Genomic DNA, 57,671 nt, shown 5'->3' with positions numbered 1-57,671 from the left:
TTTCTAGTACGGTTGTGCGATAGGATAAAGCAGCTGCTGTTGGCTCATTCAAAATGTCAACAACTTCTAACCCTGCTTGTCTTCCAGCCAATTTGGTTGCTTCTCTTTGCAGTACGTTAAAGTAAGCTGGAACTGTAATAACAGCATACTTAATTTCTTCGATAGGGATACCCAGTTGGGATGCTGCATCTTGTCGCAGTTTAAACAACACTTTAGCAGAAATGTCTGGAGCGTTGACTTGGTGAGGAACACCGTTGCGATCGCCAAAATCGACAACAACATCGTTTAATTTGTCTTGACCTGTTCCTGGAATTAATCTATAGGTAAGGTTGGAGCGATCGCCAGAAACATTAGCGTCATTAAATGTACGCCCGATGTAGCGCTTGATAGAATAAACCACATCAGTTGGATGTTGTTTGCTTAGTTCTAGGGCTTCACGTCCTACAATATACGTGTTATCAGAACGGTTCCATCCCACAACAGATGGAATCAAAGTGTAATCTGTCAGAATTTGTATCTGCTGTTGTTCTGCAACCCATGCGGAGATTCCAGAATTGGTTGTACCCAGGTCAATTCCAACAATAAATTTGTCTTTTAAGCTATCTTGTTGATTGTTCATTTTATTAACCTTTTTAATTTAAAGTGACGCAGCTGACACCAGCTTGAGTAACAATCCATAAAACATCAGTGCTTTCAACCAAAGCAGTGACCCGCCGACTTGCCAATCCAGAGTTGATACAGGTGTAATGCTTGCAAATTTTGCAGGAAAAAGGATCGTAGCAAACGACGCCATCTTCACAGGCTAGCCAAATGGCTTTGTTGAAATGTATGGAAGGAGCTAGTATCCAGACTTGAGGGGAATTGCTAGGCAGATCTATGTTGTGCTGAAACCAGTGACTATTTTTGAGAGTCCAAAGACCATTTGCAGTAGCAACATACAGGGTATTTTCGATAACAGTGAGATCGTAGACTGCTGCTTCCAAAGGACCTGGTTGATCTCCTACCAATTGCCACTTTCCGTTGATTAAACGATACAACCCTTGAGATGTTCCTATCCACCAGACCCCATCATATTGCAACATACAGAGACTACCTGAAGGAGAACTTAGGACTATCTCTTCTGTATTGGCTGTTGTTAATCGCCATAATGCGCGTTCTGTGAGAACGTATGGATGACCATCCTGACCCATTGCTAATAATAATGGCAAACTGAGTGGTTGTGGGACTGGATTATAATCGGCTCGCGAGCCATCCAACTGTCGCTTGTCCATCCCATTAGGCCAACTTAATATCCAAAATGTGTTACTTGTGGAATTTAAAGCAAGCGCACGAATATCTTCCCGATTGTTGGAGAAAGACTCCCATTTCTTATCAGTTAATTGATAGGTAAACAAACCACCCACTGTACCGACCCATACCTGTTCGCTGTTTGGTTTGGAGATAACACAGCGACCAAAGTTACATAAAATATCGTCTGGAGCAGAAGTTAACAGGTCTAAATACCAAGAGCTACGATTGGAATCTATGACTTGTACTCCGGCTAGCAGTTGGTCTGTTCCTACCCAAAGATAAGAATTACTCGTGCTAGCTGCTATTGCTCGAATTGTGACAGGTTTTTCTATCGGAACTTGCAGGCAGATATTTTCCTGTATTAGGAAAAGTCCGTCAGATGTTAGTACCCAAATACGCTTCTCACTGACTGCTATTGCAAGTACTCGCCCACTGACTTTATCGTCCCAAAATTCTACTTGATTATTCTCAAGCAGACACAGACCTGTAGGTGTTCCAATCCAAATTCTGCCACTACGATCTTTTGCAAGAGCAGTACAAGATTGAATTTCCTCTGCTATTTGTTCAGGGGCTTGTTCGTGCGATGCTTGAAAAAGTCCCCAAGGGTTACCTATGAGTAATTGCTTGTCATCAACGAGTAAAGCCAGGGTATCTACGGTGCTAATATCTGGCGTAGCTGACAGGGGTTTGGGAGGTTGGCTTGGTTCGGAAATATAGTATACCATTTCTTGCCCAGCTACCCAAATTCCTGGATAATTGCCTGCACCTGTGAGTGCGCGAACAGTCTCTGTTTGTAAATCAAAGTAAACTTGCCAGCGTTGACCGTCAAAGTATGATATGCCACCTTCGCTGTGTCCCACCCAGGGACGTTCTTTTTCGTCCAAGCAAAGACATGCAACTTCATTACCAGCCATACCATGTTCGCTACTGTAACGCTGATAGGGCTGATTGTCTTTCCACTTCCAAGCAATGACTCCCCCAGTGGTGGCTATCCAAAGACAAGATGATTTCATTGCCATTGCGATCGCTCGCACCGATCTTTGAGAAACAAAGTTAGTCCATCCGGGATAGACTGCTTCTGGCTTAACTCCTTGAGAAGTTCCCGTAAAACGTGCAATACGCTTTTCTTCATAGCGAGTAATTTTATTCATAGCACCTCTCCCGCTTGAGTGCGGGCTGCTTTGAGTTGAGCTATCTTGGCTTCCAATTCAAGAATTTCTTGCTTTAATTTGGCGATCGCATCTTGTTTTGCTTGTTTGGTTTCAGCAATAAAAGTTTGCCACTCCTGTAAGTGTTCGGGTGATTTCTCCCGATTGCGCCACAGTTCCCAAATTCCCAAATAGTCACGGTAACGAAATTTTTGCAGATCGACTTCACCGGATAGGTAGCTGCAATACTCCTGTAACTCTTTAGCCCATTCGTTGAGCAGATTAAGTTTAGAAGAATCGCCAGCACTAGTGCAAGCATAATTCTCAAAAATACTCCAATCTAATAAAGCTAGAGCTTCACCTAAGGGGCGATCGACATCATCAGCGATACGATTTATCTGACCCAAAACGCTGGCATCAAGCTTAAACCTGTAAAATCGATTAACTAGCTTTTTTAGCTTGTCCCTTGCTTCAGTCCCTGACTTTTTTCGCTCGGATTTCTCTTTATCAGTTGGGGTAACTGTTGAAGTTGATGGCAACTTTTGTAAACTTTTCTTGTCTGGTTGCTTAGGTAATGGTTTGATAGGTATAGGATTCTGTCTTACAGTATTTGGAAGACGTATTTCTACTTCCAACTTGCGTTTTTGTACCGTGAGACTGTCTAATTTAGAATCTTCTTCAGCAATCAACTTGCTGTACTCATTACGTACCTGTTCTATCGTTAAAGAAGATTCTAACTCATCTTTGAGCGATTGAATTTCAGCATAGATTGGATATATTTCATCTAACCATGCCCCATCTGATAAAGTCACAGTTGCCAAACCTCATTATCTAATAAAATCTGATAATATACGTGCCCCATCAATAGCGTAAAGTACATAAGCAAGCCCTAAAGGATTGTTATGTTCTTTCATGAAATAGCGACGAGTTTCTAGCAGAGCTTCAGATATATAACTGAGATGACAAGATTCTGATTCTGGGTTGATTCCTTTATACAAATTTTCATAGAATTTTTCTGCAAAAGCGTAAGCAAAATAGTCTGGTATTTTACAAAGAGTTACGATCACTGCTGATGCTTTCTGACCCTTAATCCAGTATACTGGAAAACCAGGAGGTTCGTAAAATGGATCTTGATTTCCACTATCACAAGCATTTAAAAAGACTAGCCGACCATAACTTTGTGCTTCTCGGGCTAGTTCTGAATCTGGTTTAAATTGAAGTTTAGTTGCTAGTGAGTAAACATCTAATAACACAGGAGCGCCTGCTACTTTCATATTTAACACTGAGAGAAACTCATTTTTCTCATTTGCTACTTCACAATGACAAGCAAAATGAAGCAAATCATAATAATTTTGGCGGTCTTTTAAAATAGATATTAATGTCTTTTGTTTCCATTGTTCCGAATCATCTTGATTCTCATTTTTTAAAGACTCCAGATATTTTTTTAACCAAGAGTTTGCTTGGCAATCCTCCCAACCCGCCTTGTTCGCTGCTTCTCGAAAAGCTTGTTCTAAATCCCTATGACCTTTCCCTGTGAAATATCGAACTAATAATTGTGCTTCCTTATCTGCAAAACTCAGGTCTTGATGAACAGCGGCAAAAGTTTTTCTTAATTGAATGTCTCTTGAAACTTCTGATTCCACGTTAGAAATCCAGTAAGTAATAGGTATTCTTAAACCCCAAAAACGCCCCCAATTTTGTTCGTCAAGAAAGTCATCTAAGTTTTCTTCATCTCCATCATCTACTTCGTGCATCATATCCCATAAGATAGGTGTAGGCACATCATTTGACTGAGTAATTTGCATAAAATTAAAAGCAGGTTCTTCCTCAGTTAAGCCTTTCAGAAAACCCCGACGTTGAAATGCTGTCATTATTGGCTCGGAAAGCTTAAGACGCAACATATCTCCAGGTTTTCTTAATTTTCCCAAAAAATTGAGGCAAGTTTTTTTATCTAAATTTAATGAATCATGCCAAATTTTTTCCTGCTCGCTTATATCGCTTGTATTTTTAAGCCGCTCTTTAGCTTCTCTTTGCTTTCTAGCAACAATATTGCTCAAGTCAAAAAGATGTTGAGTAAAAATTTGTTGCTGTGTGCGCCATTCATTTGATTGAAAATCAAGTCCATTTTGCAGAAACTCATCACCTATCATCACAAACGAAGGATGTATTTTAACTGAATAATTTTTACGCCCTTCCTTAATTGGAATAACACCACCAACTCTTGCGCTCATGGCTATTCTCCAGTTACCACTGTCAGATTTAAAATCATATTATTTAATTGCTCCTCACCTTTTTGAAAATTGATTATGACGGGTAGTAGTGTTGCCCGATCCGGCATTTGGAGAGGTACAATACATTGGTAACTGTCACCATTTGCAACTCGTTCCATTTCATAATTCGTGGGAAACGGCGTATCCCCAACAAGTACAACCATAACAGAGATTTTTTCTCCCTCCCCTGGAGCGCTACCCATATGCAACCGTCCTTTATACCAAACAGGAGCTTCTCGACGATAGCTAGCGCGGAATCGGTATTCCTTCCCTGCTTGAAAGCGATCGTTGTTAGGCGGATTTATAGCTTCAAAGAAGGTAAAACCTTGAGATGCTCTGACTATATATGGTTCGCATCTGGGATGTCCAAAATATGTATATGCCAACCAGTCAGAGCGATTGGGAAAAGCAAGCCGTACCTGTTCTCGAGATTGCCATACCGAAGAACCAAAATCTGTACCCTTTCTAATAAGATCGTAGAATGTACGGAAAAAAAGTTGGTCTGCTTCCGGGAGAACAGTCCACCGAGATCCGACTAAGGCACTAGCACCTGCGTACATTAGAGGTAACATCCAATCTGCTTCAAGTTGGTTATCCTGTTTTGACAAAACCATTCCAGTGTTTGGCGGTTGTCCATCTACAAGACTTAAGCCAATCACAGGTCGCCTTAAGGTAAAGTCAAGTTGTTGGGTGTATAATAATTCTTCAACAGGAGTCAGAGTTTTTCCGGGTAGCAGTTTAGAGCTTTCCTGATAAGAAGTGATTTTTCCTGTTTGTTGAAGTTCGGTATATCGTAATATATGTAGTCCGTAGAAAGGAGAATCGGGCTGCATGAGAGCTTGCAATCCTGACTGTTCGTTAGAATTTGCCTCTCCTCCATGTTGTAAAACCTTTTGCCAACGAACTAAATGTTCGCTTCGTTGATTGTAATGAGTAAAACCTAACTCAGCCAAAGGAGCTTCACTTGTTAACTTGAATCCCTGAGAACCTACCCAATGAGCGACGATAAATCTCTGTGCCAAAAAATCGTCATGCCAAATTTCTCCATTATCTATATAGTAATAAGCGCAGGTTAGTTCCCAAGGAAGTACGGCTTTTGGCTCCGAAACTATCAGCCATGACAGTGGTGCAGAGGTAGTGCGAGCAAAGTTAAGAAGTTCGTAGTAGTAATCTCTGAGTTTATGTCCGTGCGGCATTAGTTGATCGGAAAGTGTAAACCCAATTGCTCGCAAGCTGGTTAAAATATCAACTGGGGAACCATTGGCAACAGATGCTGCTTGAATAACAGATTGCCGCAATCGTTCTAAATCCTTGATTGTGAATGTAAGAGGCTCAAGAGGTTCGCGATCGCATCCCAACAGAGGACAAGTAAAATAAAGCCCTACCCTATGCTGTCCTGTGAGTGGTTCGCTGGTAGGTACTTCCTCCAAACTTACATATAGCATCACATCTGGCTGAGGATCGGGAATTGCACGGCGATCTATCAACTCCGGGATATTGGGGAGATTTCTCAGATGACTAATACGAACTTCTTGCTGCAACTTCACTGGGATTAAGTTGGACAATCGTCCTCCCGGATAAACAGATATCTGTATGGTGTGGTTTCCGCTTAATAACGGCAATAGTTCTACCGATAAACTGCGTTCTTCCAATCTGCCATTAACCACGGGTAGGGTGTAAGTGTGTTCACCTTGAAGAAAAAATCCTGGCGCTTCAATATAAATAGTAATTTCTAAAGTATTAACAGGCACTCGTATGAGTTGACTACCCGGTTGCTCAATAGGTGTTAAGTTTAAACTTAGTATCAACTCTTGACCCACTGCTAAATCAGTTGTGTCTACTGTACTGACCTTTGTAGTGATATATGTGGGATAAGTTTTGACTGTAACAGATTGGCTGTGGTTTGCTAATAAAGCATTTCCCAAAGCTGTTAGTCCTTCTGAGTGAGTAAAATAGGTGAAGTGATCGCAAGCGACTTCTATGATAGTGGGATGTGGCGATCGCCCTTCTGGAATACTCGTCATGCTTTCCACAGTTGCTGCAAGGTCGTTGGGTTGCCTAAATAAAGGCAAAGTTGGAACTCGCGAACCAAATAATTTCTGCATCAGTCGATTGCGTCGTCCTTCTTGCAAAACTGGAGACAGAACAGACGCATTGCCTGCCACAATTGTGTAAGGAATGCCAGGATCTCGACTGGCTGCTAAAGTTCTCAGGAATTTTGAACCAGGGTCTACTGGTTCTGTCGGGACAGATGTGTTTTCTGTAGCTTCTATCAAGCTACCTACCACTTGTGTAGACCAAGAAACCGTAGAAAAAGCATTAAGTCCAAGCGTTAAAACAAGTGTGACCCAATCTTTAAAATCTGGTAAAGGAGCACCTGCGTTGGGGGTTGTGTTCGGTGTACCAATCATTATTAAGTGTTGTACAACTTGATGTCCCCCTTCTCGCTCAATAAACCAACGAGCGAGCAAACCTCCTATGGAGTGAGCAATGATATGTAGTTCTTTGCTGTGATTTTGTACCAAACCAACAGCTTCTAAACGTTGTTTTAACAAGCTAGCATTTTCTTCAAGTTCATGATTTCTGTTTTCATAGTCAAAAGTCAGAACTAGGTCATAGAGTTCTTTTAAACTGCGCTTTTGTCCGTCTACATCTACAATAGCTTTATTGATACTAGGAACTATACTTTCGCTATTGCCAATAATGCCATGTATGAAGAGAACAATTTTCTGAGCTTGGGCAACCTGCACTTTTATGTTTTCTTGATTTGCTTCGTAAATAACATTATTGTTTGGCTCGACTTCTACAACGCTCCGTAGTAATGGAGACGTAAACGAACTGTTGAATTTTTGATAGATAACTTTTGCAAAGAAAATTTTGATTGAACCTTGCAAACTACGACTGCTAGTACTTGGTGTAGGTAAACGTTCTATAGTAATCTCAGTTTTGCGGTTATTTGTCTTTACTCCTGGTCCCAAGGGTAAGAAAAATTGATCTTCACCGTCATATGCAAATGGCAAAATGTGTTCATTTTCTGCCAATTCCTTGTCAATCACCAACTTTAGAGGAGCTTCTTTGTTGACAGAAGTATAGTCTTCGATATCACTCAACTCTAAACCACTTAATCCCGGATCGCTTCCGCGCCTACTTGTCAATTTGAAAAGTTCGCCAATACCAGATTCCTGCAACAAAGGTGGCAAAATTAGATTTCCTAAATCTTTCCTTGCTTGTGGTACTGTAGTCAGATTTACTTTGGCACGCAAGCTTGGGTGGGGTTGCACCTCAACCAAACCATTTTGTAACAAACTGCTTTTGTTAGATCTAATTGCGACGGCATCTTGCGGACGCACCATAGTAACTGTGACTTGCTTTGCCATCCAATCATCATAAGTACCTCTAGCGGTAATAGCCTCGCGAGAGTAGCGAGAGTTCACTATTTCAAATAAACGGTTAAGAGTCCCTCTGTATCTGTATTCTACTGAACGAGTTCCTGGAATTGGATTCAATCCATCTTGCTGAAGTAAACTGGCATTAAATTCTGTGGTGCAGACAATCAATTTGAAAATATCTTTATACTCTGTAATTCCCTGTTCTAAAAATGCCTCTGGTATGTAGAAAGCCAGTTCTTCAGTTTCAACAGACGTGGCTCCTTCACTATTGCTTGGTGCTAATCGGATACAGTCTTTTTCCTCAAATAAATCGGCACTGATAGCATAATCATCTGATAGGAGAACAACATTAGCATAAAGAGTTTTATCACTGCGATTTGTCAATCTTACTTGAAGAACTGGGCTTTGCCACTCCTCATTGTCATAGCTGTACTCTACACGAATATCAGAATTTGATGAAGATTCTTCCCGTCCAGAAATAAACGTAATCTCCACCTCTACATCATCAGGTTCAATTTGACTGGTAGGGAGAGTAGAAAGTTGTAAAACGTTCGTCCATCTAGCAATATTTTCTAAACAGGTAACGACTTGGGAAGCTGACGAGCTGTATGCTAGCGGATCGGGACTTTCTGGGATAGGCGCAACTATAGGATACTGCTCTTGAGGATGTACAATCCAAAACTGATTGTTACGAGCAATTAAGTGATAATCTGCGTCTGTGGATTGGTTGACTTGACTCAGATACAATGAAGGTATTTCACCAGGTGCAGCAGTTTGTATTGCTCTCTGTACCAATTCTATGCCTACAGCGTCACTTTCAACACTGTTAAAGTAAATTTTCAAAGGAGGCAATGGTACATTTATTATCACCGCCTTATAAGTTCCGTCTTGCGCTAAGTTTTGCTCACTACGAATGACTTGCACTGTACTCCGTTGAGCAAGCACTTGAGTGACTCTCACTTCTCCCAAAGCAGCATCAAGGTTGCGTAACTCCTCTATCGTACTGTCAAATGGAAAAAAAGCTAATATTGTCTCTCCGTTATCGTAAGACTTAAGACCATGTCGAGTACCACCGTCAATGACCCAACTATTATCATTTTTGTGATAAGATAAAGTAAAGTATGGGCGATTTCTAAGACTGGCGCGGGCAAACTCTGTCTCAAGTTGATTTAATGGGTTATTATCCAATCTCAGCATCCGCTTCAAATACTCAATATCGATAGGCGCATCTTGTAGCTGTCTTCCCCAGAGCCACTCATCAGACCGATTGTGCTCTTGCCACTTTTGAGAGGCACAAGTTAGTCGTCGCTGAAGCTGTAAATTTTCTCGTTCTTGTTCTACCCATGTACGAATTTTATCCCATTCTAAAACAAAAGCATCATGGACTGGCTCTACATAAGGTTCTCCCCCAATGTCTTGTCCCTTAACAACCAGGCGAACGCGGTCAAGATGGTTGAGAATTGTCTCCACTCGTTCGTTTTCTGCAACAGAAACGTATTTCAGTTCCCATAAAGGGACTCGCCGCCGTGCTAACTGTTCATCTTCAATAGTGACCATTCGTAACATGACTCGCCGCAATGTTGCTTGATGAGCGGAGTCAAACTTGTCGTATTCCTCTGTTGCTCGCTGTCTTAACGAACCAATAACTCCACCTAACGCCGCATAATCTTTTTGGGTTATGGTTCGCCTTTCCTCTACGACACACTTTATATAAAGTTCGCTGAGTGTAAAAGACAACAGTGACAATGCTCCTGGCATTTGCCCAACTTCATCAATGAGAAGATCTACAAGAGTTGGTGGCTCAAAGTCTAGCATCTTTTCCATTGCAGGTCTTTCAATGGCTTGACGTAATTCATGAGACTTCATAGCCTTTACTTGAAAGCGTCCTACTCTCCAATAGGATCTTAAAGGAAAATCCGTAAAACGGGGTTCAAAGTCAGAGCGTAAAGTCAATACAATATGAAGGCGAGGATCTGCCTCTAAAGCTTGTGCCAGGAAAGTGAGGAAACTTTGTCGTTTTTGTTGCTCACATATTGTACAGAGTTCTTCAAATTGGTCAATAATTAGTAAAAGTTTTGTGTTAGCCCGAACTTGGTTGTACTGTTCTATGAGGGCAATAAATTGACTTGGTGCTTCTTTAAGCTTTTGTTTGAGAGAAGAAATTTCTTTTAGTTTCTCAGCTTTATCTATAGAAGCATTTCGCAAAACTGCTTCTGCAAGTTCTCCAAAAGGAGACTTTGTTGGTCGAATAATAGGTAAAATATAAAATTCTTGTTCGTGATGAGTTCGCAAGCAAGGGATAAGTCCTGCTTTTACCAAACTTGACTTGCCAGAACCGGAAACTCCCAAGACTACAGTTAATTGGTGACCGCGATCGCTAATATGAGTATATAATTGCTGAATGAGTTCATCTCTACCAAAGAACAGAGAAGAATGTTTTTCTTCATAGCTTTTGAGTCCTCGGTATGGGTTGTTATCTAACATCAGTGCGGGTACATCTTCTAACTTGTCCCGATTGAAGTGAGGTAGCAAGAAAATATATTCACCTTTGTCGTGCTTTTGCATGGGAAATAAAACGGGTGTTTGGCGGCTGTTGCGATCGTCAGTCATTTGCTCAACTGTGTCCCGCACGTAGGAATAAATTTCTGTTGCAGTGATAATACCATCACCTTTTTGTAAAGTTGAGTCGGCATGACCTTCTAATGCTTCAAACAATGCACTTGCAAAAGGGGAAGATTCTTGTGTTTTTTCACTTTCTCTCTTACCAAAAAAACCCAAGAAATCAAGGGCTTTTTGATCGTAAGCCTCAGAGGTGATGACTTGCCATGCGGGTTTACTAATGAAGCGATCGTATCTTTGCTTGTAGACTTTCCGTGCAGGCATAGCATTACGATAGGAACTTGAACGAAATGTTCCTGTAAAACAACAGTCTAAAATCACTAGCATATGACGGCATGGCAATTCTATAAGAGCATCATGCAAGTCCTGCACAGGTAGAAGGTTTTGGGTTTGGAGGAGATTGCTACTTTTTGCATCAGTTGGTATGAGATAGCCTTTGTATTGACTGTCGTCTTCGAGTTCATCTTTAGGAACAATTCCATGTCCAGCGAAGTAAAACAGTATGCGATCGCTCTCTTGAACCTCCACAATCGTATCACCTACGGGGAATTTCTTATTTTTGAAAGCGGCAAGCAGAGAGTTTAATCCAGAAAGGGTAGCCTGTGAATTGAGTAGAGTCTCAACGTGATATTTATAGATTTGTTGAAGAATATTTGCTAGTTTTTCAGCATCAGCAACAGGAGTTTTTAAGGGTGGAATACCATTTGAGTATTCATTAATACCAATAACAACAGCTAAATTGCGTTTAAAATCATATCTAGATTTAACCATAGATACCGCTTTTCTAAAAAAACTGAATTTACCAAATTGACGTGACCGACTTATTGCTGTGAATTGCGATCGCACTAATCAGTTATTGTATTCTTCTTAGATTTTCGCCGCAAAGTAAAAGTCACTCCACTTTTCCCCTCAATACCAACACCAGTTCCTAACAGCTTAAACTCACCATTTGCAGAAATTTCAGCAGTAAACTCAACTTCATCTAACTCAAATTCACCCACGAACGGAACCTCCACACTAATAATTTCCTTCAGCCCAGCCAGAAATCGAGAGAACCCCTCGCGCACGTCTGTCACTTTTAGCGTTTGTTCCGTAACGCTACGTTCATCTGCACGTAATTCATTTGAGGTAGTTCCTACTATGGTAATTGTTCTTTCAAGATCTATTATGTTGTCGTCACGCATTTTTAACTGCTCCACTCTCCACTCTCTTTCCTCTGCGTCCTCAGCGTCCTCTGCGGTTCAAAAAATCAATTTCACCAATCATGATACTTTATTACAAAACCGAATAAAGTCCCCCCAACCACAACTTGCAAACTCCGAGCGATCGTAAAATGGCGAAAACCCTTCTAAAGGTAAGTATATTGACAAACCTTGAGCGCGGGAAACTCTACGTCCCGAAGCCACATTTGCTAATATTAACTGAGGTTCATACTCAAATTTAATAAAATCTATCAATTCATCTAAAACCACAATTAATTCTGAATTACTTCCAGAATAATTATCTCTAAAACTTTTGACATAATCATACAAATCAACAAAATCTTTATCTTTAAACCTTAGAGGACTAATATCAAACAGCGCCACTTTAGCATAAATATCGTTTTCCATCAATGATTGCCGCAAAGTAGCAGCTAACCGACTTACTAATTTCGCAAGCTTGTCAATCATGGCTAAATTAGTTGCTGATTGAGTGATTTCCGCTCCTCCTCCCCGCAAAACGTTATTTTGTTCTTCATAATAGCGACCGTATTCTTGTACTATAATCTTTGCCAGTGCTGCTGGTGTTGTCTCTGGATGAGTGGTTAAATGTTGCAGAATCTCCGAATAAGGCCAACCATCCATAGGTTCCACTTCTTGAGAACTGACTATATACTCGGTATTTGTCCGTAATTGATATACCACTTCTACCATGCTCATTAAACAAGCATCCATACCAATCAAGTTAACTTTTTGCCCAGTTTTTTCCTCTGCTTCCTGAAAGGCTTGCTGAAGTTTCGCATTATCCAGGAAGTCCATTGATGAGTCATCAAAAGCGATCGCTCGTGATTCCTCATCTTGGAGTTGCAGCACTTCCGTAACAGAGGACAGGAAAAAAGCACGAGACAAACGTCGATTATTGCGTGTTAACGAGCGGACTTCATTTTGAGTCGCTTGAAAATCCACTCCTCGTTCGCGAGCAAATTCATAGATATCATCTTCTTTCCAACCAGTACCGTGATTCCAAAGAATGACAGCATAGTTTTCCGCCGGATAATTTTCTATTCCCCAAACGATAAAGTCTCGTAAAGATTGAGGATCTCCCGTATTTTGTTCTGGAATATTTTCAATTTGAGAACGAATATAAGTAGTGCCTTTTAGCGGGGTAGAACGGTTTATATAGTTTTCTGTATAATTTACCTCAGGCTCTTCCTCACCTTTACGACGTGCATTCCGTGGCGGTTTTAGATTTTCTTGATTTTCTTGTGTATTATTCTCGGTTTTAGAATTCTCTTGAGCAGGACTGATGTAAATTCGATAAGTATTCTCGCGGTCTTCTAAAGTATCAAACTGGACTAAAACTGTCACTGCATCAGTGGAACCGACTCTCTCCATTTTTCTGATATCTTCCCACCCTTGGCTTGCCATAGGAAACATCAACTGAGTCCCGTCCTTAAACACTTTACCGTTATCTCCTGCCATGTAAACCATTAAAGTCCAACGACGCTTTGTTTGAGTCATTATTCTTAATAAATGAACTACAAGTGAGGAAAGAACTTCCCTTGATACTTATTAGGTGCAGGGAAAATCAGCTTATGCACGTTTGGGGAGATTTAATCTCTGTGAGTCATTTCAATAGCCGATCGCAAATCAGCTAAACTTTCTAACGGGACTTAAACATTATTTGAGGACTAAACAAGCCTGATACCGATATAGGGCAAGGAAAATACATCAAATGCCCAAAAACGGTTGAAACCCAGATATCTCAAGAAACTAGGCAAAACGATATCGAAGTCTCTCTGTATATACATTTGAGGTCTTTATTTTGGTAATTTTTTGTGTAATATCATGTCCGGCTAATCACTTGCGATTAAAAATTCTCCGCGTCTCCGTGTCTCCCTATCTCCAAGTCATTGTTATCGTAAGTATTTAGGCGAACTTGATATAAGTCCCACTAATATGAAAGTGTTTATCATCGCCAATGCCAAACTCGCGAGCAAAATCTGCTAAAACCTGGTTAAACAATTCAGTATTGACACGCGGCAAAACCCACCAATATGTTTCTCCAGATTCTGGATGAACAAAACCATACACCCAAACCCACTGAAAGCGCCAATGCACCTCTGCTGTTGGGACTTCCCACCACGGTACCCAAATACGTTGTAAAACTGGCTTCAGTCCAACACGATGCTCGTCCATAGCCCAGACCTCTATTTTGGCATTTGGATATTCGGCGTTGTCATTCGACTACCCTCGAATTGAGTTTTTTTCCACTCTTGTTGTTCTATTGGGTCAGAGCAGTAATGTTCTGGTCTCGGCACACACAAACGATGCTCCCAACGCTTGAGAAACTCCCACCTTATTCAGTTATCCAGATTGCAAACATCCAATAGCCGTGCAGAAATGGCACGGTCACATCAGTCATGCCGTGGGTTGAAACCTTTGTGTGGTGAGCGTTTTGTTGTCTTTTCCCTCCAAACTTGCTATAGTAATAGACAGTTAACACTACTATCAAGCAGTTATATAGTGTTAATCACTTATCTATTTATAACTGAAAGATAAAAAGAGATAATAACTGGTTAGTACTGTTAAGTGTTTTAATAATGAATGCCAGTTAAAAACAAAGTTAAGCAGTTCGTGGACAGTAAGGGGCTAGTAACTGTAACTTAATTTTTGGACATAGCTACCAACCCTTACCCAAATTTGGGGAGCTTGTTCGGCTTAAGTAGTAATTTCCCTACTAACAATATGGGTAAAGCTTAGGTACGTTATAACCATAGAGTTACATAAATTCATGCCGAAAAGAGAAAAATGGTTCAAAGTTTTATTGACTCAGCAAGAGTTTGAAAAACTTCAAGCTTATGCTGAATCCCAAGGCTGGAATATGTCTCAAGCGTTTAGAGAATGGATTAAGGAGTTGCCATGCTCCTAGGATTTAAAACAGAATTAAAACTGAACGACCATTCGCGCACAGAGTTACTAAAGCATTGTGGTGTAGCGCGTCATGCTTGGAATTGGGGGTTGGGTTTAACCAAACAGATTCTTGATTGGAATCAGGCTAACCCAAAAGAAAAGATAAAATTCCCCACTGCAATTGACCTCCATAAATGGTTAGTTGCGTTAGTAAAGCCTGAATGTCCTTGGTACTATGAGTGCTCTAAATCAACACCACAATTCGCTTTGAGAGCTTTGCGTCTAGCCTGGAAAGATTGTTTTGAAAAGAAAAAAGGAGTTCCACAATTTAAAAAGAAAGGACATGACGACAATTTCACGTTGGAAGGTACTGTCAAGATAGTTGGAAGTCGCAGCATTTAAGTCCCTAAAATAGGAGTATTAAAAACTTATGAGTGTCTCCCAACTCATTGTCCTAGAAAAAAGAAAAAGTCTCCTCATAAAGTTCCTCCAAATAATTTCCCCCCAAAATCTGTAACAATGAGTCGTGAGGCTGATAAATGGTTTATTTCCTTTAGATTTGAAGCAAGTAAACCCGATCTGAAATTAGAAGACACTTGGTTTTTCTCAGAACACTCAGTAGTAGGCGTTGATTTAGGCGTTTTAAATCTCGCCACATTGTCTACTGGAGAGATAATTGAAGGAGCTAAGTCTTACAAAAGATTTAAAGACAAACTAGCTAGACTCCAATGGCTAAATCGACATAAAGTTATAGGCTCTGCTAGCTGGAAGAAAGCCCAATTACAGATAGCTAGATTGCAGAGAAAGATAGCCAACATACGAAAAGACACGTTACATAAGTTAACCACACTATTAACTAAGAACCACAGCGTAATAGTTATTGAAGACTTAAATGTCAAAGGTATGATGGCTAATCATAAATTAGCAGCTAGCATCGCTGATATGGGATTTTACGAGTTCCGCAGGCAACTAACTTATAAATGTGATTTATTTGGCTCAAAACTAATAGTCGCTGATAGATGGTTTCCTAGTTCTAGCCCTGCCATAATTAACTTCTTTTTACCCGTTGCCTCAACTGCTTGTTTGTATTCTTCATATTCCCAACAATCCACGATACCGGGACGTTTGATTCTCTGCGCGTATTCTTCCATGTATCAAATATTTATTACCCCACCCTAACCCTCCCCTTTCTAAGGGGAGGGAACTGAATTTTTCTTGTTTCCCCCCTTTTTAAGGGGGGATTCAGGGGGGTAATCATACAATAAAAATCACAGCCAACCACTTTTCAAACATCCTCTTAGCAATCCCTTACAGTGCGGTTCAATTTACTTCTTAAACCCTCGAGCCAATTCATTTGTTGTCAAAGACTGTACAAAACTCAAACTAACCGACTGACGGGATATTGCTTTGACATAAGCAGCATTAAGGAAGGTGTTATATTTTGGCATTTCCGCAACATAAGTGGCAAAGAATGGTAAACTCAAAACATTTAAATACCGACGTGCAAGGCTTGGATCTTCTCCAACAAGTTCTGATGGTAATGCAAATTGATTTGCACTTCCTTTACCTTCTCCAATGGCTGAAAAATGGCTGGTTTTTGAAATGACTGCTAAGTACTTTTGTGAGTTATTTATCCAGGAAAAAGGTAATATTTGTTCGTATAAAGCTGGAGCAATGGTATCATCACTACTAGCAGCAATCAGCACAGGAGTTTGAATTTGGCTTAACCCTGTTTCTCCAAAAATACTGCTGGTAATTGGATTGACTGCTACCACGGCTTTGACTCTTTTGTCGCGAAAATTATAGATTTTGCGTTCGCGAAGCGGCTGCTTTGCAGCATCGCTTTCTCGCAATTCGAGTGCATTACACTGAAGGAGTAGGGATAAATTCCAAGTATCTTTAATGGCATTTTCTCGACAATCTTTTGCAAGTTGCTCAAAGTTAATTTTTGCACCTGCTAGGGCTAAAGCTGTGTAGCCTCCAAAAGAGTGACCAAAAACGCCCACTTGTTGCAGATTGAGCCGCCCTCTATAACGAGAGTCAAATTTATTACGCTCTTCTAGCTGATCTAATATATACTTAATGTCCAAAGGTCGGTTCTGAAACTCGTTTGGCGGTGCCACCTCATTTGTTTTGCCGTTGAGGAGCAATCGCAATTGTTTGGTATCGCTACCGGGATGATTGGGAACAATCACAGCGAAGCCGTGAGAAGCAAGGTGAGTGGCTACATAAGCAAAGTTACTACTGTCAGAACCCAAACCGTGAGAAACAACAATAACAGGAACTCGACTTTGAGCGTTAGGAAGGTAAATATCAGTTAGCAAAAATCGGTTGCGGGTAGCGTCGAAAAACTTCAGGGTTTGTTTTTGCCCTCTGTATTGTCCTCTTCTCCTTAAATCTTGCCGGAGAGAAATGTGAAACGGTAGTTTGCTGGAAGCTGCTTCTAGACTTGATTTTTCTTCAACTGCGGCGACTGCACGTTTGGTTTGATTGACGAGTTTTTCTAACTCCGATGCCATGCTCATAGTACGTGCCAAGTCGATATGCATACTACGGCTGGGATATTTACGCAATATATTTAATAAAGTTAAACCATTCGGTTCAGCCGCTGCCAGAATCAGTGCCGAACGTAAAGCGTGTAAGCCGGCTTTTGGTTGGCGAGATTCCGTTTTAATCACTTCTCCCAAACGATTCAGTAAAAATTCTCCTTGTGAAGTATAGAGAAATTGGGAAATGGCGACATGGCTAACTTTGATGGGGGTAAGTAATGCTCGCCGCAACTGCTGGAGTTGCCCTTTTTTGAGATATTGCTTGTAAGCGTCCAAATCATTGTCAATGGCACCTGTTTTGGCATAGTTTTCTAATGCCGGGATGGAAATGGAACGCTCAAAAGCAGAATATGATGCATGAATTCGCTCGGCAGCAAAGGCAGAATTGCCCGAGCCGAATGTTGGCAGCAAAGCAGATAGAACTAGCGGTAGGGAATTCTTTCTCAGGGCGCTAGTCCAATGACCACATAAGTTGTTCATCGGTTTAATTGTGCAAGGAGGTAATGTTTGAGGAGACAGTGTTGTGTGGTAGCTATGCAGTCACCCTGGAAGTGATGGTGAGTTTTATGTCCCTCAAAATAACAAACTTAACAGGTATTAGTTATTAATGACTAGTATCTGCAGGGGGTAATCTTTTTTGACAGTAACCAGTGACCGGTGACCAGTCATAAAAGTAAGTATATTTACTCGGCTTTGGGTTGAAAAGTAGGTTAGCGATCGCTATCCATTCCTTTTAACAAATAAAAAATAACATACTTTTTTGATAACTGATAACTATTTGCTGATAGTCAGTAGCTGAGGGAGACTCACTTTTTAGTGGATTTCCCTAGAGCAATTGTAACTGAACCTAACACTACTAAAACCGCTCCTATGATTCCTAGTAAGGTCAAAGATTCTGGTGCTATTAATTTTGGTGATAGGATTGATACAAACCAAACAGCAATTAATGTGACAATGGGAGCTAAAGCTAATACTGCACTAACACGTGATGCTTCCCAATGTTCTAAAGACTCAGCAAATGCGCCATAGGCAATGAGAGTATTGAAAGCACAAAAAACTAGAATAGCAAAATGCCAAAAGCTCAGTGTAAAAATTGTTGTTGGGTTGGCAAAGGGAGTGAAAAATAAAGTACATCCTCCGTAAATAACGAGCATGATACTGGTAGAGGATAAAGATTGTAGCAATTGTTTTTGTGCTAGGGCATAAATTGTCCAAGTGATAGCTCCTACAACAATCAAGCCGCTACCTACAAGATAATTTCCCTGAGATGTCATTAAGTTATTTAATTGTTCGTGAAAAAATAAGATTAGCCCCACAGTTAGAGTACTTATGCCAATCCACTGAAGTAATGCATACCTTTCTTTAAAAAAAATTAAACCTCCAACACCCATAAGTAGGGGTGCTAACTGAATAATGACTTCAGCATTGGCTGGTGATGTCAGTGCTAAACCTTGTGTGAAAAAAAGGTAATTCGCAGCTAGGAAAAAAGTTGCGATCGCTAACAGTACCCAGGAAGTGGAACGTAACTGGGATGGAGTGGGTAATTTCCCCTGTCCTCCCAGATAAATAGCTAACACTACAAAGGACACTAAAAAGCGAAACCAAATGACAGTATAGACATCAAGAACTTGTAGAGCGATCGTTAAAGCAATAGGTAAAATTCCCCATAAGAGAACAGTCAGCAGTGATAGTGCTAGCCCTAAACGCCAGCGACCAGTGGTAGTATGCATTTTGGTTGTTAGTTAGTGGTTAGTGGTTAGTGGTTAGTGGTTAGTGGTTATTAGTAGCTCAACCATCAACGACTAACGACCAACCACTAACTACTAACTCTTTAAAAGAAATCAGACATACTTGGGGATGCACCAGCAAAGATTTGAGTTGCTGCTAACAGGGCTGTTTCTGTTGCATCTAGATATGCTGCTTGTTGCAATTGGTAGGGTGTGTACAAGCCTGTATAGAGGGGTGCTAATCCTTTAATGTCTAGCTTCATCTCTCCTTTCCCGCCGGTTCTGACTTCACCTTGTCCGTTTGCAACAGACAGGATAAATTTACCATTATTTTCTGGAAGCAAGTCATCTTTAATATCTAGGTGCAGTTCTGTTTGAGTTGCACTGAAATAACCGCGCTTCTCTAGCGCCTTAGCAACATCTACTATACGTAACATCCAACGAAAGGTAGATTTTTGTTGGGCTGTTTGTTCTGGTAACAATAATGTGAGGGTGTCTATTGGAGATCCTTTCCAGTGTACAGACTGAATTTGAGAGCGATGATTGGCAAGAAAACTCCAAACAGTTTGTGCAGCTTTAGGTGTGAGAACTACCCAATCTCTAATTTTTATGAAAGAGCCATCCCGATCTTGGTGCTGGCTGAAGATGATGTAACCTTGGGGTTGCTCTACCGTACCAATCAGATAGGCGTAAACGGTTTCGTTATTGTCAGGTTTAATAATTTGCTGCCATATGGCTTGATGTCTGTCTAGGTATCCGTTGTTGAATTTTGCTTTCTGTGGGTAAAGGTTATGAAATGCTTCTTCTTCTGGGGAAACTGCTAAAAGGGGAAGGGGCTGTTCTTTGATTTGAATACTATTGGTAGATATTTCCCAAGAGCAAAAGAACCCTCCTTGTTCGTAACCTGCTTTTCGATAAAGACGCTGAGTTGCAGGATATAGGGCGGAGATGGGGACTCCTTTGGTATGGCATTCTTTTAGTGTGTGCTGTAATAGTGCGATCGCAGATCCATCTCCGCGATGTTCTGGTGCAATACCTACAGCAGCAAGTCCGATCGTGGGGACAGGGGAACCACCCCACCACTGGCTCATGGGAATTGTTGCAAGCCCACCTGCAATCTGGCGATCGCGACGAATGAGACGAAAGTTTTCTAAGCCGATACAATTAAAGTAAAAATCAGTGTCTTCCCGAAGGGCGATAAAACACTGGGCAATAATATTTTTTAGTTTTTGAGCGTCCTCTCGATCCGTCACTTGGCTGTATTCAAATTTGGCTGTCATGAGTTGTATCACCTAGCAGGACTAAACTACAAGGATACTACAACTGGTGATGATGATAGCGCTTCACCCGAAAGATTCATCCAAAAGGGTGAGGATTAATAGAATACGGGTAATGGGGAACGATACCCTTCATCAATCATTTGTGCATGAATGATATCAGCAAGGGAACAAGATAAAAATTGGCATTGAACTGCCTTAACAAGAATACCTACAGACCCAGTTAATCGAATGCCTTGTTCCCTAGCGAACTTTCTGGCTGCCCCATCATCCGAAGCAAAAACCCAATTGCGATTGCGAGCTATAGCCATTGCTTCAGACTCCCCATCACCAAACCGTTTACTATATTCTGAAGTAGTCTGTAACTCTATAACCTCGTCATTTGAACCACTATTTTGCGGAGGAGTTTGCAACCAACCATTGGACAATGCTTGAGTAATTTCCTGTAGTTTAGCTCTGTTACTTAAGTTAAAAGATTGGCTAGCACTTTCAATTCCTGTTAGAATTTCGCGTTGAACTGCTTGACCAACAAAAGCTCTACCAGAATAGAGACTTTTGAGTATATAAAAAGCTTGCACTAGAGCAAAATTACTTAGTACAGTGTTATCAAAAATGATTGGTGACAGATCTGCTTCACTAGAATTCACTCTCACTATTTTGTTGACTTTTTACACAACTTATTCAGCATTTTTAATGTCATTTAATAAATCTTCCTTAGAGTCTACACCTAAATTAATAGGAATATTTCTAACTTTTAACTCACATTTCGCTTCTTCTACGGTAACTTCTAACAATTCGGCTAACTTACTTAAGCTGATATTACCCAGCTGATATGCTTCATAATACTGCTTAACTACCATTACAGATTTTTGTGCATTCATCGTCATTCTTTTTTTCTCACTTGCAGTTAGATTTCCTTAGTTAAATTATATCCTCTCGACAAACTTGTGATGTTGTTTCAGCCTCCTGAAATTAGGGAATTGAAACCTACAAGTACGAGGGTTCTTAGTAGCGCTGTCTTCGCATGCATCCCAACTACGAACTAGTAATCATAAACACTCAATAGCTGTTTTACAGTAAGCACTAATTTTGAGATATCCGAGATATAGTGTTTCCTAGCTTGCTCGGAGACAAATTTATCCGCGTCCATCGGCTACAGGCTGCGGTTAGTTATTTTTTAGAGTACCTTACGGAAGTGGAAATTGTTATATATTTAGCTTTTGGTAACTTAACTTGTTTTGCTTAAAAAGATTAGTCCACAAAATCCATCCGCATGAATGGGGAATATGTTCTTCGTTCGGTCTCAGGATTGACTCTAACTCTATTTGCATAGTTTGCACCTTCTTGATCTTCACGAATTGCTCTCCACACTAACAGACGCCAATCTTCTACGGATACTAAATAGCGGTCTGTTGTCCTACCAGGTTTCAACCAGCGCAATCCATTTCCAACATTAATATGTTCTGATTGCTGAAAAGCTTCTTTGGAAGTAGCAACCCGTGATAGAAAACGAAATGGATCGCAATTATCTAGCTGCGCTAGATTGTCGAAACAATCTCTGATAGCCTTTTGGGAAAGAAAGGGAACTAAAGCTGAAGGACTACGAATTTCTTCAAGGAACAATAAACCTACAGCAGAGAGAGTCACTTGTCCGTGGGAAAACTCAACTAACGATTCAAACCATGACCTTTCAGTAAAAGGAACACTCTCTTCCCATTCTCCTTTAGAAATTGCTGTCTCACGCTCAATTTTTTCAAACAAGCTTTTATATACTTGAAATTGCGAGCGACTAAATTCTACAGGAAGCGGAGGTAATTCTAGTAAAGTAGTTGATTGCTCAAAAATATAGTCACATTTAACCCCTTTCAACATACCTACTAAAACTGTGTAAGGGACTAATGCTTTAAATCCTCCGGTTGGATTTAGGATAATGTTACTTGCACCATAGCTATTAACTTCTTCAATAATGCGTCGCACAAATTTAACAACACCCATTGTACGGAAAAGATCGGCGTCAGAAACTTGAAGCCCTGGAACTTTTTCTGCTTGGACATATATGCCACCCCAATAATGCTTCAAATATTTCTCAACTGCAAGAGCACAGCAATATCCATCGTCTGTACTTGAAGCAAGCAAAATTATTCTATCTTGATGAGTAATGCCAATACGCACAAGAGAATGAATCTCGGCAGATAATTTTGTCTTCAAGCTTTCTCCTTCAGGATGAATATCACGAAAAGTAGAGAATACTTTTTCAGCAGCTTCTTCCAGACTGTTTTGTTGCTGAACCCAATTCATTAGCTCTGCTGGTTTAACTCCCAATGCTTTGGCAGCACTAGTTCCCACAGAACATATAACCGTTGTAAGCATCTCAAAATCTCCTAATAATTCTTGGTACTGGATTAATTTGTTTACCGCTCGCTAGACTTTTTTTGCTCGTTTTTAGAAATTCTGGGTAACAGAGGTAAACCCAAATCTTTTGTCAGTGGAGGAAGAGACAGCTTGAGTGCTTTATCTGTCTTAGTATCATTCTCATTAGCTACAAACCATTCATAGGAATTACCCTCTGTATTAGGGTTTTCAGTAGTTCTTGGATAATGAATAGGTTTTTTAAATCCTCTAGCAGCTTGAAGAAAAGCTGCAATAAAAGATACTTTTGTAAAAGGCGCATCATAAGCATATTCAACAGCTTTTTGAAACTCTTTAATACAGTTTCTTACTTCAGATTGTTCTGGTTTGATAACTTCTGTTAAAGAGTAGTAAAACTCATGCCATTGCTGACCTGTTCGCAAATCTGTTTGTTCAATTTTTAACTCAACACTACCAAAACCTAGAGGTTTAGCACTACCTAAACGATGAAAATATTCGGGATTTTTATCTGTTAGTTGCAGTAACCAAAAAAGTGCGCCTAACTCAATATCAGATAAGTTGATAACATCAATTTCAAAACAAAATTTAGTTCCAGGCTTAACCCAACCTTGAATTGTGCGATTTTGATTATCTTGCTTTTTACCCAGTCGCAGGTACTCACGGTATCGATCGCCTATCTTGATAGTATCAGAATCTGTGTTCCAATATTCACTAGGTAACTGATGATGAGGATAAACTTTCCTTCCGCGCAACCCTTGCTTTTCCTGGTATGCTTCAACTTTTTTAGTTCCATCGGGCAAAGGTTCTCCATCCTGATTCTTAGCAATATAAAAGCGTGCTTGTTCTGGTTTAGGTTCTCCTAAAATTGCTAGAGGTAAACCATTGGGAAAAGGGTCTTGGTCAAAGTTCTGAATAGCTTTATCTGACTCGCATTTGACTGCATTAATCCTCAGTTGACCTTTGTATGAACCGTTTCCTTCTTGAGAAACCCATCCAAAAACTCGGTCTGCTGGTGATAGTTGATTTATTTGTTTTGCTGGTTTCAGTTCTTCTGAAAATAAACTCAGGGGAGCTACTGCAAATAATTGTCTAGCAATAATTACAGGATACAATCCTAGTATTTCAAGTTGGCTTTTATTATTTCTAACATGAGCGTAGCAAAGCGTTCCATTAGATAAGTTATGCTCTGTATATCCACCTGTTATGTGACGCGACCATTTAGAAAAACTAAGAGCAGGCGGTCCCTGCATTCCCTTAGCAATTTCATCTTGATGTATTTCTTGATAATTAATAATCAGTTCGTTCCATTTGCGATGCAAGTCGGGAGTTAGTTCTTTTTCAACAGGTGCTTGCTGATAGCAGAAAAATAAACGCTCATCATGCTTGTTATCAATGTTTTTATTAGTGATACAGACATAACCATTGACTTGGATCATATCTTCACTAATCGGCTCATGCCTTCCATTTCGTTGTCCTGAGCAAGGCGGATTGCCAAGGTTTTGACCCACAGGTGCAATTTTACGAACTCGCCAATATGTAAAAATTACGTTACCTTGACGATCTATTTTTTTGTACTTTTCCAACCATGCAGTGACTGATTGACCATGTTGAGGCAATTGACCTTGTTGATATTTAACTGCACACTTAGAAAAATCAGCATCATGACAATTGTATCTTGGTAACCAAGCTGCATACATTTCTCCTTGAGGTGTACCATCATTACCAATGCAAGAGCTACCAGGATAAAGATATATTTTTTCCTTTTCAATTCGTGCAGGAACCATCTGTAATCCAATCTTGGCAGGCATTCGGTAGGCTAATCTATTTTCGTGTTTTCCAAATACAGATAATCGAGAATTAGTGACCGCCTCGTAAGCCGAGCGCAACATTCCTTTAATTGAAGTAGGCGGTAAATAAGGTTTATAGGGTTTTCCTTGTCTATCTAAATATCTGGGATCTAAACGAACTCGATAAATTTTATGCCCCTTTTTCTCTCCTTCTGTTAATTCTTTAAGATTGGCTGCATCAGGAATGAGCAAAGGTGTAACAGTAGTCAACGTGACAGAAATTTTACCACTCCACAATTTGTCTTGATAAGATTCATGACCAGAAGGATTGCGATCTCCAAGTTCCCATCCTGGATTGTCTTCTTGAAACTTCTGTAAATGATGGCGGGGAAGTGCAGGGATAAAGTTATAAGGATTGTGAAAGTCTCCTGAAGCGCTAGAATTCCTTGCTTTTTGAGTAGCTGGAGATGGTTGAATGACTTTCTTTGGCTGCAAATTTTTCTGAGAACTTCTCTGCTGAATTACCTCTGTTGTCTGTCTAAAACCTTCTACAGTATCAGAAGTATTTAAGGAATTATGCCAAAGTTGATTTACTGGTCGAATGCGTCTAGGTTGACCATTTTCTAATTCTAAATCAACTTCTAAACCACTTAACTGGTCGAGAGATTGAGTAACTAGCTCGGAGTGTAATTGTCCTAGTGGTATCTGTGTACGTACAGATAAGCCTTTTTTAGTGGTAAAGACAATTCTTAATCCACTATCATTTTTATTTTTAGTTGGTATAACAACTAGTTTACCTCTAATGACTGCCATGCTTTTTTTCTTCCTTTATTGGCTCTAGGTTTAATAAGCGTTCTTCGACTACCGCTACATTTCCGTGTTCGTCAATAACACAAAAATATTCACAAGTTGTAATTTGTACTCTTTGCTGAGATTTCACGCCAGGAATGGGAATATCTAATTTGCCAATTCTGGCGGTAGATAATCGGCTCCAACCTTCACCTATATCTGTTCCCGTTCCTTGTCCCCATAACAAATAGCTCTGAGGATGTTTGTCAAGTTCTTTTAACTTACCTTTTTCATAAAGGCAAAAATTTGTTTCTGTCTCGGAAAGCAATACTGCTTTGCCTGTACCGCTCTTTTCATTCAGCCATCGTAATTCTGCTTGTTTATTAAAAACTCTTGCTTCAAACACAGAATTTAGATTAATTATTTCATCTTTATGAGGTTCTATTTTTCCATTTTTTATTTTAACAAAGCAACATTTTTCTGGTGTATAAAGTAACCCTATTGCATCAGACAGACATTTTTTAGATTTATAAATTGCGTCTGACAAAGTTATATCCTTCTTACTAGCTTGTGTATAGAGGTCTATCATACTGTTACTTCCGATTGATAACGGTTACATTCAATCCAGGCTTGCCAATGTTTGTTCAATGAAGTTAAAAATTCTGAATCTAATATTTGCATACCTCCTTCAGGGGTAAAATTAAGTTCGACATTCTGTTTTTCAAAAGCTTGTAGTGATTCCTCTTTTAATCCTTTTCCATGGAGCCAGATTTTTTCAACAGCGATCGCTCCCATACCTCGATTCACTCCATAACCTAGAGGAATGCGTCCAGCATACAAATCCCGTAAGGTTAAAAGTAATAATGCCAGGGTTGCGTGTAATTCACTTTTAGGAATGCGTTTTAAATTAAGAGTTAAGTTTATATCTTCCCACTCAATATTAAATGGCTCCAGATTATTGTAGAGAAATCCGTCAGCCGCTCCTCCAGTCCAGCGATCGATAGCAACATGAAATGCTTGTTGGGTTTGTTTGATTGGAGTGTTATTAAGTGCAGTACGGAGTTCTTGACTGTTTGTTGCATCTGTAACAGATTGCCACTTTTTAGGCTCTATTTTTTGAACGTTGTAGCAGTCATCCACGGACAAAGCACTTAAACCTGGTTTATAGTTGCATTTTTGAAGATCCTCCTCTTGAATTTCTGGTTGCTGTTTAGCTGCGATGCCAAACAGAGTTTCTACTAAAGGAACTTGCACCTGTTCTAAAAATCGTTGTTTACCTTCTGTGTCCTGAGTTAACGAAATCTTACAAACAGTACGAATAATTCTTTCAGCTTGCGATCGCAATGCTCCTTTAATAGAACTACCAGGCAATACTAAAGCTATTTGCTGATTCACTGAACTGACTAACGGTAAAATATCTACTGTCATTCCGTCTTGTGCAGCTTTCACCATCAATGACCCTATAGGTTTCCATTCCTTTTTGAAGCTGTTCTAATGCAGAATGTAAATTACCTAATTGACTTGTTGATGGCTTACTGTCAATTTTTTGTTTGCCTTGTTTTCTTTGAATTTCTAAACCAATTATTTCTTGGCGCGACTCTCTAGTATCTGATAAAAGTAAAGCAGCTTTACGAATAGCTACTCGCCAAGCTTCCCTTTCAATAAGTCGAGCGTAATCAAAAATTTTTCCATCCTCTTTAGGTTCAATCAAGACAGTGTTTTTCTGGACATTTGCATCATTTTTCCGAGGTTTACTAATATGTAGTATCGGTTCATTCAATATTGGAGCGTTAAAACAAATTTGTCCATAACCTTCTGCTCGACGTTCACCGATGCCACTAATTTGTAGATCCGATAAATTTGTAGGATCTAAATTCCCATCTACTTTAAAAATCATACAACTTCCTGCACTTAAACCAACTAAGGAAGGACGTGGTAGTCCCCATCGAGTTTGCCAGGAGTCAATTCGGTTTTGGCGAGCTAAGAAGCTCATTGTTTCATCACGTTTTGATTCTGTGCTTTCTGACTCTGCACTTTTGATTCTCAGGTTAACACCTAGTTTATTACCTAAAACTTCAGCAAAATCACATAAGTTTGTTGTTGGGCGTAATCGTTTATCTCGAATCAATACATCTGAAAGTAACCAAACAGTGAGTTCTTTCTCTGGGTCTATTGTAACAGTATCAGCATTATAAGATTCGCTTTCTACTTTTAGAGAAATTAAACCATAATCATCTTTTTTTGTACGTCCAATGTGATAATCTCCTGCTAATAATTGCCAGTTGGAGTCTTGAATGACATCTACTAGACTTTGACACAAGCGTAATTCAGCCCGAAATCGAGTACCTGGAGCGATCGCTTCATAGCTATAAACACCACCTACATCTTCATTAGGTCTTTGAATTTCGTCATTAACTGTGTTGTGTGTCTCTACACTTTTAGTTACTATTTTTAGTACAACTGAAACAGCTTCATCTGAAGTAGTCAAGTCACTAATGTATCCACTGCGATATCCTTTAAATTGTGAGCCATCCTCTGCGGAATTTCGTAATCTGTTCTCGATTATTTTGGTTTCCCGTTCTTTGTCCGATTTTTTATAAAATAAGCTTAATGGAATAGGTTTACCTGCCTTACGCTCCTTTTTATTAGAGCCGTTTTGCTCAACTTCTGGGGTAGCATTAGTAAGTATTAGCTTTCCTTGAGCAATTACCTCACCAATATCTATTCCGACTTTCCTGAGTTTATTACTAAACATTGAAAGTAGAAAAGTGCCTGGGATATAGTCAAGAGTCTTTACTAAATTACCTACAGTTTTAGAATGAATGAGTAGAGGAGATTTTGCTTCCAAGCTAAGTTCTACGCGACACCAAGTCCCTGTACACTCTAAAGCCTGTTTTTCTTGCTCGGTTTTCTTTGAAGCTGGAGGTAATTCAGGAGTAAGATTTTTTTCAATCCATGCAATAGCATCTTCAAGTTGATAGCTTATAGCCACCCTACATTTTCCTGCACCACGCCTGCGTTTAGCTCCTAAACGCTCTATCATTGCTACCCCTGCTGCTAATAGAGATTGGACAGTTTTGTATTCATAAGAACCACTTTCTAACCCTTCTAAGGTATAAGTAGCTACCAATTGAGTTCCCAATCGCACCATTTCTTCAAACCTTAAACAATCTGATTTTGCACAACCTGAATCAGGATCGATTGCTATTCCAGGTTTAATAAAAGTTAAAGCTTCTTGGAGTAAGGGTTTATTCCTTAAAGCATTTTTCAGAGCAGGTGGTATTTGAGCAGGACGAACAGAAAGAATAGCTGGTTGAGGCTGTTCTTCTGATGTTTTTCCTGTACGGAATTCCAAAGCAGGCTGATTGCCAAAAATATATTGAACCCATTTATGCCATGGTTTATTAGGATTATCACCATCTAACCCCAATGCTACTTGTTCGCAAGCATCTCGCCAAATTCCCGTCAATGTCTTAGCTGGAATAAAAGGCAAGTTTTCACGATCGCGTTTTACTAAACGATCTATACTTCCAGAACGACCTGTGCCAGAACCAATATGCCAATCACTTAGCATTTCTATATTAATACTGTATTGATTACTCATGATTCCCTCTCAAAAAAATCCACAGCATCCATTGCATCTAAGAACCCCGTAACATAAATTATCTTGTTGTCCTCCTGTTCTTCCCAAAACAGAGTTTCACCTTGACAATTTACTGTAAGCTCACGAATTTCTGGTTGATAACGATTTATCATGAGTTTGAGCCTAGCATCAGCACCATTTTTTCCTAAGAATAATCCTTCTCTTAAATCATGCATTTGGCTACTAGGAAGTATGCGCCTTCTGTCCTTTGTCGCTTTGAGCGTTTGAACCCGTTTTTCCAAGATTTCCCAGTATCGCTGTTTAGCCCACTCTTTTCCATCTGTCACTTCAGATAATTTATTCTCTGGTGTAACAATATAAGGTCTTCCATAGAGTTTTGTCCTTTGACTATCTAGCACTAACTTTTTACGGATAGTATCTAAATCTACTCCACTACTGTCATATAAAATATGGAAATCTAGAGCAGAGCAAGGATAAGTTTCAGCTTCTTTTTTGATTTTGTCTTTAACTTTGATTTTATCTTTAACCTTTTTTGCACTTCTAATCAAATCTTCTGCTAACTCGTAAGCTGTAGAGAAAGGAAAATGTGGTTTAATAATAGTAATTCCAGCACAAGCAGATAATCGTGGAGCTTTTAACGCAGATTTCTGAGCTATTTCAGGAATAACTCCTTGTATGTGTTGTAATTCCTCTGGAAGTTTGTCTAGATGTTCTGTATTGTTCTCAAATTCTTGTAAAAAAACTTTAGTAAACTGTAACGCTTGTTTACCATCGCATACTACAGTTAAGTCATCTCCTCCAACTACTAAAGGAACTAAAGGAAAAATTTTGGCTTGACTTTGAGTTTTGTCTGATTTAGATACACTTAACAAAGTTGATAGTGCTTTTAAAAATGCTCGTTCAGTACATATGTCTAAAGCCATAGAAAAATGTCTGTACTTTTCTACGTAATTCCTGTTTTCCTTGTCTACAGAATTCCTACTACCAATAATTTTTCCTAAATTTAGAAAAATTTCTCCTAACCCGTTACCATCAGCATGAACTATAGCTAGCCACTCTCTTTTAAAATTGTTATGATTTCTACGTGAAACCTTTTTGGTTTTATCTTCCTGTTCTTTATCCAAACCTAGTTCTTCATTCAAAGCTCTAATGCTAGCTAGAAAATCAATATCTATTTTTTCTTTTTCTAAAAGAGTTTCAAATCTTGTCAAAGCTTGCTTACTACAGTTTTGTTTTTTCTCACTGACGAAGGATTTAAAGATAGTTTTACCTTCTTTATCTTTTTCCCATGAGTAAGCAGGTAAACCACTTGTGGAACATTCATCTACAATAGGTAAACGTAGAAAACGCAAAGCTAGAGAAGGTTTTTGAGAACGAATTACCTCAAACTTTTGGTGAATTTTGCGATTAACATCTCCTAACTTATCTTTCTTCCAATCAAATTCTTGAATTGCACCACAAATATCTAATCCTGGTGCTTCAATTAAGGCTTTACGTGTTACTCTTTGAATCACCTCTATGGCATGCTCTTTCTCTCTAACTAATAAAAGTGCTTTACCTGAAGTAGCAATAATTACTTCAATATGGGTATTATTAAATTCTTCAATAGGTTTATTCAATTGTCGGTCAAGTAATTTTTTTCTTAGTTCCTCACTTCCATCTCCAGGTTGGAGAGATATTTGTGAAGTATCGTTAATATGTGCCACTGCATCTAACACCCACACTGTTCCAGCTAAGTAGGTTAATTCAGAAGCACCAATGTTTTCTTTAAGCTTATTTGTGGAAAATATGTAGTTTTGATTGCCTGATGTTTCAATGAGTACTAAATGCATAATCTCTCTTTAGATAATCAATCTATCAGTCGGTTTACAAAAAAAGTTGTAATCCGGCTGATGTATATGTTTTGTAGTACTAGCGCTTCTTGTCGAAAAGATTTCCTCTAGCCTTTACTTAATCCCACTAACAACCGCGCCAAGGCTTGCACCATTGGACGACTAGAAACATCTTCTCCCCGTTTGAGTTGATGAACGCTACCCGTTAGCATTGGATATTCGTTCCCAATCCTATCCTCACTCCCTTCGTAGTCGCTATAAAGGTTAGCAATTATACACAAATTCAAATTTCGACAAAATTCTTCCCATTTCGGAACCTCGTCCTTACCTTTATCTCCCGCTAAAATAACGGCGTGAGTTGCTTCCCGCATAATTAATCGGTTCTCTTCAGTCATTTTGCCACCCACATCAATAATGTTGATGGGTAAATTTGCACTTCTTACCCACCCAGACGCTTTCTGAGCAAATTCTGGGGTGAACTTAGCTTTATACTCCTCCTTAAGTCGTCTTGCTAATTCTGGATCTCTTCTTGCTGCTTGGTGAAAACCAAGCGCCTTCTCCATCGGGACAGGCTGTAATTACATAAGGATAGGGTGCTCCTTCAATAATACCGATCGCCTGCTTCAATCCTTCCCGCAAACAAGATTTCCCCGACTGTGGAGGACCGCAAAGCACAACCTTGAGCGCCGACTTCTCTTTTTGAGCTTCATCAGTTTCAATCAATTCACCAATCTTGTACGCCGGAGTATGGGAAATAACGACGATAAACGTCTTGTAACCTTTTCTGCCAATTTTGGGATCGAAAATAGCGATCGCACTATACAGGTGAGATATTTTATGAGCTATTAAATACCCCACAGCTAGCGATGCTGGACCATCTACTTTCAGCAACCGTCCTCCCTTGATTTCTTCGGAAGCAATCATTTCATCCAAACGCGCTGCTGCATCTTGGACAATTTGGTCGCCATTAGCTGGTATACCAAATTTGACTCTTAAAACATCACCCTCTAACTTGATATGGTAAGTACTCATCGATCGAACAGTGGTAAAAACATCAACACCCAGACCCTGAATTTAAATTAATCAATCAAGTCTCCTAACTTATACGCTGGATTGTGTGTGATACAAATCACATATTTCCCTAACTTGGGGTCAAAGCAACCAACTGCACCATAAAGGTGAGCAACTTTATGTGCGATCGCAAATGCTACTGGTATGGAAGCAGGACCGTTAACCTTAAGTAAAGGTCCTCCGATGAGTTCGCCTGAGTCAATCATTTCTTCGAGACGGGCGTTAGTGTCTTGTACAATCCGGTCATTTTGGGCGGCTTCTCCAAAATTGACTCGCAAAATCTCGTCTTTCAGTTCCATCTTGTAAGTCGTCATTTCATTAACCTGTGAACTCATGGGTCTATCATACTTCCTGCTGGAAGATGCATATTCCATAAAAAAGACAACTTACACTTGATAGTGAGGAACTGCAAGATCCCTTACTTTTTTAATGATGCTGTTGGTGAATGATAGTTATGGAACCGCAGATGCACGCGGACGAACGCAGATAAATTTGTACTTCAGTCAAGTGAGAATCGCTATATTTTTCAGGCGATCGCCCGTTATCAATCGACTTTTAATTCCTAATAGTAATTCGTATAATTTGCAACCACTCAACGAGCGCTTTGTTGGCAGCAGGAAAAGAGTTTCAATCCCTGATAGGGATTCGTATAATTTACAACTAAGTCTTGTGTTTTGTTGCTCTAAAGTTTCAACTTCGTTTCAATCCCTGATAGGGATTCGTATAATTTGCAACTAATCAAATAAAGCGCGGTACTTTTTATAAATTGGTTTCAATCCCTGATAGGGATTCGTATAATTTGCAACCCAAACCACCAAAACCACCAAGGACAAACGCTAGAGTTTCAATCCCTGATAGGGATTCGTATAATTTGCAACGTACTGGGGAATTTCTACGGCTTCACCTTGCGATGGTTTCAATCCCTGATAGGGATTCGTATAATTTGCAACCATTATCGAGAATATAATCCTCGATATAAATTAAATTGAGTTTCAATCCCTGATAGTGATTCGTATAATTTGCAACATACACAGGAATTCCTTACCACTCGTGTAAATAGTGGAGTTTCAATCCCTGATAGGGATTCGTATAATTTGCAACTAAGCCCGGTGTCAGGCAGTGATGGCATATTCTCAAGTTTCAATCCCTGATAGGGATTCGTATAATTTGCAACCTATCGGGAATATTGAGCAGCGATCGCACCGATGCGTTTCAATCCCTGATAGGGATTCGTATAATTTGCAACCTGAGCATGCCGATTTCTTGCGTCGATCCGGTGTGCATAGAAAGGCTTTTCTAAGTTACTCGTTTTTGAACACCTACCCATCCGCGCTTTTTGAAACATCTGTACTATATTTATCTTATCCTTTGAGTATATAGCGGTTCTCACTTGAATGAAGTACAGATTTATATGCGTTCATCTGCTACAGGCTGCGTTCATCTGCGGTTCCTTAATTATTTCATGTATTGCACTCAATTGAAAACCGCCATAGTTTGATTACGTTAGGTGCTCAACTGGACTCGATCTAATAGCCAAGATTAATGTTTCCAGTCCCCTAGTTTTCCCCTTTTGATTTTTACACTAAAACCTAAAGATTGAAAATTGTAATTTATATAAATCATGCTGAACGCAGATATTACACATATTAATTTTACTGAGCAATGAGCTTCTGCTGTAATTCTACTGCTTCTGAGGGACTTAATACCAATCCATACGGACTCTCTGCTAATACCGATCTGAAAAATTTTGGGAGTTCCGCTAGAGGAACTCTGGAATTTGTCAAGCAATTCGGTTCCACTCAAGAAGATTTGAGCTTGGGAGTTGCGAGCGATGGCTCTGGTGGGTCTCAGCCTTCCTCAAGTAACTGCATTACTTAGTAAAGATTTAAAGCCAATTTGTATGAAAAACTCTAAATCTTGCTATAATTTAGACTCCCTTAGCTAAAGTAATTCAGTTACTGAGTTGCGTAATAATGACAGTTATCTCGTTCTGCAATATTAAAGGGGGTTGTGGCAAGACCACAGGAGCAGTCACTTTTGCTTCTTGGCTGGAACGCTACAAGCAAAAAAAAGTTCATTTTGTCGATGCTAACGAGCAAGGTAGTTCCAGCTTCTGGCTGCGATATCTGGATACTGCAATAACTTGCAGTCACATCACAGACCCAGATAAAATAATAGAACTGCTACCTGAACTGAATGAAGAGTATGACTTTGTGGTGGTGGATGGTGTACCAGAGATATTGGAAATAAATAAAAGCCTCTTATGCTTTTCTGATATATCCGTATCCCCAATCCAGCCAGTCGGTTTGGATCTTGAAGCTTTTTGTAGCAAGACACTGCGCGCAATCAAGCTAGCGAGAAAAATTTCTCGCGGTCTACCCTCAGTGGCGGCTGCTTATTTATCTCGTGCTTCAGTCAGAAGTAGCTCTAAAGAGAAAGCTTTTCCCCTATTAGATAAAATTCCTGAGATTAAATTGCTCAGAACAATAATACACGATCGCAAAGTTGTAGGAGACTGTTTCACTGCAGAATCTGTTATTTGGGATTTCAAAAAAAACAAAACTTTCTTAGATTCTACTCAAAGTGCAGTCAAAGAATTTGAGAATTTGAGTGAAGAAATTTATGGTCTTTTAAAGGAAATTTAATATGATAACACGAAACCAAAAGTGAGATTTTCTAAACTCTCTTAAGGAGTTAACTAAGTTATTACTATATACCCAAATTGTTGGGCATCTGATGGATAATTAACCTTCAATCAAGGGCAAACGCATCTTATTTTTAGAATGCTTGCTGGACAAAGGTTTCAGCCTTTGTTTGGTTTTGTTACTAAAAATTGAAACCCTTATGATACATGGCTTTCAGAATTTTAATGCGTTTGCCCTAGGCTTTCCCCTTGGAGAAACTCAACAAATGTCTGTAAATGTTGGGTTTCGTTCTTCAACTTGTTTTTGTAAAATGTTGGGTTTCGTTCCTCAACCCAACCTACTTGTTTTTGTAAAATGTTGGGTTTCGTTCTTCAACTTGTTTTTGTAAAATGTTGGGTTTCGTTCCTTGTTTTTGTATTTTTAGGCTTAACCGACAAGTATTGAGAGCCGATGGCGCAGATGGTAGCCATGTTATGTAGGTTTTCATTTCTTTAATTGCGTCTTTTGAAGTTAAGCCCTTCTTGGAAAACTCTGCTTCCAATTGGCTTTATCCTAGAGAAAGTTACACCTACGGGAATTTGGCTAGTGTTTGAACAAGTTTTTCAAGATCTTCCCCATGTAGAATTATTACAGTGGTTGGCACGCGGTTCGCTCAAACAAAACCTGTCGCGTGCAATTCGTTTGTGGGTGTGGTTGTGTTCGTTATACGGAAACAGTCAAAAGCGCTTGGTTTTAAATGACTCTTTCACCTATGCAGAATGGCGGGACGCATTCTTCACTCGCACGCACCCTAAAGGAGATATTATCCCCAAACCACACGACTCTCTTTGCCCGTGTTCCAAAACGACAGCTGAGTGGTTATTTTGTGAAAAAACCAGTATTAGTGCTCCCCAGTGGAAGGGATTGATGCTTGCTCACACTGGTATGGATTTGTCTCATCTGGAACAACTGCTACAACAGCGTTTGTTCGGTGTCACTCGTCGTTCTCTCCAGGGCGATCTGCAAACTCTCGCCGATCTTGGTTGGCTGCAATACAAAGCCCAAAAATACCATCGCGTGCGGGAATTCCCACCACGTCCCGTTAGTTCTCAAGATGAAGTCACTCCTACCCAACTGAGTGCTTTTGAATTAAACTTTCTACAGGAAGATTTGGTTGCGATAAGCCGGGTACGGCGGCGCTGCCATGCGATCGCAGAAACCTACGCCCAAAAAATCAACGGTGTGCAACGCTTTTTCCTACAACTTGATTATGTCATTCCCCGCAGTACCATTGATATAGTAGAGGATTGGCAATACAAGTTAAGACAGCTTTGGGCAAAAACTCCCGTACCACCGGTTAAACTCAGTTACAAAAGTGCTAGGGTGGGAAACGTTGTGGATTGCATCGTTTACCCAGTCTGCATCTACTATGTCCAGAGAGCAGTTTATTTATGCGCTTATGGTGAAAGCCCCGAACGAAAAACAAATTGGTACAATTTTCGCCTCGATCGCATTCACAAAATGACTGCCTTAGAATGGACATCAGTCATTCCCTCTCATTTACAGCAGTGCTATCAAAAAGCATCTTTACCCACCCCAGATTACATTGCTATAGAAATGTCTCAAGCGTGGGGGTTCGATTTCTATTTGCCCTCCCAACTGATGCTGTTACGATTTGACCGAAATTTTCACGATCGCTATATTCAGAATACCTTCCGACACGAAACTTTTGAAGCAATTAGCTACAAGCAAGCCAAAAATCTGATACAGCAAAATACAAAACAACCAGAACAACAACAGACATTGCTCAAAATTTTAGAAAATCGTTCCGATAAAGATGCTTACTATCGCCTCTACTACCGACATGGCGATAACAACGTCAGTATGCGTATACGAGCATGGCGACCAAAAGCTGAAGTCATCATGCCTTGGGAATTGCGAAAAAATATAGCTGATGATGTTGCAACAGAATTTAACCTCTACCACAATTGTGGAAATTATTGATGGTTGTACGGAGTGGGATACGCCACCCAAACCCTCAACCCGACGCTCCCCAAAATCAATTTCCTTGGACAGGAGTTTATACTCTTAGACGCAACCAAAAAATGCGTTCTGGAACTAAATAAACCCATGCCCGTCCCTATGGAACCACCAGTAGTATCTGTTGAGAGTGTCGAACGCCAAACAACTCTACAAAAAATTACACAATACCAAGCCGAGTTCTCGATGGAAAACTCCCCCCTGAGAACTCCTCTGAGCGAACTGTCTTTACTAGAACTTAAAGCAGTTGAAGTCCTCTTAGAAGCAGCTATCGGTCAAGCTGACTGGAACCAAATTAAAGAAGCGATCGCTCTAATTGAACCCCATAGGAAAGATAAAGTGTGGTTTGCTTTATCAAAAGAACAGCGAGCCAAAGCTATCAAAGCATTCCCACCACACTATTCTCTTCTCAAAGAGGCTGTTAACAACAATCTCATCTACGAATTTCTCGAAGATAAATCGGGCAGGGTAATCGAGCTAAGAATTCGCAATACAGTTCCGGGGATGTTTGATGAATTAGTCTCTGTTGAGAATTTAGCATCTTTTTTAAAAACTCTTTCTCCAAGAGATAAGAGTGCTTTTAAATAGAGGAACGAAATCCAATATTGAATTGAATTGTTGGGTTTCGTTCCTCAACCCAACCTACACTGTTAATTATGAATTTTAATGACACTATCAACCAATTATTGGAGCGCTGGCAGCATTTACTTGCATCTTTTGAAGTTACGCCAGATATCGCCCAGGTAACGTTTACTCAAATAGTCACAGCTTACTCTAGTCCCAAACGCTATTATCATACGCTAGAACACATAGAATATATTCTCAATATAATAGAAAGTCTACAAGATAAAACTCAGAATTTGGAGGTTGTTCAACTTGCTGCTTGGTTTCATGACTTGGTTTATGACACCCAAGCACATGACAATGAAGAGAGAAGTGCTAAATATGCCAGTCATTTGCTTGCATCTCTGAGGCTTTCCTCAAGGATTATTGCTACCGTCAGCCGTTTGATTTTGAGTACTAAATTTCATCAAGCTGCACCGAATGATATTGATTGCCAGGTTCTTCTAGATGCAGATCTGGCAATATTAGGCAGTCCCCCCGTTGAGTACGGTAATTATGCTGTAGCAATTCGGCAAGAATATGCTTGGGTACCACAAGCAGAGTATCTTGCAGGAAGAAAACAGGTTTTGCAGCAATTTTTGCAACGCGATCGCATTTACTACACACCATTCATGTTTCAAGCTTTTGAATTATCTGCGCGTTCTAATATTTTGCAGGAAATACAACAGATAAATAATACAGTTTTAGAAAAATCATATGACAAATAAATGTTGTAAAGATACTTCTCTCCTCATATCTCTGCGTAATCTGCGTCTGGTGCGGTTAAATAAATTACTATAATCCACAATCTTATTAAAACCCTAGTGTTGTTGCAAGTAATACACCTGTGTCTTCTGCATTCAAGGGTTTTGAAAATAAGTACCCCTGTGCAAAAGCACATTGTAACAGCTTAAGTTGTGCCCACTGCTCCATTGTTTCCACTCCTTCAGCAACCACACTCAACCCTAAATGAGAACCTAGGGTAACAATTGCGCTCACGATCGCTAATCGCTCACGATCGCTATCAATTTGATTGATAAAAGAACGGTCAATTTTCAAAACATCAATGGGAAAACGATGTAAATAAGCAAGGGATGAGTAACCTGTTCCAAAATCATCAATGCACAATTGCACGCCAAAGGCTTTCAATTGCTTAAGCACGGTGGCTGCTGTTTCAGAGTTTGCCATAATTGTGCTTTCGGTGATTTCTAACTTTAAGCTGCTAGGAGCAAGGTTAGTCTCTTTTAAAATTTGGCTGATTTGCTTAACAAGATTGGGTTGGGAAAATTGTTTGGCAGAAAGGTTAACATTGATGTTCAAAGACTTAAAAGCAGGAAATTGTTTCTGCCATTGCCGCAACTGTTGGCAAGCTTCACGAAGTACCCATTGACCAATTGAGACAATCAGCCCCGTTTCTTCTGCTATCGGAATAAACTTGTCTGGCGAAATCATTCCTTGTTGGGGGTGGTGCCATCGAACTAGTGCTTCAAAGCCTGTAATAGCGCCTGTGGAAACTGACACAATTGGTTGATAATAAACGCTTAACTCTTGCCTTTCTATTGCCCGACGCAATTGCGTTTCTAATTGCAAAAGTGCTAGGGCTTGTTCGTACATAGCAGTATCAAAGACTATGTGCCCGCTTTTACCTTGTTCTTTAGTACGGTAAAGAGCCGTGTCAGCATCTCGCAGCACATCTGTAGGTTGGTCATACTGAGTTGTACCTATGGCAATACCAATACTGGCACTTGTAAAAACTTCATATCCACTTAAGTTAAAGGGGGATTTGAGTACTTGATGAATGCGTTCTGCAACAAGAGTTGCATCGTCGATAGTTTGAATATGAGACAGTAAGATCGTAAACTCATCTCCGCCCAAACGAGCAACGGTATCGTTTTGTCGCAAACAGCTTTGCAAACGTTGAGCGATCGCGACTAGGAGTTGGTCGCCCACTGCGTGACCCAAACTATCGTTAACAACTTTGAAGCGGTCGAGATCCAGAAATAACACTGCAAACAAATTTTCTGGGTGACGTTTGACTTGTGCGATCGCTTGTCCAAGCCTTTCCATAAGCAACACCCGGTTGGGTAGTCCCGTTAGAGCATCATAAAAAGCTTGGTAAACTAGCTTTTCCTCCATCTGTTTGCGCTCGGTAATGTTAGTAACCATTCCCAACACCCCAGCATAATTTTTCTGTTCGTCAAATACTGGAGCGCAAGAAACAATCGCCCACAAAGGAGAACCATTTTTACATTGGAATTTAAAATCGTGCATTTCGTGAATACCTTGACGCCGACGTTCTAGATTAGCGTTAGTAATTGCAATTCCTTCCTCATCCATAAAAGAAAATAACATCTTGCCGAGCATTTCCTCAGTTGTATAGCCCAACATATTTGCCATTTGTTGGTTCACAAAAGTAGTCTCGTTGTCTTTATTGAGTAACCAAATTCCTTCAGTTGCTGTTTCTACAATTGAGCGGTATTGTTCCTCCCGTTGTCGTAACGCAAGAAGAGCCTCTTGACGTTGTGTAATATCGGTCTGAACGCCAATGAAGTGAGTTAAGTACCCAAGAGAATCAAATACAGGAGCTATATAAAGTTCATTCCAAAAAAGAGTACCATCTTTGCGGTAATTACGTAAAGTCACTTGGCAATCTCTTTGTTCCAAAATGGCATTACGCAGTTCGTCAAGGGCTAGCTGATTCTGCTTGTCTCCTTGCAAGAAACGGCAATTCTGGCCGATAACTTCACTCGCTTGGTAACCTGTTATCTCCTCAAAAGCTGGATTCACATAAATGATGGGATTGTCTGGTTGAAGGGCATCAGTTAAGACAATCCCGTTGCTGCTAGCTGCGATCGCACGTTCCATCAAACGCAAGCGCTCCTCAGATTGTTTGCGCTCAATTGCAAGTGCCAAGACATTAGCCACAGTTTGAAGGAAATAGCTATCATCGTCAGTGAATATCCTCTCTTGAGTCGCATATGCTCCTATAATGCCAAATGCTTTTCCTTGAGTTGCGATCGTAACGTTAATACCGCTAACCACTCGGTGATTGTGCAGTAGCGGAGAACCATCAAATCGGGTTTCTACCCGCAAATCATCAACAGTTACTGGCTTTGAAGTTAACAGAGTATGACCCAAGAGAGAAGTTGGTTCAGTCCCAGCCATTGCCGATCCCACGAACCCTTCATGCCAACCAACCCCTGCTTGAAGCAGTAAAATATTACCTCCAGGCAACAGTTCTAAAATTCCGCCAAGTTTTACATCTAGAACTTGAGTGACTAAACGAACAGTTTCGTCCATCAGTACTGACAAATCGGTGTTAGCCAATGCCCTCTGTCCTAATTCAGCTATGGCTCTTTGTTGTCTTTCACGAATTTTGAGTTCTGTCTCTACCTGCTGCCATTTGGTTATGTCTGAGAATTGCATAGCAGTTGTTAATAAAGCATTCATCTGCTCTATCTTCAATTGCTCGGTTTTATCCACAAACATAAAAAGTGCTACTCGTTTCCCTTCGTAGTTAATAGCTCTAGCTGAAATTCCTGCTTCAAAAGAAGTTCCGTTCACTTTTTTGAGTTCTGCTGTATGTAATGTTAAAGTTTCACCTTTGTAGAGTTGTTTAACCACATAAGACCATGAAGCAGGATGAGCACATAAGCTAGGAGTGATTTTATCGAGACTTTTGTCCGAGTCTACCCCAAAAAAAGGTTCTATAAGCTGATTTTTCAATAAAATCTGACCGCTTTCCAAACAGATAACCGCAATAGGAAACGGACTAAGTTCTACCAACGAATTCAGTAGTTCTTGCAAGCCTGCTTTTGATTGCTGACAAATTTCTAATTCCATTAGTAGCCCGCGATCGGTCTTCTGGCAACCAGAACTACATTCAGTAGCTAGCTGTGCCAACTTTTTGTTTGCCCTGTTTAGCCTATGCTGATTTGTGTAAGCGTAGCGACGAGTAGAAACCATTGCCAGAGTTATATAAATCAAAGGGAACCGAAAGCAATACGTTTAACCTTATTTGGCAAGCTTGGACAAACTACTTCACCGCACTCCCACACTAGTACTCTGTCACATTAACTTTGCTGCTGTTAACCTCGCAAAGTTCTATTAGCAGACTACCAGTAAAAAAAGAATAAGTAATTTTGCTGATTTTTATACTGAAAAATAAGTTTCAGTTTTAATTAAGCAATATCACTGAACAGTAAAGACTTTAGCAATTTATGACAAACAGCTAGAAACAAAATAAGTGTTTTGAATAGGCTTTACTATTTGGATTAGCGCTTTTCTGTTGATTGTCAAAGCTATTTTTAAGGTCTTCTTAACTTTACTCGAATTAAAAGATAATGTTACTTTTTTTACAAAAAATTCACATCAAATTCGTGTTTCTTAACTTTGCGGTTGGTAGTTAGTAAAGGTGTAAAGCCTTACGCCGCTACACGGGTTCGCGTCCCCGTGTCATAATTAGTATATTGATATCAAGCAAGTTACCAAAAAATGTTTCGTTTTATAGCTCACAGGAAACTGGCTTCAAAATCAAATCTATTAACGCATCAATAAATCGTTCGCTCTCCATGGGAATAAGATTCTTACCGTGCATAGTCTCTTGAATCATGACGAATTGGGTTAATGAACTAACAAGAAGCATTGCTGTTGCTTCTGTATCGGCTATCTTAAGTTCTGGATAAGTCGCTAGGTATTGACTGAGAATGTCGATCGCGGGCTTTATCAAACTACCAACACAAAACTGAGCTAATTCGGGAAAACGCCCGGACTCTCCTATCAAGACTCGATTAAAAGCACGATACTCTTCATCATCCAGCATCTCATTCAATGCTTTTAATGCCAATCGACGCAGGACTACTTTAGGATTTCCTTTTAGAGGTGTTGTCCCAAAAACTGAGTGAAATCGTTCTTGCGCTAGTTTTTCTATCAGTGCTTTAAATAATCCCTGTTTATCTTGAAAGTGACTGTACACTGTTGCCTTGGAAACACCAGCGCATGATGCTACCCTGTCCATACTAGTCTCAGCATAGCCATGGGATAAAAACTCTTGCATCGCACCTTGCAAAATCTGTTCAACCTTATCTGCTGATTATCCCGTTCAACTCAGTCGTTCTTGCTTTTACCATTTTTTTGTTCCTGGCTGGGGATAAGGGGGTAGGGGGTAGGGTAGGGGTTAGGTAGTAGAGGTGCAAGCACTGCGCCCCTACAAAGAGCGGAAAATTGGTTTTCATTACTTCGTTATGAGCCAGTTTCTGCAATATCTGGTTTTTCATATCACTACATTGATTTTTTTGCAATATCTCTTAGGACAGCAATTTTCAAACAGTCATAGGCACTACTAGTAATGGCAGAGTATTTTTTATGACCGCTACAAAACCTGAAGATGCCACCTAAGATATATGGTTTCTGCACCTGCTCTTGGGTAACCTTTTTCTATACTTTATCCAGCAAAAGCTGGTTCTGCTGAGTGGGGTTGGAAAACATCACAGGCACCATAGATAATTCTACTTTGGCGAGTGTAAATAAAAACTGGTAGAAGCAAAACTAAATTTTTGGTTTAGTTAAGATATATTATAAGACTAAACGGTTTAGTTTTTTTTATCCGATGGAAACATAACTATGCGGGAACACTCGTCCAAGGTTGAGGGTTCATCTCCTTTAAAGCCTTTTCTGCGTCCGCCTGCTTTTCTCGTTCTCTTAGCAACTGTTATAGTAGGTGGCTTAAGTCTTCATAAATTCCAAAAATTTCAGAGCAATACTGCGGCAAGCTTATCGCAACAGACGATTGTTCCAGAGATTAAAACGGTAACAGCATTGGGACGTTTGGAGCCTAAAGGAGAGGTGGTAAAACTGTCTGCGCCGGCATCAGCAGAAGGAAGTCGGGTAGAACAACTCCTAGTTCGAGAAGGAACTATGGTACAACAAGGGCAGTTAATCGCTATCTTAGATAGTCGCGATCGCCTTGCTGCAGCACTATCAGAAGCACAAGAGCAAGTGCGGGTGGCACAGGCAAATCTTGCTCAAGTTAAAGCAGGTGCCAAACAGGGGGAAATTGAGGCACAAAAAGCCACTGTTGCTCGCATACAAGTGGAAAGAGAGACAGAAGTCGAAGCACAAAAAGCCAATGTTGCTCGCATACAAGCAGAGAAAGATACGGCAATGGAGGCACAAAAAGCCACTATCGCCCGCCTAGAAGCAGAAAAACAAACAGAAACAGAAGCACAAAAAGCAACTATTGCTCAGTTTCAAGCACAACAGGATAATGCCCAAGCAGAATTCCAACGCTATCAAAAACTGTACGAGCAGGGTGCGATCGCTATATCTTTACTAGATAACAAGCGTTTAGCTCTGGCTACAGCACAACAACAAGTTGCACAAGCAAAAGCCAACCTCAAACGTATCGAAGCATCGCGAAACCAACAACTGACAGAAGCAAGAGCCAACCTCAAACGCATAGAAGCTGCAGGAGAACAACAACTCGCAGAAGCACGAGCCAACCTCAAACGCATAGAAACATCGCGAAATCAGCAAATTAAGGAAAGCCGCGCAACTTTAGATAGAATCTCTGAAGTGCGTGCTGTGGATGTGGCGACAGCTCAAGCAGAAGTCAATCGAGCCATAGCAGCCGTGAAAAGAGCCGAAGCAAATCTCAAACAAGCTTTTGTGCGATCGCCTCAAGATGGTCAAGTGTTAAAGATTCACAGCCGTCCTGGAGAAGTCGTATCTAATGAAGGCATCGCAGAAATGGGGCAAACCAGCCAGATGTATGCAGTGGTAGAGGTTTACCAGAGCGATATCAAGAAAGTGCGAACGGGAAAGAAGGTACGGTTAACAAGCGAGTCTATGCCCGATGAATTGCAGGGAATAGTCGAGCGAGTGGGTTGGCAAGTCCAGAGACAAAACGTCGTGAATAGCGATCCTACGAGCAACATCGACGCAAGAGTTGTGGAAGTCCACGTTCGACTGGACGAAACATCTAGCCGGAAAGCAGCACAATTCTCTAATTTGCAAGTTACAGCAATGATTGATTTGTGATTGGTTGGTGGTTAGTTGTTAGTGGTTAGTTGTTAGTAACGGCGCAAGGCTCTGCGCCTGTATAGTAGTTATTAGGTGAGTGCTTGTGTTATGATTGGTTTCATTTTTCAAGAAATAGGGCGACGAACACCTTTGGGATGGCTGCAATTAACTCACGAAAAAGGTCGTTTTTTGGTAGCACTTTCAGGTATTGCCTTTGCTGATGTTCTTATGTTTATGCAGTTAGGTTTTCAGACTGCATTATTTGATAGCAACACTCGATTGCATCGCAGCATGAACGCTGACATTTTTTTAATTAGCCCTCAAGCACGTAACTTGGCATATTTGTCCACATTTCCTCGACGGCGATTGTTGCAAGCAAGGGATATACCGGGGGTAAAGTCAGCTGATGGAATGTATCTTGGTTTTATTGATTGGAAAAATCCTCAAACGCGTAAGGAAACTGGCGTATTGATTATGGGGTTCAATCCAGATCGACCTGCCTTTGATTTACCGGAAATAAACAGTCAAATAAATGCTATCAAACTTCCAGATACTGTACTGTTTGACAGTGGTTCTAGAGGTGCTTATGAAAAAGTTTATGCCCAAGTCAACCAAGGCAAACCTGTTACTACTGAAATAGAACGCCGGACAATTACGATTCGTGGTTTATTTAAAGTCGGAGCTTCTTTTATTGCAGATGGCAGTTTGATAACTAGCGACCAAAACTTTTTACGCATCTTTACCAGACAAGATGCAGGAAGTGTGAATATAGGGCTTATTCAGTTGCAACCGGGCTATAAGGAACCAGAAAAAGTTCGGCAAGTTGCAAATGCGTTAAAAGTTCATCTTCAAGGCAGTCATGATGTTCAAGTTCTAACAAAAGAAGAATTTGTTGAATTTGAGAAGAATCATTGGCAAGAAAGCACACCTATTGGTTTTATCTTCAGTTTGGGTGTGGCAATGGGTTTTATAGTGGGAGTGATTATTGTCTATCAAGTTCTATCTACTGATGTGAATGCCCACATGAAAGAATACGCCACTTTCAAAGCAATGGGATATCGCAATGCCTACTTACTAGGAGTGGTATTTGAAGAAGCCATAATAATGGCAGTGCTGGGTTTTTTACCAGGTATAACAGTCTCTTTTGGTCTCTATACCCTGACAAGAAATGCTACAAATTTACCGTTATATATGACTTTAGCCCGCGCCCTGCAAGTACAAATTTTAACTATTGTTATGTGTATGATTTCTGGTGCGATCGCTACTCGTAAAGTCCAATCTGCCGACCCTGCAGATATGTTTTAGGAATGGGTTAGTAGTTAGTAGTTAGTAGTTAGTAGTTAGTAGTAACAACTAACCACTAACTACTAACCACCAACCACCAACAACTAACCACCAACAACTAACCACTAACAAAAATGATAGACCCTGTTATTATTGTCCAAAATCTAGAACACTACTTTGGGAAAGGTCAACTCCGCAAACAAGTTTTATTTGACATCAACTTAGAAATATATGCTGGTGAAATTATCATCATGACAGGTCCCTCTGGTTCGGGGAAAACAACTCTTTTGACCTTAGTTGGTGGATTGCGATCGGCACAATATGGAAGTTTGAAGGTTTTAGGAAGAGAACTATGCGGTGCAAGTGCAGAACAACTTACACTAGCACGGCGCAGTAATGGTTATATTTTTCAAGCTCACAATTTGCATAATAGTTTAACAGCAATACAAAATGTGAGGATGGGTTTGGAACTGCATAAGGGTCTTTCTCCAAACGAGATGTTAAAACAATCGGCCCAAATGCTGGAAGTAGTGGGATTGGGAAATCGCCTCAATTACTACCCAGATGACTTGTCAGGAGGACAAAAGCAAAGAGTTGCGATCGCACGCGCCCTTGTGAGTCGCCCCAAGATTGTTTTAGCAGATGAACCTACCGCAGCTCTTGACAGTAAGTCAGGTCGAGATGTAGTGAATTTGATGCAACAACTTGCAAAAGAGCAAGGTTGTACTATCCTTTTGGTGACTCACGATAACCGTATTTTAGATATTGCCGATCGCATTGTCCGTATGGAAGATGGTAAGTTAGCAAGTACTGCTGCTGTTGCAGGCTGAAAATTATTTTTTAACTATTTTCTGAAAAAACTCTCTGTGTTATTACATAGAGAGAATGTTGTTCTCTAGAGAGAGTATTTTAATCTAAATTGAAAATACGTATTTTTACTATAGATTTTTAAACCATAGTCTAGTGTAGACTAACAAATATAACTTGCTCTCAGTAATTTTTACTAAGAGCAAAAATTGATATATATTTATGAATAGGCAGTTAAAACGAAATCGCGGCGTTATTCTCACTCGTGAAGGCTGGCAAAAAATTCAGAATGCCAAACTTGAGTGGGAATTTCAAGAAAATTTTGGCTCTAGGTGTACTTTAGAAGAATTAAGCGAACGGGTTGGAATTACTCCTGTCACCTTTAGGAAAGTACTGACTCGTGAAACAGGGGTTGACAAACAAACACTTGTTCGTTTGTTTATGGCGTTTAATTTAGAATTGGGTCGAAGTGATTATATAAAGCCAGAGTCGGCTATAGAAAAGCAGGAAAGCTTGGAGTGCCTCAAACGAGTTGATTTGAGAGAAGCAGTTGATGTATCTGTTTTCTATGGACGCACAGCAGAATTGGCTTTGTTGGAACAATGGCTTATGACAGAGCACTGCCGAGTGGTGGCATTGTTGGGAATGGGAGGTATCGGTAAAACCTCTCTGGCGGCTAAGCTGGTACATGAAATTGAGCAACAGTTTGAGTATGTTATTTGGCGATCGCTGTACAATGCGCCACCACTGTTTGAGCTACTTGGTAACTTGATTCAATTTTTCGACAACTCGCAGGTATTAGAAGCTGATTTACCAACCAGTGTAGACGAAAGAATCTCGCAACTGATTGATTATTTGCAAAAACAGCGCTGTCTTATTGTACTCGATAATGCTGAAACTATTTTGCAAAGCGGTACTATTGCGGGAAATTATCGAGAAGGCTGTGAGGATTATAGTCGGTTGATAAGACGGGTAGGAGAAGTTCTCCACAAGAGCTGCTTGCTGCTTACGTCTCGAGAAAAACCCAAAGATGTGGCATCACTGGAAGGAAAAGCACTGCCTGTTCGCTCATTACGACTAAGTGGTTTGGAGGTGGTAGATGGGCAAAAAATATTTGAAGTCAAGGGTTTCTCTGGCTCAGAGTCAGAATTGAGAACAGTCGTCGAGCGCTATGCTGGTAACGCTTTAGCTTTAAAGATAGTAGCGACGACAATTAAAGATGTTTTTGATGGTAATCTTTCTGAATTTTTAAAACAAGACACGGCTGTCTTTGGTGATATTTGCGAACTTTTAGAGCAGCAGTTTGCACGCTTGTCGTATTTAGAAAAGGAACTCATGTACTGGCTGGTAATTAATCGCGAGCCAGTTTCGCTATCCGAGTTACGAGAAGATGTTGTATCACCAGTACCACCACAAAAATTACTGGAGGCGCTCGAGTCTCTAGTGAGGCGATCGCTTGTTGAGAAAAGCGCAGCGATGTTCACGCTACAACCTGTAGTTATGGAATATGTGACTAATCGATTGGTAGAGCAGGTTTGTGGAGAAATTGAAACTCAGAATATTAATTTGTTCAAGAGCCATGCTTTGATAAAAGCGACGGCAAAAGAATATGTTAGAGAGGCTCAAATTTGCCTCATTCTTAAACCAGTTATAGAAGGATTGCTGACTGTTTTTAAAAACAAAAGAAGTATTGAAAATCAGTTGGCTCAAATTCTAGCAATGATACGAGAAAAATCGCCTCTAGAACAAAGTTATACTGCTGGGAATATTATCAATTTACTTAGTCAACTACAGATAAATTTAAGTGGCTATGATTTTTCTCACTTGGCTGTTTGGCAAGCTGACCTGCGTAATGTGAAATTGCACGATGTAAATTTTCATTCCGCCAATCTAGCTAAGTCTGTTTTTGCAGAAACCTTCGGCGGTGTTTTGTCGGTAGCCTTTAGTCCTGATGGTAAACTTTTGGCTTTAGGTGATACAAATGGTGAGATTCGCTTGTACCAAGTTTCGGATTGGAAACAACTTCTAAGCTGTAAGGGTCATACTAACTGGGTTGTATCGCTTGCCTTTAGTCCTGATGGCAACACTTTTGCTAGTGGTAGTGTTGACTGTACTGTAAAGCTGTGGGACGTCGGTTCAGGTCAATGCCTGCAAACCTTACAAAAACACGATGATGAGGTTTGGTCAGTTGCCTTTAGTCCGGATGGAAACACGCTAGCAAGTGGCAGTGATGACTGTACTGTAAAATTATGGAGTGTTCACACGGGTCAAGTCTTAAAAACTTTCCAGGGACATACAAGTTGGGTATGCTCGGTAACCTTCAGCCCAGATGGGCAAAAGCTGGCAAGTGGCAGTGATGACCACACTATTCGGTTGTGGGATATCAATACGGGTAAATGCCTCAAAGTTTACCAAGGACACAGTGATGGAATACGGGTTATTACTGTAAGTCTTGATGGTCAGATGCTGGCGAGTGGCAGTGAAGACCGGACGGTAAAATTATGGAATGTCAGTAGTGGTGAATGCCTCAAAACCTTTCAGGGACATCTCAACGAAGTATATTCAGTTACCTTCAACTCTCAAGGTAATATTTTAGCCAGTGGCAGTTTTGACCAAACTGTCAAGCTATGGAGTGTTAACACTGGTGAATGCCTTAAAACCTTCCAGGGACATTCCAGTTGGATCTACTCGGTTGCCTTCAGTCCACAAGGCGATCTTGTGGCTACTGGAAGTTACGATCAGACGGTACGGCTGTGGAGTGTTAGCACTGGTGAATGCCTCAAAATCTTCCAGGGATATTCTCATCAGGTACTCTCAGTTGCCTTTAGTCCGGATGGACAGACTCTGGCAAGTGGCAGTCACGATTCTTTAGTGAAGTTGTGGGATGTCAGTACAGGTCAATGCCTCAAAACGTTCCAGGAACATCGTGCTGCGATCCAGTCAGTTGCCTTTAGTCCAGATGGGCAGAGCATAGCAAGTGGTAGTGAAGATCGAACGGTAAGGTTGTGGGATGTCAACACAGGTCAAGTCTCGCAGATTCTTCAGGGACATCGTGCTGCGATTCGGTCAGTTGCCTTTAGTCCTGACGGTCAGACACTGGCAAGTGGCAGTGAAGACCAAACCGTTAGGCTATGGGATGTTAACACGGGTCAGGCTTTGAGAACTTGCAAGGGACATAAAAATCAAGTCTGGTCAGTTGCTTTTAGTCCTCAAGGGATGATGCTAGTAAGCAGTGCGTTAGAGCAGGCACTCAAACTGTGGGATGTCAGAACTGGTGAATGCCTTAGGACGTTAGAGGGGCATAAGAGTTGGGTTTGGTCAGTTGCTTTTAGTCCGGATGGTAAGTTATTGGCGAGTACCAGTACAGATCGAAAGTTAAGGTTATGGAATGTCAAAACTGGCGAATGCCTTAGAGTTTTGCAGGTAGATACAGGGTGGTTACTCTCAGTTGCCTTTAGCCCAGACAGCCGAATACTAGCAAGTAGCTGTCAAGACCATACGGTCAAGTTGTGGGATATCAGCACTGGTGAATGTCTCAAAACCTTACAAGGACATACAGGCGGTTGGCTTAGATCAGTCGCCTTTAGTCCGGATAATCAAACTCTGGCTAGCGGTGGTGAAGATGAGACAATTAGACTGTGGGATGTCACAACAGGTAAGTGCTTAAAAGTTCTGAAAACTGAGAAACCTTATGAGCGCATGAACATTATGGGTGTTACAGGTATAACTACAGCAACTATTGCTACGCTGAAAGTTTTGGGAGCTGCACCTGAAAATTATCCTCCACAAGCAGTTACATGAAACCATCGGAGATTTTACCACTGAGAAAGCTTGGTCTAATGCAAATTCTAATCTAAAATGTTGGAGCCATGAATAAAGAATTATCTTTGGACAATCTGTAGTTAATCCCTAATTATCTAACTGTAACTGAAGCTAGGGCTAACTCGCTACCAAGCTCCTAGCTTAATTAACAGGGAATAGACAATCAGGGAAACTAACTGTTCCAATTTTTAGCCACTAATGGACAGATACACACAATTTACATTGTACTAAATTCAGTGTCGCTTGGTAATCCTTGCGCGAACTCATTTATGATACTTTCCAAATCATCAAGTTCAATGTTATCCAACACATTGGAACTGTTCTCAAAGAGTTTACTGGCGAAATCATGCCTTAAAGACTGCTGTTCAATAGTTGTAGTCTTCATTGCATTTGGAAAAATCTTTGAAAAAACAGCTTCATAGGCAGAACTTAAACCTAGCCATACTAAAATCGAAAATCCAAAATCGAAAATCCGAAATCGCATCTTTCTTCTCCTTTATGTTTGAACAGTACAGTTAAGAGTATCTGAGAAAAGCACTCTTGCTTACTTGGTCATTTACTTAGCTTCTAAAAATTAGTTCATACTTGGAGACAAGTGTTTAACTCCAGCGGTTTCAATACATTCTGAAGTTCTTCGTCTGATATGTAATCCTCTTTAGGTGGATTAAAACGTAACAATGCGGTTTCATAACAAGCTCTCGCTACGCAGATACGCTCCTCGGGAGTAAGCTGTGCAACAACCTCGACTGTCTCTTCTACATGGTTAACTTCAGCACCAACACCACTATGTATCCGCAGCCAACGTGTGGCATAAGTACCTGGTGGTAGCAAAGCCTCCACACTCTGGATGTATTCCTTCCCTATAAATGTCCCCAAGCGTTCGGCTGTATAGAAAAAACCAACGCAACCAATTGGATCGGTCGTCTGCACAGTTTGAAAGAAGTAATCTACCAAAGCCTGTATAGGAGATGGTACAAGCGCTTGCACCACAGCCTTTGCGTTGTATCCCATCGCCTGGATATCAAGCAGGGCGAGTCGGTCGTGACCTGCTTCCTCCCTGGCTTTCTGTGCAGCCCACTGTGCCAAATTCTCGCGACCAGAAGCAGCAAAGCGCTCTCGCGCTTCCTCCATCAGTCTTGTAGTATGGCGACTCGAATGGTAGGCACCAGCAAGCCGCCATACCCAACGCTTAGAGGTCAGATCTGGTGGTCTGCGGCTCGTGTTTACATCTCTCCAGGCTAACACTATTGCCTTATCTAAAAACTTCTGAGTTTTGGCTAGTACATCGCACTGCTGATTGGTCATTGACACACCCTAGTTTATTTATGTAATAAGCAGATAGTTGTTAGCAAGTAAAGCCTACTATGTTTACAGAACTTAAGCAACTTAAGATAAGAAACTTAAGAAAAAGTTAAGTCTCTTGTTCTGAGTGACATCCTCTCCCGCTCACCTGAAGTTAGCTCGTGCAAATGTATGTTAGCCCTACCCTTAAAAAGGAAGGCTATTAAGGGGAAGTTCAGTCTAAGGGGAAGCTTTTACTTTAACAAAGTAAGCTGAAACAGATATCTAAATTTGCTGCTGGCGGAAAAGCTCTTGAGTTGCCACTTTGTGTAACTTAATTTGGGTTAACCTCCTTTGGCTTAAAATCAGTCGTAAGAGGAAAGGGAGTGAGCCAGTGCGTTGGACAGTTTCCCCGGCTTGAAGCAACTGGCGAACCCGAAAATATTGGGTGATTGCTCTTTGGGGAAAAACTTTTTGGTTTACTGAAAATAACAAACTTAAGAAAAAAGATAAGTTTTTGTACTATGGGAATCATAAATGATTTATGAAAAGTTTTCAGTACTGTAGGTGGGCTATGCTACAGATATAAAGCGGTAGGCATTGCCCACCCTACGCAATACTGCTCGGATAAGCGTTTTTGTAAGTTGGGTAAACCCGTGTGTGAAACCCAACAAATGCTGATAAATGTTGGGTTTCGTTCCTCAACCCAACCTACCTTAAATTTGAATTTTTAGCTTAACCGACAAGTATTGCACCCTAACCCTCCCCTTTCCAAGGGGAGGGTTAGGAACTCAATTTCTTATTTCCCCCCTTTATAAGGGGGGATTAAGGGGGGTATTTCTAGGAAATACTTGGATCGTCTCCTGCTTTGAGATCCTTTAAAATCTGTTCTATTTGCCTGATTTTTTCTTGTCTGTCTTGGGACTTAAAAATATTTAAAGCTTTTTCTAAAGATGCGATCGCTTCCTTTCGGTTTCCTTGTTCCCAAAGTGCTTGAGCTATGTTAGTCAGTGCATCACCGTAATTAGGATTAATATTTAGTGCTTTCTGATATACTGATACGGCTTGCTCCCAACGTTGTTGGCTTGCAAAAACGACTCCAAGAGCATTGTACGCTAGCGCATATTTAGAATTTTTCTTAATTGCTGTTTCATATTCTTTAATAGCATCTTCTTTTTTTCCCTGACGAAACAGAACATTACCTAACTGATAATAGCCAAAGGGATAATCTGGATACTTCTTAACTAACTTACGTAAGTTTTCTTCTGCACCAGTTAAATCACCTTGGTTAAATAAAGTATTGGCAATTTGAACAAGTTGCGATCGCTCTTGCTGTGTGTCATCAGAGAATTGTGCTAGTCTCTGTACCCGTGTATGTTGTTTATCAATTGCGAAATGACCTCCTTTGGCGACAACAATTTGTGATGGATTTGTAACAGTTAAGATACCCACAATCAAGTAACTAGAAACGTGAAAAGACACTAGTTTGTTAAGATTCTTTGACTTCATGCTGAATATTTTTCTACTACTCGGGGTCATATAAATCTGTACCAAAAAAGGCGAATGAGCTTATAGAGTCAACATTTGGGGTATTATGACGCACAATAGCTATTGATGATTATAATCGGGGTAGACCTATCCGTAAATTACGGTCATGCCCATAGTTTAGGACAAAATTTTCTCAGTAAATTTCCGGATAAGTTCAAAGGATAGGTAATTTTATTCTCAGTAAGACAATGCACTGCAAGCACAAAAATCCTGATAGTTTAAATTTGGCTAGACTTGCGATCGCAGGATTAAGTCTAGCGTTTGTAACTTTAGCAACCACAACCTTCATTTCTCCCAAGTTAGTAGCCGCTAAAGAAGATAACCGACTTGCAAAAGCATCTACAGAACTACCAATTGTAAAATCGGCAGCCTTAGGTATAGATATGGATGTACCTTGGTCAAAACCGGTTAAGATTGAAGACCCCTTTGAAGGGAATTACGTCGGTATATTTGACCACCACTCCTTCTATAAAAACTTTCTAAATGTTAACTCTAAGTTTGAAGTGATTAGTCTCTGGAGAAAGAAATCTGTTCGCGTTCTTTTATCCTACCGCGAACGCGATTGCTTGTCCGGGTACGGCTTATCCCCCTACACCAAGATATCAGGAACGGGATGTTTGGGAGCTAAAAATACCATTAAGATAACGAACCTCTATATCAAACTTGGAGAGAAGGTGTTTCGCCTTGAGGGAAACAACAGCACTTTTGATGTCAGCCCTGAGTTAGCAACAGCCCTCAGAAACTCACCTGCGGAGAATGTCGATATTAGGCTTGTGGCTGAAAGTGGAGAAGCAGTAGACAGTGAAATTGGCAAAAGAACCGTAGAAGCTTGGAAAAATATTTTTTAACATCTATTATTTTGTCTCCATAAATAAGTTTAGGGGCTTGAGTACAAATAGAGAATTGTAGTATAAAAAATTACGATATCTTCTGCCCTCGATGCTTCTACCCTCTGCCTTTCTTCGGTAATTTTTGCTTCTTTTCAATCCTGGCTCTTTAAGTAACGGTACAATAGTCACTAATTTTCAAAGCCTAAAAACTAAATTATGACGATGCATCCTTTATTGCAACGTGCATTTACCAACCGAAATGTCCTCAAAGTTATCGCCGGCTTGAATAACTTTGATTCCAAGCGTGTAGCCGCGATTGCTAAGGCAGCCCATCACGGCGGTGCTACTTTTATTGATATTGCCGCCAGTCCAGAATTGGTAAAAACAGCAAAATCTTTGACAAACTTGCCGATCTGTGTATCAGCCGTAGAGCCAGAAAAATTCGTACAAGCTGTAGACGCGGGTGCTGACTTAATTGAAATTGGTAACTTCGATTCTTTTTACGCTCAGGGACTGAGATTTGAAGCCGAAAAAGTTTTAGCATTGACATACCAAACTCGTGCTTTGCTTCCTGAAATCACCCTCTCTGTCACCGTTCCTCACATTCTGACACTAGACCAACAAGTACAACTAGCAGAGGAATTAATCAAAGCTGGTGCTGATATTATTCAAACAGAAGGTGGGACTAGTAGCAATCCTACTCACCCTGGAGTGTTGGGACTGATTGAAAAAGCAGCCCCCACTTTAGCAGCAGCTTATGAAATTTCTCGTGCAGTTTCAGTTCCCGTACTCTGCGCCTCTGGTATTTCCAACGTAACAGCACCCTTAGCAATTGCAGCTGGTGCAGCTGGTGTTGGCGTCGGTTCTGCTATCAACCAACTCAATAACGAAGTCGCGATGATTGCGGCTGTACGTGGTTTGGTAGAAGCCTTAAGAACAGCGACCCTAGTTAAGGGATAATAGTTAGTAGATAGTAGTTAGTAGATAGTAGTTAGTAGATAGTAGTAACTACTATCTACTAACTGTGGGTTCATGCGCTTATACCCCACATTCCGCATTTTTCATAGTATTTATATGTTGATTTTTCAGTTTTCGTTGAATTTTGAAGGTTATTAATTATAATGTTTGGGCAATTTTAGGGAAATCTGGATATATTTACTCCCCATAATACCACCAGAAAAAATTGGTATCATTTCATGACTTAGTATAAAGTTCAATCCCTTCTTGTGCGCGGCTTTTATCGCCCACAAGAAGGTAGTGTTATCGCTGATATTTTTACCTTGTCTGAGTTATATCCTCAAGTGCAAGATACAAGTCTATTGATATTGATTGCAATAGACTTGCAGAAGAAATGCTTGGCGTTTAATGCTATCAAACCAATATCTTTGCTGTAACTGAGTTCCTTGTTGTACCATACATCTTATGCCTGATTTGTCAATATCTTCGACTGGGCTGATGCTCTAGATACAAAGAATTTACAGTTGGTAATTATTCTTTATTAACTGCTTGAAATATTTTCATTATCTCCTTAACTATCTTAACTGTTTTAACTGTCCATTAAATAGTTACTTAACCAATACTGCGTGTTTTTAGGCAAAACCCGACAAGTATTGGATAAGCAGATGAACCCACACAACTAACAACTAACAACTAACAACTAACAACTAACAACTAACAACTAACAACTAACAACTAACAACTAACAACTAACAACTAACCTCCTTCAAAGCAAATATCACTTGGTTTTGCTGTTCTTCTGACAATTCTGGGAACATGGGTAAGGATAAAACCTCCTGACAGGTTTGCTCTGCAACTGGCAATTGCCCCATTTGATATCCCAAACTTTCATAAACTGGCTGTAGATGTAATGGATAGGGGTAATACACCATTGTATTAACGCCTCGTTCTTGTAATTGATTGCGAAGCCAGTCTCTCTTATTATCTAAGACGCGAATGGTATATTGATTCCACACTCCCATGCCTCCAGCCAATTCTTGAGGCGTTATGATATTGGCTAGTTGACTCAAAGACTGGTGATAACGAGCAGCAACTTGTCGCCGTTGGTTATTCCAAATATCTAGATAACGTAACTTAATCTGTAAAATAGCAGCTTGAATCGCATCCAATCGGCTGTTGACACCAATTTCCTCGTAGTGATAGCGATTTCTTTGACCGTGCTCTTTTATAATTCGTAGCTTGGCTGCAATTTGCGGATCGTTGGTTGTTATCGCCCCTCCATCGCCACAACCCCCCAAATTTTTGGTTGGATAAAAACTAAAGCAGCCTATATGCCCAATGCTTCCTACTTTCTGCCCTGCCCAACTTGCACCTGTAGACTGAGCACAGTCTTCTATAATGACTAAATTGTAAGCTTTTGCAACATTCATTAAGCTCGTCATATCAACAGGTTGACCAAAGAGATGAACTGGAATAATCGCTTTGGTTTTTGGTGTAATTGCTGCCACAACTTGTTCCACATTTAAATTAAATGTGGTCGCATCAATATCAACAAATACAGGCTTTGCACCTACAGCACTCACAACTTCTGCAGTGGCAATAAAAGTAAAGGGTGTGGTAATAACTTCATCACCCGCTCCAATATCAAAAGCTCTAAGAGCCAAATATAATGCATCAGTTCCAGAATTACAGGCTACACATTCACTAACGCCACTATATGCAGCAAAGTTTTGCTCAAAACCTTCGACAATAGAACCACCGATGTAGCGACCAGACGCTAAAACTTGTAAAACGGCTGTACTTACCTCTGCTTCAATATTGGTGTATTGTTGTTTAATGTCAAAGGCAGGAACGGAATTAATGCTTTGAATCATGAGTTTTTTTAAGGATAAATATCAGCAAGGGAATAGGGGGTAGGGGGTAGGGGGTAGGGATCGGGAAAAAGAGATTTTTATGGCAAAGTGTGTTGGCTCTAGCCTATAATTGCCGCTCGCGAAAACAACCTTGTGCTAAGCTAAGAACCCTTCTTGAGAATTAAAGTTCCTGAATCATTTAGTTGTTTTAGAGTGGTTAGTAGGTTGGGTTGAGGAACGAAACCCAACAATTCAATTCAATGTTGGGTTTCGTTCCTCAACCCAACCTACTACCAATCAAGGAAGTATCAAACTCATGCAGGATTTAATAAAGCTAGATTTTGTTGATTTGGCTTTGGCTGTTGCATTCATGGGAGTCGCTATAGGTTTGTCTGCATGGGAAAAAATCGGACTAGAACTGAATTTAGCCCTTGCTACTGGAAGAACTATCCTACAACTGGCCGTCTTGGGATACGTTGTGGAGTTCATCTTTGCTCTTGACACTCCTTGGGCTGTTTTGGGCATTTTAGCAGTAATCCTAACGATTTCAGCAGTTGTGGCACGAAATCGCATTGATAAAACAATACCTCAGATGTTGCCTCTCGTATGGGGGTCAATTTTTATCAGTATAAGCCTGACTCTGATTTATACCACTGTCTTGATAATTCAACCGGATAAATGGTACGAACCACAGTATTTTGTTCCATTAGCCGGTATAGTTTTAGGTAATGCGATGAATGCGGCTGCGATCGCAGGAGAACGTTTCGTCAGCACTATAGATGCCAGTCAATTAGAAATTGAAACTCACTTGAGCTTGGGTGCAACTCCTTGGCAAGCAGTTGCAAAATATCGCCAGGAAGCTGTCCGTGCTGCATTCATTCCCACACTCAATCAGATGCTAGTTATAGGTATGGTGACACTACCGACAATCATGTCCGGACAGTTATTGAGTGGTGTGAATGCTCGCGAAGCTGCCTCTTACCAGATTCTGATTACCTTTACCATCGCTTTTACCAATCTGCTAACAACACTGTTACTGACGCGAGGACTGAGTCGGCAATTTTTTAACTCTGCTGCCCAGCTTGTTAGGTAGGCGTAACAACATATCGTAGTAAATCGGAGTAGACCCCAAAATAACGATTGTTCAAAAGTTTTGCAGTCTGATGGA

The 57,671-nt window shown here is 40.4% G+C and carries 43 protein-coding genes and 1 CRISPR repeat array (1 of these 44 running past the window's edge); of the genes, 15 read left to right on the top strand and 28 right to left on the bottom strand.

Annotated elements, in window-relative coordinates; genetic code table 11:
* From F7734_RS26830 to F7734_RS26795, 8 genes are all read right to left on the bottom strand, one after another.
* On the bottom strand, positions 1–619 hold the 5' portion of the coding sequence (locus tag F7734_RS26830; RefSeq protein WP_155747671.1) for an Hsp70 family protein. Its footprint begins 1,031 nt before the window's first position; the window shows 619 of its 1,650 coding nt (coding positions 1–619); it begins with the start codon at positions 617–619; its stop codon lies beyond the left edge, outside the window.
* A 13-nt stretch (positions 620–632) separates the two neighbouring features.
* Positions 633–2,441, bottom strand: coding sequence for a hypothetical protein (locus F7734_RS26825; protein WP_155747670.1), 1,809 nt, complete (start codon positions 2,439–2,441; stop codon positions 633–635).
* Positions 2,438–3,250 (bottom strand): hypothetical protein, encoded by an 813-nt coding sequence (locus tag F7734_RS26820; RefSeq protein ID WP_155747669.1) that lies wholly within the window; start codon positions 3,248–3,250, stop codon positions 2,438–2,440. The genes F7734_RS26825 and F7734_RS26820 overlap by 4 nt, the downstream gene beginning before the upstream one ends.
* A 15-nt stretch (positions 3,251–3,265) precedes the next feature.
* A complete protein-coding gene (locus tag F7734_RS26815; protein ID WP_155747668.1) occupies positions 3,266–4,669 on the bottom strand; it encodes a CHAT domain-containing protein in 1,404 nt (467 codons plus the stop codon).
* 2 nt (positions 4,670–4,671) lie between these two features.
* Positions 4,672–11,487 carry a caspase family protein gene (locus F7734_RS26810; protein WP_155747667.1) on the bottom strand — a complete coding sequence of 2,272 codons (6,816 nt, stop codon included), beginning with the start codon at positions 11,485–11,487 and terminating at the stop codon, positions 4,672–4,674.
* Between the two features lie 74 nt (positions 11,488–11,561).
* On the bottom strand, positions 11,562–11,900 hold the full coding sequence (locus F7734_RS26805) for a hypothetical protein (protein WP_155747666.1): 339 nt from the start codon (positions 11,898–11,900) through the stop codon (positions 11,562–11,564).
* A gap of 78 nt (positions 11,901–11,978) precedes the next feature.
* Positions 11,979–13,436 carry a clostripain-related cysteine peptidase gene (locus tag F7734_RS26800; protein WP_243147105.1) on the bottom strand — a complete coding sequence of 486 codons (1,458 nt, stop codon included), beginning with the start codon at positions 13,434–13,436 and terminating at the stop codon, positions 11,979–11,981.
* A gap of 408 nt (positions 13,437–13,844) precedes the next feature.
* Positions 13,845–14,114, bottom strand: a complete 270-nt coding sequence (locus tag F7734_RS26795; protein WP_155747665.1) for a hypothetical protein — start codon at positions 14,112–14,114, stop codon at positions 13,845–13,847.
* 595 nt (positions 14,115–14,709) lie between these two features.
* On the opposite strand from F7734_RS26795, the gene F7734_RS26790 reads away from it, so the two are divergent.
* The 3 genes from F7734_RS26790 to F7734_RS26780 all read left to right on the top strand — a co-directional run bounded on the left by F7734_RS26790 (position 14,710) and on the right by F7734_RS26780 (position 16,007).
* Complete coding sequence (locus F7734_RS26790) at positions 14,710–14,847, top strand: DNA-binding protein (protein WP_155747664.1); 138 nt, start codon at positions 14,710–14,712, stop codon at positions 14,845–14,847.
* Entirely contained in the window at positions 14,838–15,230 is a 393-nt protein-coding gene (locus F7734_RS26785; protein WP_155747663.1) for a helix-turn-helix domain-containing protein, read from the top strand. Before F7734_RS26790 ends, F7734_RS26785 begins: the two co-directional genes overlap by 10 nt.
* A 117-nt stretch (positions 15,231–15,347) precedes the next feature.
* Positions 15,348–16,007, top strand: a complete 660-nt coding sequence (locus F7734_RS26780) for an RNA-guided endonuclease TnpB family protein (protein WP_155747662.1) — start codon at positions 15,348–15,350, stop codon at positions 16,005–16,007.
* 146 nt (positions 16,008–16,153) lie between these two features.
* On the opposite strand, the gene F7734_RS26775 is transcribed toward F7734_RS26780, so the two are convergent.
* The 14 genes from F7734_RS26775 to F7734_RS26715 all read right to left on the bottom strand — a co-directional run bounded on the left by F7734_RS26775 (position 16,154) and on the right by F7734_RS26715 (position 32,169).
* The gene (locus F7734_RS26775) at positions 16,154–17,857 is read right to left on the bottom strand and encodes an alpha/beta hydrolase (RefSeq protein ID WP_155747661.1); all 1,704 of its coding nucleotides are present in this window, start codon (positions 17,855–17,857) and stop codon (positions 16,154–16,156) included.
* Positions 17,858–18,183: 326 nt separating this feature from the next.
* Complete coding sequence (locus F7734_RS26770) at positions 18,184–19,107, bottom strand: DMT family transporter (protein WP_155747660.1); 924 nt, start codon at positions 19,105–19,107, stop codon at positions 18,184–18,186.
* Positions 19,108–19,208: 101 nt separating this feature from the next.
* On the bottom strand, positions 19,209–20,384 hold the full coding sequence (locus tag F7734_RS26765; protein ID WP_155747659.1) for a GNAT family N-acetyltransferase: 1,176 nt from the start codon (positions 20,382–20,384) through the stop codon (positions 19,209–19,211).
* Between the two features lie 95 nt (positions 20,385–20,479).
* The gene (locus F7734_RS26760; RefSeq protein ID WP_347566289.1) at positions 20,480–21,028 is read right to left on the bottom strand and encodes a nuclease; all 549 of its coding nucleotides are present in this window, start codon (positions 21,026–21,028) and stop codon (positions 20,480–20,482) included.
* Between the two features lie 30 nt (positions 21,029–21,058).
* Positions 21,059–21,268 carry a UPF0175 family protein gene (locus tag F7734_RS26755; RefSeq protein ID WP_155747658.1) on the bottom strand — a complete coding sequence of 70 codons (210 nt, stop codon included), beginning with the start codon at positions 21,266–21,268 and terminating at the stop codon, positions 21,059–21,061.
* Between the two features lie 364 nt (positions 21,269–21,632).
* Positions 21,633–22,751, bottom strand: coding sequence for a putative CRISPR-associated protein (locus F7734_RS26750; protein WP_155747657.1), 1,119 nt, complete (start codon positions 22,749–22,751; stop codon positions 21,633–21,635).
* Between the two features lie 41 nt (positions 22,752–22,792).
* Complete coding sequence (locus F7734_RS26745) at positions 22,793–25,351, bottom strand: TIGR03986 family CRISPR-associated RAMP protein (RefSeq protein ID WP_155747656.1); 2,559 nt, start codon at positions 25,349–25,351, stop codon at positions 22,793–22,795.
* Complete coding sequence (gene csx19, locus F7734_RS26740) at positions 25,338–25,916, bottom strand: CRISPR-associated protein Csx19 (RefSeq protein ID WP_155747655.1); 579 nt, start codon at positions 25,914–25,916, stop codon at positions 25,338–25,340. Before csx19 ends, F7734_RS26745 begins: the two co-directional genes overlap by 14 nt.
* Complete coding sequence (locus tag F7734_RS26735) at positions 25,913–26,779, bottom strand: RAMP superfamily CRISPR-associated protein (RefSeq protein WP_155747654.1); 867 nt, start codon at positions 26,777–26,779, stop codon at positions 25,913–25,915. Before F7734_RS26735 ends, csx19 begins: the two co-directional genes overlap by 4 nt.
* Positions 26,688–28,931: an RAMP superfamily CRISPR-associated protein gene (locus F7734_RS26730; protein ID WP_155747653.1), complete on the bottom strand. Its 2,244-nt coding sequence runs from the start codon at positions 28,929–28,931 to the stop codon at positions 26,688–26,690. Before F7734_RS26730 ends, F7734_RS26735 begins: the two co-directional genes overlap by 92 nt.
* On the bottom strand, positions 28,928–30,763 hold the full coding sequence (locus tag F7734_RS26725) for a hypothetical protein (RefSeq protein WP_155747652.1): 1,836 nt from the start codon (positions 30,761–30,763) through the stop codon (positions 28,928–28,930). The genes F7734_RS26730 and F7734_RS26725 overlap by 4 nt, the downstream gene beginning before the upstream one ends.
* A 107-nt stretch (positions 30,764–30,870) precedes the next feature.
* Positions 30,871–31,326 (bottom strand): hypothetical protein, encoded by a 456-nt coding sequence (locus tag F7734_RS66275; RefSeq protein ID WP_347566288.1) that lies wholly within the window; start codon positions 31,324–31,326, stop codon positions 30,871–30,873.
* Positions 31,262–31,795, bottom strand: coding sequence for a CRISPR-associated protein Csx3 (locus F7734_RS66270; protein WP_347566287.1), 534 nt, complete (start codon positions 31,793–31,795; stop codon positions 31,262–31,264). Before F7734_RS66270 ends, F7734_RS66275 begins: the two co-directional genes overlap by 65 nt.
* Before the next feature lie 47 nt (positions 31,796–31,842).
* Positions 31,843–32,169: a CRISPR-associated protein Csx3 gene (locus F7734_RS26715; protein WP_243147104.1), complete on the bottom strand. Its 327-nt coding sequence runs from the start codon at positions 32,167–32,169 to the stop codon at positions 31,843–31,845.
* A gap of 217 nt (positions 32,170–32,386) precedes the next feature.
* A CRISPR array of direct repeats spans positions 32,387–33,080; the repeat unit is 37 nt; unit sequence GTTTCAATCCCTGATAGGGATTCGTATAATTTGCAAC.
* Positions 33,081–33,496: 416 nt separating this feature from the next.
* Here F7734_RS26715 and F7734_RS26710 point away from each other — a divergent pair.
* The 5 genes from F7734_RS26710 to F7734_RS26690 all read left to right on the top strand — a co-directional run bounded on the left by F7734_RS26710 (position 33,497) and on the right by F7734_RS26690 (position 37,829).
* On the top strand, positions 33,497–33,712 hold the full coding sequence (locus F7734_RS26710) for a hypothetical protein (RefSeq protein ID WP_155747651.1): 216 nt from the start codon (positions 33,497–33,499) through the stop codon (positions 33,710–33,712).
* Between the two features lie 95 nt (positions 33,713–33,807).
* Complete coding sequence (locus F7734_RS26705) at positions 33,808–34,479, top strand: AAA family ATPase (protein ID WP_155747650.1); 672 nt, start codon at positions 33,808–33,810, stop codon at positions 34,477–34,479.
* Between the two features lie 585 nt (positions 34,480–35,064).
* The gene (locus F7734_RS26700) at positions 35,065–36,462 is read left to right on the top strand and encodes a TIGR03985 family CRISPR-associated protein (protein WP_166482169.1); all 1,398 of its coding nucleotides are present in this window, start codon (positions 35,065–35,067) and stop codon (positions 36,460–36,462) included.
* 126 nt (positions 36,463–36,588) lie between these two features.
* Complete coding sequence (locus F7734_RS26695) at positions 36,589–37,086, top strand: hypothetical protein (protein ID WP_155747649.1); 498 nt, start codon at positions 36,589–36,591, stop codon at positions 37,084–37,086.
* A gap of 68 nt (positions 37,087–37,154) precedes the next feature.
* Complete coding sequence (locus F7734_RS26690) at positions 37,155–37,829, top strand: HD domain-containing protein (RefSeq protein WP_155747648.1); 675 nt, start codon at positions 37,155–37,157, stop codon at positions 37,827–37,829.
* 85 nt (positions 37,830–37,914) lie between these two features.
* Here the strand turns inward: F7734_RS26690 and F7734_RS26685 are convergent, their stop codons facing one another.
* Both F7734_RS26685 and F7734_RS26680 read right to left on the bottom strand, forming a co-directional pair.
* Positions 37,915–41,067 carry an EAL domain-containing protein gene (locus F7734_RS26685; protein WP_207714219.1) on the bottom strand — a complete coding sequence of 1,051 codons (3,153 nt, stop codon included), beginning with the start codon at positions 41,065–41,067 and terminating at the stop codon, positions 37,915–37,917.
* A 538-nt stretch (positions 41,068–41,605) separates the two neighbouring features.
* The gene (locus tag F7734_RS26680; RefSeq protein ID WP_155747647.1) at positions 41,606–42,157 is read right to left on the bottom strand and encodes a TetR/AcrR family transcriptional regulator; all 552 of its coding nucleotides are present in this window, start codon (positions 42,155–42,157) and stop codon (positions 41,606–41,608) included.
* 566 nt (positions 42,158–42,723) lie between these two features.
* Between F7734_RS26680 and F7734_RS26675 the strand changes: the two genes are divergently transcribed.
* From F7734_RS26675 to F7734_RS26660, 4 genes are all read left to right on the top strand, one after another.
* Positions 42,724–44,139 (top strand): HlyD family efflux transporter periplasmic adaptor subunit, encoded by a 1,416-nt coding sequence (locus F7734_RS26675; protein WP_155747646.1) that lies wholly within the window; start codon positions 42,724–42,726, stop codon positions 44,137–44,139.
* 90 nt (positions 44,140–44,229) lie between these two features.
* A complete protein-coding gene (gene devC / locus F7734_RS26670; RefSeq protein ID WP_155747645.1) occupies positions 44,230–45,426 on the top strand; it encodes an ABC transporter permease DevC in 1,197 nt (398 codons plus the stop codon).
* Positions 45,427–45,539: 113 nt separating this feature from the next.
* Positions 45,540–46,235: a DevA family ABC transporter ATP-binding protein gene (locus tag F7734_RS26665; RefSeq protein WP_155747644.1), complete on the top strand. Its 696-nt coding sequence runs from the start codon at positions 45,540–45,542 to the stop codon at positions 46,233–46,235.
* Between the two features lie 199 nt (positions 46,236–46,434).
* Positions 46,435–50,013 carry an NB-ARC domain-containing protein gene (locus tag F7734_RS26660; RefSeq protein WP_155747643.1) on the top strand — a complete coding sequence of 1,193 codons (3,579 nt, stop codon included), beginning with the start codon at positions 46,435–46,437 and terminating at the stop codon, positions 50,011–50,013.
* Between the two features lie 238 nt (positions 50,014–50,251).
* On the opposite strand, the gene F7734_RS26655 is transcribed toward F7734_RS26660, so the two are convergent.
* The 3 genes from F7734_RS26655 to F7734_RS26645 all read right to left on the bottom strand — a co-directional run bounded on the left by F7734_RS26655 (position 50,252) and on the right by F7734_RS26645 (position 52,824).
* Positions 50,252–50,518: a hypothetical protein gene (locus F7734_RS26655; RefSeq protein WP_155747642.1), complete on the bottom strand. Its 267-nt coding sequence runs from the start codon at positions 50,516–50,518 to the stop codon at positions 50,252–50,254.
* A gap of 95 nt (positions 50,519–50,613) precedes the next feature.
* A complete protein-coding gene (locus F7734_RS26650) occupies positions 50,614–51,339 on the bottom strand; it encodes a hypothetical protein (protein WP_243147103.1) in 726 nt (241 codons plus the stop codon).
* A gap of 816 nt (positions 51,340–52,155) precedes the next feature.
* On the bottom strand, positions 52,156–52,824 hold the full coding sequence (locus tag F7734_RS26645; RefSeq protein ID WP_155747641.1) for a tetratricopeptide repeat protein: 669 nt from the start codon (positions 52,822–52,824) through the stop codon (positions 52,156–52,158).
* Between the two features lie 227 nt (positions 52,825–53,051).
* Here F7734_RS26645 and F7734_RS26640 point away from each other — a divergent pair, with 227 nt between their 5' ends.
* A complete protein-coding gene (locus tag F7734_RS26640; protein WP_155747640.1) occupies positions 53,052–53,711 on the top strand; it encodes a hypothetical protein in 660 nt (219 codons plus the stop codon).
* A 198-nt stretch (positions 53,712–53,909) separates the two neighbouring features.
* A complete protein-coding gene (locus tag F7734_RS26635) occupies positions 53,910–54,653 on the top strand; it encodes a DUF561 domain-containing protein (RefSeq protein WP_155747639.1) in 744 nt (247 codons plus the stop codon).
* A gap of 746 nt (positions 54,654–55,399) precedes the next feature.
* Here the strand turns inward: F7734_RS26635 and F7734_RS26630 are convergent.
* Entirely contained in the window at positions 55,400–56,524 is a 1,125-nt protein-coding gene (locus tag F7734_RS26630) for a DegT/DnrJ/EryC1/StrS family aminotransferase (protein WP_155747638.1), read from the bottom strand.
* A gap of 295 nt (positions 56,525–56,819) precedes the next feature.
* On the opposite strand from F7734_RS26630, the gene fetB reads away from it, so the two are divergent.
* Entirely contained in the window at positions 56,820–57,596 is a 777-nt protein-coding gene (gene fetB, locus F7734_RS26625) for an iron export ABC transporter permease subunit FetB (RefSeq protein WP_155747637.1), read from the top strand.
* The last annotated feature ends 75 nt before the right edge of the window (positions 57,597–57,671 follow it).

The organism is Scytonema sp. UIC 10036, assembly GCF_009725235.1.
The sequence above is the reverse complement of the archived record's forward strand: the minus strand, read 5'-3'. Positions and strand labels throughout refer to the sequence as shown.

Bases quoted from the DNA above. Each gene is read 5' to 3' on its own strand.
- F7734_RS26685 (WP_207714219.1), bottom strand. From the start codon at position 41,067: ATGGTTTCTACTCGTCGCTACGCTTACACAAATCAGCATAGGCTAAAC.
- F7734_RS26805 (WP_155747666.1), bottom strand. From the start codon at position 11,900: ATGCGTGACGACAACATAATAGATCTTGAAAGAACAATTACCATAGTA.
- F7734_RS26810 (WP_155747667.1), bottom strand. From the start codon at position 11,487: ATGGTTAAATCTAGATATGATTTTAAACGCAATTTAGCTGTTGTTATT.
- F7734_RS26800 (WP_243147105.1), bottom strand. From the start codon at position 13,436: ATGACTCAAACAAAGCGTCGTTGGACTTTAATGGTTTACATGGCAGGA.
- F7734_RS26650 (WP_243147103.1), bottom strand. From the start codon at position 51,339: ATGACCAATCAGCAGTGCGATGTACTAGCCAAAACTCAGAAGTTTTTA.
- F7734_RS26790 (WP_155747664.1), top strand. From the start codon at position 14,710: ATGCCGAAAAGAGAAAAATGGTTCAAAGTTTTATTGACTCAGCAAGAG.
- F7734_RS26785 (WP_155747663.1), top strand. From the start codon at position 14,838: ATGCTCCTAGGATTTAAAACAGAATTAAAACTGAACGACCATTCGCGC.
- F7734_RS26695 (WP_155747649.1), top strand. From the start codon at position 36,589: ATGCCCGTCCCTATGGAACCACCAGTAGTATCTGTTGAGAGTGTCGAA.
- F7734_RS26795 (WP_155747665.1), bottom strand. From the start codon at position 14,114: ATGGACGAGCATCGTGTTGGACTGAAGCCAGTTTTACAACGTATTTGG.
- F7734_RS26680 (WP_155747647.1), bottom strand. From the start codon at position 42,157: ATGCAAGAGTTTTTATCCCATGGCTATGCTGAGACTAGTATGGACAGG.
- F7734_RS26815 (WP_155747668.1), bottom strand. From the start codon at position 4,669: ATGAGCGCAAGAGTTGGTGGTGTTATTCCAATTAAGGAAGGGCGTAAA.
- F7734_RS26710 (WP_155747651.1), top strand. From the start codon at position 33,497: ATGAGCTTCTGCTGTAATTCTACTGCTTCTGAGGGACTTAATACCAAT.
- F7734_RS26765 (WP_155747659.1), bottom strand. From the start codon at position 20,384: ATGACAGCCAAATTTGAATACAGCCAAGTGACGGATCGAGAGGACGCT.
- F7734_RS26750 (WP_155747657.1), bottom strand. From the start codon at position 22,751: ATGCTTACAACGGTTATATGTTCTGTGGGAACTAGTGCTGCCAAAGCA.
- F7734_RS26675 (WP_155747646.1), top strand. From the start codon at position 42,724: ATGCGGGAACACTCGTCCAAGGTTGAGGGTTCATCTCCTTTAAAGCCT.
- F7734_RS26635 (WP_155747639.1), top strand. From the start codon at position 53,910: ATGACGATGCATCCTTTATTGCAACGTGCATTTACCAACCGAAATGTC.
- F7734_RS26755 (WP_155747658.1), bottom strand. From the start codon at position 21,268: ATGACGATGAATGCACAAAAATCTGTAATGGTAGTTAAGCAGTATTAT.
- devC (WP_155747645.1), top strand. From the start codon at position 44,230: ATGATTGGTTTCATTTTTCAAGAAATAGGGCGACGAACACCTTTGGGA.
- F7734_RS26705 (WP_155747650.1), top strand. From the start codon at position 33,808: ATGACAGTTATCTCGTTCTGCAATATTAAAGGGGGTTGTGGCAAGACC.
- F7734_RS26690 (WP_155747648.1), top strand. From the start codon at position 37,155: ATGAATTTTAATGACACTATCAACCAATTATTGGAGCGCTGGCAGCAT.
- F7734_RS26715 (WP_243147104.1), bottom strand. From the start codon at position 32,169: ATGAGTTCACAGGTTAATGAAATGACGACTTACAAGATGGAACTGAAA.
- F7734_RS26640 (WP_155747640.1), top strand. From the start codon at position 53,052: ATGCACTGCAAGCACAAAAATCCTGATAGTTTAAATTTGGCTAGACTT.
- F7734_RS66275 (WP_347566288.1), bottom strand. From the start codon at position 31,326: ATGGAGAAGGCGCTTGGTTTTCACCAAGCAGCAAGAAGAGATCCAGAA.
- F7734_RS26735 (WP_155747654.1), bottom strand. From the start codon at position 26,779: ATGGTGAAAGCTGCACAAGACGGAATGACAGTAGATATTTTACCGTTA.
- F7734_RS66270 (WP_347566287.1), bottom strand. From the start codon at position 31,795: ATGAGTACTTACCATATCAAGTTAGAGGGTGATGTTTTAAGAGTCAAA.
- F7734_RS26770 (WP_155747660.1), bottom strand. From the start codon at position 19,107: ATGCATACTACCACTGGTCGCTGGCGTTTAGGGCTAGCACTATCACTG.
- F7734_RS26660 (WP_155747643.1), top strand. From the start codon at position 46,435: ATGAATAGGCAGTTAAAACGAAATCGCGGCGTTATTCTCACTCGTGAA.
- F7734_RS26745 (WP_155747656.1), bottom strand. From the start codon at position 25,351: ATGGCAGTCATTAGAGGTAAACTAGTTGTTATACCAACTAAAAATAAA.
- F7734_RS26630 (WP_155747638.1), bottom strand. From the start codon at position 56,524: ATGATTCAAAGCATTAATTCCGTTCCTGCCTTTGACATTAAACAACAA.
- csx19 (WP_155747655.1), bottom strand. From the start codon at position 25,916: ATGATAGACCTCTATACACAAGCTAGTAAGAAGGATATAACTTTGTCA.
- F7734_RS26645 (WP_155747641.1), bottom strand. From the start codon at position 52,824: ATGAAGTCAAAGAATCTTAACAAACTAGTGTCTTTTCACGTTTCTAGT.
- F7734_RS26725 (WP_155747652.1), bottom strand. From the start codon at position 30,763: ATGCATTTAGTACTCATTGAAACATCAGGCAATCAAAACTACATATTT.
- F7734_RS26825 (WP_155747670.1), bottom strand. From the start codon at position 2,441: ATGAATAAAATTACTCGCTATGAAGAAAAGCGTATTGCACGTTTTACG.
- F7734_RS26780 (WP_155747662.1), top strand. From the start codon at position 15,348: ATGAGTCGTGAGGCTGATAAATGGTTTATTTCCTTTAGATTTGAAGCA.
- fetB (WP_155747637.1), top strand. From the start codon at position 56,820: ATGCAGGATTTAATAAAGCTAGATTTTGTTGATTTGGCTTTGGCTGTT.
- F7734_RS26665 (WP_155747644.1), top strand. From the start codon at position 45,540: ATGATAGACCCTGTTATTATTGTCCAAAATCTAGAACACTACTTTGGG.
- F7734_RS26655 (WP_155747642.1), bottom strand. From the start codon at position 50,518: ATGCGATTTCGGATTTTCGATTTTGGATTTTCGATTTTAGTATGGCTA.
- F7734_RS26775 (WP_155747661.1), bottom strand. From the start codon at position 17,857: ATGAACAACTTATGTGGTCATTGGACTAGCGCCCTGAGAAAGAATTCC.
- F7734_RS26730 (WP_155747653.1), bottom strand. From the start codon at position 28,931: ATGAGTAATCAATACAGTATTAATATAGAAATGCTAAGTGATTGGCAT.